The organism is Vreelandella boliviensis LC1 (assembly GCF_000236035.1).
In the GTDB taxonomy this organism is placed as follows: domain Bacteria; phylum Pseudomonadota; class Gammaproteobacteria; order Pseudomonadales; family Halomonadaceae; genus Vreelandella; species Vreelandella boliviensis.
Map to the genome: position 1 here is coordinate 1,975,989 of NZ_JH393257.1, position 57,671 is coordinate 2,033,659.

A 57,671-nucleotide genomic window follows, 5' to 3' on the forward strand; every position below is an offset into this window, starting at 1 on the left:
CGTTCGCAACGGTGACTGGATCGAACTCGACTGCGAAAGTGGTCGACTGCATCTGGAGATCAGCGACGAAGAGCTGGCCTCGCGGCTAGCCGAAAGCGACCCCACCGCAGCCTCGACGCTGATCGCCAGCCAGGGCGGCTACCGCCAGCTCTACATTGACCGGGTGCTCCAGGCGGACGAAGGCTGCGACTTCGACTTCCTGGTCGGTTGTCGGGGCGCTGACGTGCCGCGACACTCGCACTGATTAGCTAAAAAGGAGGCGTGATGACCGCCCGATTGGTCGACAAGCATATTCTGGTGACAGGGGCAGCCACCGGTATTGGCCGTGCCATTGCTGAGGCCTGCGTCCGTGAGGGTGCCAAGGTTGCCTTGCTGGATAGAGACGGCGATAGCGTTGAACGGCTGGCGGCACAGCTACGTGGCGAGGGTCATCAGGCGCAAGCAGTAGTGGCTGACATTGCTGACCGATATGCGGTGGAAGCCGCCGTAGCAAGGGCTCGTAAGCTCTCCGGGCCCTTGACTACACTGATCAATAACGCAGGGATGAATGTTTTCCATGAGCCACTTGCCATGCCGGACGAGGCTTGGCAGCGCTGCTTATCGGTGGATTTGGAAGGCGCCTGGTACTGCAGCCGGGCGGTATTGCCTGATTTTCTGGAGCAGGGCGGTGGTGCCATTGTTAACATTGCCTCCACCCACAGCTTCTCAATTATTCCCGGCTGTTTTCCCTACCCGGTCGCTAAGCACGGCTTGATCGGTTTGACCCGGGCACTCGGTATCGAATATGCCTCCCGTGGCGTGCGGGTTAATGCCATCGCGCCAGGCTATATCGCCACCCCGGCGGTAGAGGCGCATTGGCAGACCTTTGATGACCCCGCAACGGCAAAGGCCCGCATCGAAGCACTGCTGCCGCCTGGTCGGTTAGGCAAACCCGAGGAAGTGGCCATGACAGCCGTCTTTCTTGCTTCAGATGAGGCGCCCTTTATCAACGCAAGCTGCTTAACGATTGATGGAGGGCGCAGCGTGGTTTATCACGATTGACGATGCGATGCTTAACTGCTTGAACACCCTGCCAGGCCTCCGCTGCTATTAATCGGTTGGCCTAGGCTTCTCGGACGGTTTGGCTATCTAACAGCGTCTCGCCATCGGTAGCATTCAACGTCATGGCGATCCCGCCCATGCAGGTCATATCGCGATCCCAGGCACAGCTTTCGATGCGGGTAGTGCCCTTCAGTTCAGCCACCAGAGCTTCATCAAGGGTGCTATACATGGCGGCCTGCAGGGCGTCAAAGCCGCGCACGCCGGAACCGGTAATCAGCACCAGGTCGGGGTTGAACAGCGCCAGCACATTGGCGATACCGACGCCCAAGGCGCGACCCGCCTCGGCGTAGATTTCCTGAGCCACTGGGTCGCCTTGTAACGCCAGCTGGGTTAGCGCCTGCATCTGCTTCTCGGAAGGGTGCGCGCTGTCGCCGGAGGGGAGTTCTAGATGATTGGCGGCGGCGCGATAGAGCGCGTAGTCGCTGGCGTAGGCTTCGATACAGCCGCGCCGCCCGCAGGCGCACAGGGCGCCGTCGGGCTGATATTTGCTATGCCCAAACTCGGCCGCGGAGCCATTGGCGCCCAGATAAGGCACGCCGTTAATCAACACCGACATGCCGATGCCGTAGCCCAACATAATGACCACCAGGTTGGGGCAGTCAGCGTAGGCGGGCTGTGCTGCCAGCACGCTGGCGATACAGTTGGCATCGTTCTCCAGTAATACGCTGCAGTGAAAACGCTCCGCTAATCGCGCCGATATCGGTGCGTTACGAAAGCTTAACGCGGGCGACCAGATAATCGTGCCGCTTTGCGACGACACCACCCCCTGCACCGCCAAACAGATCCCCGCCAGGCGTTGAAATCCCGTCAACTGTTGAGTGCAAATAGCGCTGATCTTTTCTTCCAGCAGTACTTCCAGGTCGTTGGCACTCAATGCCAAGGTGGGCACCGCATGGTGCTCGCTATGGCGTACTTGGCCTGAAAAATCGCCCACTACCAGTTGGATCTCATTGATCGACAGCTTGATACACACCACACAGGCGGCATTCGGGTTGAGTTCGATCAAGGTTTTTGGTCGACCTCGGCCGTTGGGCCGAGGTGTTTCCGGTGGGCATTCACGGATCAACCCTTGCTGGAGGAACTCGGCGCTGATCGAGGTCACGGTGGCAGAGCTGATGCCGTTTAGTGCTCCTAGGTCGATGCGTGCTACTGACCCTTTCTCGCGCAGGGTATGAATCACTGCCAGGGTATTTTCGTGGCGGCTGGAGTCGCCGAACGGAAGGGCCATAGAGTCGCCATTAGCAATGAATTAGAAAGCGGTTGTTAACGATTGTTCGTCGAGCGCACTTATCGTGGGGCGTTTACGCGACGAGAAAAATGCGACCTAAGTTGCATATGCAAATATTTATTTTAGTACCTAAAGTAAATAAAACAGCACGCTACAAAAAATTCAATATTGGCAAGACCTGCACATATAACAACAGCAATAAACAGGTGGCTCATGCTCTTATCAGCGCGGCAAATCTGCCGCTCTTTCGGCGAAAACCAGGTGTTATTCGACGTTGATCTCGACCTGCAGGCGGGGGAAGTACACGCTCTGCTGGGTGAGAACGGCGCCGGTAAATCGACCCTGGTTAAAATCCTTGCTGGTTATCTTCGTCCTACCTCGGGCGAAGTGTTGCTCAACGGCAAGCAGCAGCATTACCGTTCAAGCGGCGAGGCAGAGGCCGACGGTGTGGTCATGATTCACCAGGAACTGGCGTTGGCAGAACAACTGAGTGCGGAAGAGAACATTTTCTTGGGCCGCGAACTGCGCCGTGGGCCGTTTTTGGATCGGTGTGCCATGCGGGAGCAAAGCCGGGCGGCGCTGGCGGAGCTTGAAACCCACGTTGACCCACGCGCCCGAGTAAAAGACTTAAGCACCTCTGATCAGCAAATGGTGGAAATTGCCAAGGCAATCACCCGCGATGTACGCGTGCTGATTATGGATGAGCCCACTGCCACGCTTACCGAAAACGAAGTCAAGGTACTGTTCGAACTGATCGCTCGCCTGCGTCAGCGGGGCGTGGCGATTCTGTATATCTCCCACAAGCTGCGTGAAATTGAGCAGATTGCCGACCGCGTGACGGTACTACGCGACGGCCACTTGGTTGACAGCGGCCCAATGGCCGGGCGCAGCAAAGAGGAGCTGGCACGGCTGATGGTGGGCCGGGAAATTGACGAGATGTATCCGCCGCGTACGCATTTGGCGGCTGATGCGCCGGTAGTGCTGGAAGCGCGGGACATGGTGGTGCCTGGCGCGGTCAAGCAGGCCAGCTTTACCCTGCGCCGGGGCGAAGTATTGGGGTTTGGCGGCATCGTTGGCGCCGGTCGCACCGCGCTGATCGAAGCAGTGCTGGGCTTGCGCGGTAAAAGTGCTGGCCAAGTGCTACGCAACGGCCAGCCGGTGCTGTTGAAAAATTTGCGCGATGCGGTGCACCAGCGGATTGCCTACCTAACGGAAGACCGTAAAGGCAAAGGTCTGGTGCTCAATATGGATCTGCGCTCCAACGTTACCCTGCTCAATTTACGCGCTCACTGTCACCCGCTGATTGACCGCCGCCGCGAAGAGCAAGCCTACCAGCAGGCCATTCAGCGTTTTGATATCCGCCTGCGTACGGCGGCACGCACTGCCGCGGAGCTTTCCGGCGGCAACCAGCAGAAGCTGCTGCTCGCCAAGGTAATGTCCATCGACCCCGAAGTCGTGATTATCAACGAGCCGACTCGCGGTATTGATGTAGGCACCAAGCACCAGATCTATCACTTTATCCATGAGCTTACCGAAGCGGGTTGCTCGGTGATATTGATCTCATCAGAAATGGGCGAGCTGATCGGCCTTTCTCACCGGGTAGCGGTCATGTGCGCAGGCGTACTCACTGGGGTGCTTGAAGGAGAGCAGATTAATGAGCACGAAATTATGCAGTACGCATCCGGCATTAAGGGAGTAGGGGTCGATGAGCAGCGTTATGGCTAATAACAAAACGACTAACAAAGCAGCTAACACAACCACCCGGCCAAAGGGCTTCTCTATAGACCTCAAAACCTGGGGGCCTTTCATCGCTCTGCTGGTGCTGGCACTACTGGGGGTGCTGATCAATCCGGCCTTTTTGGGGCTGGATAACCTCTCGAATATGCTCACCCGCAGCGCCTTTATCGGCATTATCGCCATCGGCGCTACCTTTGTGATTACCGCCGGTGGGTTGGATCTTTCGGTCGGGGCAATGGCGGCCTTTATTGCCGGGGTGATGATCATTCTGATGAATAGCCTTGTCGAGCAATTTGGCGCGGGGCTAACCACCGTGCTGCTCGGCGTGGGCGCCTCACTGCTGCTCGGGCTGTGCGCTGGCTTTATTAACGGCATGGTCACCACCAAAGGTAAAATCGAAGCCTTTATCGTCACCCTCGGCACCATGGGGATTTACCGCTCTCTGGTCACTTATCTGGCCGATGGCGGCACCCTGACCCTGGATTGGGCGGTGCGCGATATCTATCGCCCGGTCTATTACGGCAGCTTTCTGGGCATCACCATTCCGGTCTGGGTGTTTCTGGCGGTCGCCGTTATTGGCTACATCCTGCTTAACTACACCCGCTTCGGACGTTACTGCTTTGCCATCGGCTCCAATGAAAAAGTCGCCGAATACAGCGCCATTCACGTGGATCGTATCAAGACCATGACCTACATGCTGCAAGGCGTGTGTGTGGCCTTGGCGACGATTATTTATGTGCCGAGACTGGGCTCTGCCTCGGGGGCTACCGGGGTGCTCTGGGAGTTGGAGGCGATTGCCGCGGTGATCATCGGTGGCACCATGCTCAAGGGCGGCCATGGGCGCATCTGGGGCACGGTGGTGGGCGCCATCATGCTCACTATGATCGGCAATATTCTCAATTTGACCGACGCCATCTCTAATTATCTCAACGGAACGGTGCAGGGGATCATCATCATTGTGGCGGTCTACCTACAGCGTGCCTCATGGAGGAAAACAGCGCCATAGGGTCAAAGGAGGCCAGAACGGAAGACAAGAATGGAAGAAAGGGTAGTCATCAACCCATACAAGCGACGGCAACATAACAAATACAAACACGAAAGGAGCATTAACATGCCAACCATCAAAACAGCAGTGGCGACTTTTGCCGCCACGGCAGCACTCACGACAGCAGTAGGGTTTTCAAGCGCCGCTGTTGCCCAGGAGTACACCATTGGTGTATCCATTCCCGCCGCCACCCATGGCTGGACAGGCGGGGTTAACTACCACGCCGAAGAGGCCAAAAAACGCCTCGAAGCGCTCTATCCCGATATTGAAATCACCATCTCCACCGCGGGTACAGCCGGTGAGCAGGCCAATGACCTGGAAGACCTGGTATCGCTGCGCAATATCGATGCGCTGGTGGTGCTGCCGTTTGAGTCTGGCCCACTGACGGATCCTGTGCGCCGTGTGAAAGACTCGGGTGTATTTGTCACCGTGGTGGATCGTGGTCTTAATCAAGAAGGCATCGAGGATCTCTACGTAGCAGGTAACAACCACGAATTAGGTCGCGTATCTGGCGAGTACATCCGTGAGCGCCTGGATGGTGAAGGCGACATTGTGGTGCTGCGCGGCATACCCACCGTGATTGACGACGAGCGGGTGCAAGGTTTCCAGGAAGCCATCGAAGGCTCCGACGTCAATATCCTCGATATGCAGCACGCCAACTGGAATCGCGACGATGGCTTTGAAGTGATGCAGGACTACCTGGCGCGCTTCGACAAAATCGACGCCGTATGGGCCCAGGATGACGACATCGCCCTCGGCGTCATCGAAGCGGTGCGTCAGGCCGATCGTGAAGACGAGCTGTTTATCGTCGGCGGCGCAGGCATGAAGGACATCATCAAGCGAGTAATGGACGGCGACGAGCTGGTGCCGGTAGACGTGTTATATCCGCCCGCCATGATCGCCACCGCTATGGATCTGACCGTGCAGCACTTTGTCTCCAACGGCCCGGTGCTGGGCGAGTACATTCTGGGCTCGCCGCTGATCACCCAAGAGAACGCCGAGCAGTACTACTTCCCCGACTCGCCGTTCTAAACACGGTCTGATCGCGTACTGATAACAAGTACTAATAAATAGACGCGGGTAAAAAGGAATCCTCCCACCCGCGCCTATCTACGCAATTAATCAATGCTTTAGTGAGAGAGTCCTATGAACACAATCAAAGGGCCAGCGCTCTTTCTCGCCCAATTCGCCGGTGACGAAGCCCCGTTTAATAGCCTCGACAGCATTGCTGCCTGGGCAGCGGGGCTTGGCTATCAGGGCGTGCAGATCCCCAGTTGGGATGCGCGCATGATCGATTTAAAACGTGCCGCCGAGAGCGCCACGTATTGCGATGAGATTAAGGGCACCCTGGCCGAACACGGCTTGGCGCTTACCGAACTCTCCACCCACCTGCAGGGCCAGTTAGTCGCGGTGCATCCGGTTTACGACGAGATGTTCGATGGCTTCGCGGTTCCTGAGGTTCGCGGTAACCCCAAGGCGCGCCAGGAGTGGGCGGTGGATCAGCTTAAGCTGGCCGCCAAGGCGTCGCAAAACCTGGGCCTTACCGATCATGGTACTTTTTCCGGGTCGCTGGCGTGGCCATTTATCTACCCCTGGCCCCAGCGCCCGACGGGCTTGATCGACACCGCCTTTGACGAACTGGCCAAACGCTGGCGGCCGATTTTGGACGCCTTTGACGAAGCGGGGGTGAACCTCTGCTACGAGATTCATCCCGGCGAAGACCTCCACGACGGCATCACCTTCGAGATGTTCCTGGAGCGGGTTGGCCACCATCCGCGCTGCCACATCCTCTACGACCCCAGCCACCTGATTCTGCAGCAGCTCGACTACCGCGGCTTTCTGGACGTCTATCGCGACCACATTCAAATGTTCCACGTTAAGGACGCGGAGTTTAATCCCAGCCCCAAGCAGGGCGTTTACTCGGGCTATCAGTCATGGACGGAGCGCGCGGGACGCTTCCGCTCCCTGGGCGATGGCCAGATCGACTTCAAGTCGATTTTCTCCTGGATGGCGGCCAACGACTACCACGGTTGGGCGGTGCTGGAGTGGGAGTGCTGCTTAAAGCACCCGGAAGTCGGTGCCCGTGAAGGCGCAACTTTTATTCGCGACCACATTATTGAGGTGACCGAGCGGGCATTTGACGACTTTGCCGACGGTGGCTCTGACGAGGCCGCCAACCGCCGCATTCTGGGTCTTTAAGAACGGACCTCCATTAGACGACAGGACAACGCGACATGAACACTCAACACGACACCCCGCGTCGGCTCCGCCTGGGCATGGTGGGCGGCGGCCAGGGCGCGTTTATTGGCGGGGTGCACCGCATCGCCGCCCGGTTGGATGACCACTACGAGCTGGTGGCCGGGGCCTTTGCTTCAGACCCTGAGCGCAGCCGGGCCGCCGCGGCGGAACTACACGTGGCTGCCGATCGCGCCTACCCCGACTACCAAACCATGGCTGAGGCGGAGCGCAAGCGGTCAGATGCCATTGATGTGGTCGCTATTGTCACTCCCAATCATGTGCATTTCGATGCGGCGCGCACCTTTCTTGAAGCGGGCTTTCACGTGATCTGTGATAAGCCGATGACGATCACCCTGGAAGAGGCGCAAACCCTTGCCGAGCTGGTGGAACGCACGGGGCTGTTCTTCGGTTTAACCCATAACTACTCCGGCTACTCTCTGGTTCGCCAGGCGCGAGAAATGGTGGCCAATGGCGAGCTTGGCGAGCTGCGTGTGGTGCAGGTGGAGTACCCGCAGGACTGGCTCTCCACCCGGCTGGAAGAGAGCGGTGTGAAGCAGGCCGAGTGGCGCACTGACCCCAAACGCAGCGGCCCGGCGGGCTGTTTGGGAGATATTGGCACCCACGCCTATCATCTGGCGCGCTATGTGACCGGATTGGAGCTTGAGTCGCTCGCCGCCGATATGCACACCTTTGTGGACGGCCGAGCGCTGGATGACAACGTGCATATGCTGCTGCGCTTCAAAGGCGGTGCACGGGGCATGCTGTGGTCGAGCCAGGTGGCGCCGGGTAACGAAAACGGCCTGCAGCTACGTGTTTACGGTAGCCAGGGTGGTCTCTCTTGGCGCCAGGAGTCCCCCAACCAATTGGTGCATTCACCGCTGGGCGAGCCGTCGCGGATTTTAACCCGCAATGGCCCGGGTATAGGTGAAGCTGCGATGGCAGCAGCGCGCATTCCCGCGGGGCATCCAGAAGGCTATCTCGAAGCCTTTGCCCAGCTCTACCGCGATTTCGCGGTGCAGATCCGCGCCCATCAAAACGCTGGAAACGTAGATGCGCTCGCTGTGCCAACGCCGGGGGTGGCCGACGGCGTTGACGGCCTGAGGTTTATCACCCGCGCGCTGGCTTCGTCCGCTGCCGGTGGGCAGTGGGTGGACGTTTAGCCGAGGCAGATGGGGTTCTTGAATAACAATAAAGCGGCGTAGGAATCGAATATGAATCAACAATTAGCGCGATACGCGAGCCTAGAGCAGCGAGTGGTCTTTATTACCGGCGGCGGCAGCGGCATTGGGGCTTCGCTGACTCGCGCGTTTCATTATCAGGACGCTCGGGTGGTGTTCGTCGATATTAATGACACCGCCAGCGAAGCATTGGTCGATGAACTCCGCGCCGATACCGGCGTGGCACCGCGTTACCACCACTGCGACATCCGCGACGTGGCCAGCCTGCAGAAGGTTATCGCCGATACCGGCCAAAACGTCGGGCCTATTCACACCCTGGTCAACAATGCCGCCAGCGACGACCGACACGACTGGCGGGAGGTGGATGTGGCCTATTGGGACGAACGTATGTCGCTCAACCTGCGGCCGATGTTCTTTGCCGCCCAGGCGGCGGCTGAACAGATGATCGAGGCAGGCGGGGGATCGATTATCAATTTTGGCTCGGTCAGCGTGCAGATGGCGCTGGGTGGGTTACCCGCTTATGTCACCGCCAAAGCGGCGGCCCACGGCCTGACCCGCAGCCTGGCCCGGGAGCTGGGTGAGTACAACATCCGCGTAAATACCCTGGTACCCGGTTCGGTGATGACCGAGCGCCAGCTCGAAAAATGGATTAGTCCCGAGGACGAAGTCGCCATTCAACAACGCCAGTGCCTAAAAATGCGCTTGGAAGCCCAGCATATTGCCCCCGCCGTGCTGTTCTTAGCCAGTTCTGAAAGCCAAGCGATCACCGGGCAGGCGTTAGCGGTGGATGGGGGATGGGCTTAGGGGACGGCCGCTATGGCGTAACCCATCGATTTGCGTGATGATTTGATCCTTGCCCCCAACAAGGATTTTTCGATGCTCCTGAATTGGATGCCCTTGAAATGGATGCCCTTGAAATGGACAGACAAGCCCCATCTGCCCAAGGCCGAAGGCCGCATAGAGGCGATTGATTTAGCTCGTGGCCTAGCCATTGGTTTGATGATCATAAGCCATGCGGTCAGTGGATTGGTGGGTATTCGCAACGTCCCTGATTGGGGCATGGTGCCGATCCATTTTCTGACCAAATTCTCCTCTTCGCTGTTTATTCTGGTGTTTGGCATCGCGCTAGCTGTGGCGTTTCTCTCCCATACCCAAAGCGATGATTGGCCTAAACGCCGGTTAAAGCTGTGGCTGCGCGCCGTAGAAGTGTGGTTCTGGTACAAAGCCCTGTTGATCATCGAGATGCTACCGTTCAACACGCCAAGCGAGATCGTCGATGCGCTTCTCTATGGCCGTTTTGCGATTTGGGTCGAAATCTTAGGCTTCTACGCCATCGCGCTGTTATGGGTGCCGCTGATTCTGCCGCTATGGGCGCGGGCGCCGCTGTGGAGCCGACTAGCCTCGATTGGCGTGTTAACCGCGCTGACTGTTTGGCTGCAAAGCCTTACCTTTGGCGGCAACGATATTCTGAAGGCACTGCTGGTAGACCATGAAAACCACTACACCTGGGGGCAGATAAGCCGCGCACCCATGATTCTAGTGGGCCTTTTGATCGGCGAAGCCTTGCTACGCTGCTACTTTGAGCCTGCTGCACGACGGCGGCTGGTGTTGACCCTACTAGGGCTGGGTGCACTAATGATCGCCGGATTTTATGGCTTGGCAGTTGCCAGTGGCGATGTGCATGCGGCGATGCTGGCGGTGGCGAAAAATGTTGGCAAACATCCGCCAGGGCTTGAGTTTATGCTGTTTAGTCTGGGCGGCGCGCTGGTGCTATTAGCCGCCGCGCTTGCTGGCGGCACCAAAGCGGCAAAGGCTTTAATGCCGCTGACGATTGTTGGCTCTAACGCCCTTATGGCGTTTATTTTCCATATTGTGATGATCTTCTTAGTGCTGCGCTTTCTATGGGAAGGCCAGGGAATGTACAGCTATCCACAGGCACTTGGCGTGGGTGGGTTGTTGATACTTGGCGCCGCGGGGTGGATTTGGTTGACTCGTTGGATGGCTAAATACCGTTAAAAGCGATTAATAACTGCTGGAGTTACGATTTGCGACACTGGATACAATGTGGATTGGTTGCAGTAGCGCTGCTTGTCGCGCTCCCTGCTAATGCCAACGGGTACGATACAAATTGGTACTATGAGGTAGATAAGAAGAGCGTCTGGCAGGGCGATTTAACCGCCCGCTTAAAGGCCATTGAAGGTGTTTTTGAGGGTCAGTTGGGCGTTTATGTACAAAACCTCGTCAGTGGTGAAGCCTACTCCTGGCGTGCCGACGACCCTTGGTACTTAGCCTCGCTGATTAAAATACCGGTGGCGGCACAGGTGCTCGCCGAGCGTCAGGCAGGCAGGCTCTCTCTGGATGAGCGGTTAACGCTTACGCGGAGTGACTTTGTCGATGGCGCAGGGCCCACCAACTGGCACGACCCCGGTACGCCTATCTCGATCCGCTACTTAATGGAGCAGATGATTACCGTCAGCGACAACACCGCTACCGATATGCTGATTGATCGCGTGGGGCTTGAGGCGGTAAACCAACGCGCTCATGTGATGATTGCGGCAAGCGGCGGTAATCCTGGCGAGATTGGCCCTATCTCTAAACTGGTCGGTGTACGCCAAGGGGTTTACGGCGAGCTGCACCCCGATGCGCGTGAGCTTGGTGGAATGGATTTTATCGCCCTGCGTCAGCACCCGGTTAGCCAGCGAGGACAGGCATTAGCCCGCACGCTAGGCGTTAGCATGGAATCCTTCACCCAGCCTGATTACGACCATGCGTTTGATGCTTACGAAGCCACAGGCGAAAACGTGGGCACCCTAAGCGCCTTTGGCGACCTGCTCGCCAGTCTGCACCCTGTTCAACAAAGAGGTGCCATGGGCGATTTAGATGACGAGCAGCGGCAAACGCTGTTAGCGGTTATGCAGCGAACCAGTTCCGGCAAGCGTCGCCTTAAAGCGGGCCTGGGAAGCGGCATAAGCTTCGCCCATAAAACCGGTACTCAGCAGCGGCGCAGTTGCGATGCTGGTATAGCAGAGCGTGCCAACGCGGAGACTGCAACACAAGGGCCGTGGGTCATCGTTACCTGTACTCGCGGGCCAGAGGCGGTAAGCGCTCACGAACGCGCCTTGGCCAGTGTGGGTGAGGCATTGCGCTATAGCGGCGCCCTGGGTAAGCCGTGGTAAACTACTGCCCCGAATGACCCCTCAGAACATAATTAGTTAGGAGTAATCTATGACACGCGCCAGCGCCCGCCACATTTTGGTCAGCAGTGAAGAGCAGTGCCTAGCACTGAAAGAAGAGATCCAAAACGGCCGTGACTTTGCCGAAGTCGCTAAAGAGCACTCCAGCTGCCCCTCCAGCCGTCAAGGCGGCGACCTTGGCAGCTTTGGCCCCGGTCAAATGGTGCCCGAGTTCGATAAAGTCGTCTTTAACGACGAAGTAGGCCAAGTACACGGCCCGGTGAAAACTCAGTTTGGCTACCACCTGTTGGAAATTACCGAACGCACTTAACGTTACCACCAACCGTGTCCTAACCAACCGCTCTTAATTGCGCCTAAAAGGCCGTCAAGCGTCGCGGTCACTTGACCGCGGCGTGAGGAGTACGCCTTGAACGACCCGATTATTACCATTAACGGCCTGAACAAAACCTACGAGGGTGGCTTTCAGGCGTTAACTCATATTGATTTAACCATTCAACGTGGCGAGATATTTGCTTTGCTTGGCCCCAACGGGGCAGGTAAAACCACGCTGATCAGTGTGGTATGCGGCTTGGTTAACCCCACCGCTGGCCATGTGCTGGTCGACGGGTTTGATAATATTACCCACTTTCGCCAGGCCCGCGAGCGCATTGGGCTAGTGCCCCAAGAGTTAACCAACGAAGCGTTTGAAACCGTCTGGAACACCGTCAGTTTCAGTCGTGGCTTGTTTGGCAAAGCGCCCAATCCTGAGCATATCGAAAAAGTGCTCAAGTCGTTGGCGCTTTGGGATAAGCGCAACAACCGACTCATGACGCTCTCCGGCGGTATGAAGCGCCGCGTGTTAATCGCCAAAGCGCTCTCCCACGAGCCGCGCATACTGTTTCTGGATGAGCCCACTGCTGGGGTCGACGTTGAGCTGCGCCGGGAGATGTGGGAAGTCGTGCGTCAACTGCGCGATAACGGCGTGACGATTATTTTGACCACCCACTACATCGAAGAAGCCGAAGAAATGGCCGACCGTATCGGCGTTATCAATCGCGGTGAGCTGGTGCTGGTGGAAGAAAAAGCCGCGTTGATGAGCAAGCTTGGCAGCAAACAGCTAACCCTGAATTTGCACAGCCCGCTAACGGATATGCCTGCTAATCTGCAGCGCTTTGAGCTAAGCCTGGCCGCTGAAGGGTATGAGCTGATCTATACCTACGATGGCAGTCAGGATGAGGATGGCCACGGTATTTCCGAGCTGTTGACAGCACTAGAGCGAGAGGAGATTACCTTCAAAGATCTCAATACTCGGCAAAGCTCGCTTGAAGATATTTTCGTCGACCTGGTTAAGGAGCGCGCATGAACCTTCATCCTATTCGCGCTATTTATATGGCGGAGATGGCGCGTACGCGCCGCACGCTATTGCAGAGTATTGTTTCGCCGGTTATCTCTACCTCGCTCTACTTTGTCGTTTTTGGTGCCGCCATTGGTTCGCGTATTAGCGAGATCAACGGCGTCAGCTACGGTGCCTTTATTGTGCCGGGGCTGATTATGCTGATGCTGCTCACCCAAAGCGTCTCAAACGCCTCGTTTGGGATTTTCTTTCCCAAGTTTTCGGGCAGTATTTACGAGCTGCTGTCGGCGCCTATCTCGCATTTAGAGATTGTGATTGGCTACGTAGGGGCGGCGGCCTCGAAATCGATTCTGTTGGGGCTGATTATATTGGCTACCTCAGGCTTGTTTGTACCGCTGGAAATCGCCCATCCGTTTTGGATGCTAACGTTCCTGGTGCTAACCGCCGTCACCTTTAGCCTACTCGGTTTTATCATCGGTATTTGGGCCGATGGCTTTGACCGGCTGCAGCTGGTGCCGTTGTTGGTGATTACCCCGCTGACCTTTTTAGGTGGCAGCTTCTACTCTATCGATATGCTGCCGCCGTTTTGGCAAACGGTTACCTTGGCAAATCCGGTGGTGTACCTGGTGAGCGGCTTTCGCTGGAGTTTTTACGGTATCAGCGACGTTAGTTTGGCGGCCAGTGTGGGCATGATTACGCTGTTTCTCGTGGCTTGCTTGGTCGCGATTGGTTGGATTTTCCGTACCGGTTATCGCCTTAAGCCCTGACCCTTTTTTAAACTCTGGAAGCTAGTAGACCTTTATGCCACTACTGCAAAGTATTGTGCACCGTCTCGATCCGACGCTTGACGGTGAGCGCCTAACCCTAACCGCTGCACCCCCATCAGAACAGGCTCATACCAGTGACGACTCGGTGATGGCGAGCCTGGTGGGTGCGCTCAACGATACCTACAACACCAAACCGAAAGGTTGGGGGCGCTTTGCCGAAGAGGGTGATCTGGCAGGGCCGCTTGCCATGTGGCTGCGCGACTATTTGGCAGGTGATAAAAGCTTTGATGAGCTTTCCGTTGCGCTGGCTGAACGGCTCGCCAAGCAGCTTCAAGAGCAGCTGTCAGTGAGTGGTTACTTAGTGATCAGCCACCAGCGCCAGGGCGATACCGAAACGCTGTTGTTTGCCTTAGTGCACCAGCGCGAAGGGATTGGCATTAACGATGACCACCACGCGGTGCCCGCCGCCCAGCTCAATACCAGCCAGCTTACCCTGGCGGCGCGTATCAACCTTACCCAGTGGCAGAGCGATGCGCCGAATGCCCAGTATGTCTCGTTCTTAAAAGATCGCGGCGGTAAAAAGCTAGCCGAAGGTTTGGTTGCCTTGCTAGGTATGGAAGAGGGCGTTGATGCCCCAGCGGAAACCCGCACGCTGCTGAAAGCGTTTAGTGACTACGTCGAGAAAGAGGATTACGACGACGAGGTGAGTCGTGAAAAAACCGACACGCTGGTGGACTACGCCAACGAACAGTTGCGCCGCGGCGAGCCAATGACGCTGGAAGAGCTTTCCGGGCTGGTGGACGAACAGCAGCCCAAAGCGTTTTACGACCATATACGCAACGCCGATTACGGGCTATCGCCGGAGATTCCCCCCGATAAGCGCACCTTGAGCCAGTTCCGCCGCTTTACCGGCCGAGCGGGCGGCGTCTCGATTAGTTTTGATTCCCACCTGTTGGGCTCAAGCATCGAGTACGACGCCGCCCAGGATCGCCTGATTATCAAGCAGGTGCCCAAACAGTTAAAAGAGCAGCTTACCAAGAAGGATTGAGGTAAGGACGACGCTGCATCTACCTAGGAGTCCCCTATGCTGAATGCAATTAGTGATTTCTTCCAGCGCACCCTGGCACAACCCGAGCAGCGCGAAAATCAAACGCTCACGTTGGAGCTGGCTACTGCCGCACTGCTGTGTGAAATCGTTCGCGCCGACTACGAAAACACCGACGAAGAGCTTGCCGCGCTGCGCAGTATGCTAATCGAGCGCTATCGGCTAAGTGCAAGTGATGTGGACGAGTTGATGACGCTGGCGCAAGCCGAAGTAGATGAGGCCGTCGATCACTACCAGTTTGTTAGCTTGATCAAAGAGCACTATAACTACGACCAGCGCTGTGAGCTGGTCGCGCAAATGTGGCAGCTGGCCTGGGCCGACGGCAACGTTGACCCGTTAGAAGAGCACCGTATTCGGCGTTTGGCGGACTTGCTGCATGTTAGCCACAGCGATTTTATCCGTACCAAACTGCACGTAGAGGAGCGCAATAAGCCCGATGCATAACCGTAACGAAGACTCGAATTTAATGGATCTAATCAGCTCGATTGAGCATATGGAGCAGGATGCTTCGCGGGTTAGCGTTGACGATGTTGTTCATGCAGTGGGGCGGCGCTCGTTTGGGCCGCTGCTGCTGGTTGCCGGGCTGATTACGCTCGCCCCGATTATTGGCGATATACCTGGCATGCCGACCTTAATGGCCGCATTGGTGCTGCTGGTTTCCGTACAGCTGCTGGCGGGGAGTGAAGCGTTTTGGTTGCCAGGTTGGCTGCTGAAGCGTTCGATTTCCCAGCAAAAGTTCGATAAAGGCATTCAGCTGATGAAAAAGCCCGCCCGCTGGATAGATGGGCTATTGCGAGTACGGCTACCTTGGCTGACGGGCTACATCGGCATTCGGGTGACCGCCGTGGTGTGTTTATTGATCGCCCTGGCGATGCCGCCGATGGAGTTTATTCCTTTTTCGGCCAACGGTGCAGGGCTGGCGCTTACGCTGCTAGGGTTAGGCTTGGTCGCTCGCGATGGTATCGCGCTGCTGCTGGGGTTCGCGCTGTTCGGCGCCACTTGTGTATTGATCACAATGAGCCTGATATAACTGATTTTGTGGAGTTTCGTAGCCGCCATTCGCGGGTGCCTCGTTGCTTGTTCCTCGCAAACTCGTTACCACGCGCTATTGGATATGCAATTATCTGATTTAGCAGGCTTTTGTAGCGCAGCATAAGCATCTGCGCACCCGCGACCCGACTGCGCTACTCATTATTTTCTGCTAACAAACCTTCTAACAGCCTGTTTAACCGCTGCTGGAACTGGCCGCCCGGCGAGGGTGGGTTAGGGTCGGAGGTGATCACTACGGTCATCTTACGCTCTGGAATAACGAACAGCGCCTGGCCGCCGTAGCCACGCCCGTAGTAAATATCTTCGCCTGCTAGCTGGGTAATAAACCAACCGTAGCCGTATCCATCGCCTGTCCAGCGCGATGTGCCACGCGGCTGCCATGATTGTTCCACCCAGCCCTCCGGCAGAACGCGCTGCTCGTCTCCTGCCTCATTACCCACGATGCCATCATTCCGATACAGCTCGCCCACTTCAATTAACGCACGCGGCGCGAGCTGCATATCATTGCCGCCAAAATAGATGCCTTGCGGGTCGCGTAGCCACGGGCGAATGGTGATATTGAGCGGATCGCCTAATAAGCGCTGGGCAAGTGCATGGGTTGTCTCGCCGCTGGCGTGGGTGAGCGCGGCGGAAAGTAGGTGGCTGGTACCGGTGGAGTAAAGCATTCGCCCTCCCGGCTCGTCCACGAATGGGCGCATCATTGCATCGTTTACCCAATTGGCGCTAGCCACCCAAGCGCCGTAGTTGCTGCCCGAAGTACGCTCCAGCCCCGCCTGCAGGGCGAGTAAGTGAGCAACGGTAATCTCCCCAACTCGCGGATCAATACCGCTAGGTAGATGCTCGCCAAACAGTTCCACCATGGGTTGATCAGTTGATTCAATGATGCCCGCCTCAATCGCCGCACCGGTAATGGCAGCCAGTACGGTTTTAGACAGCGACTTAATGTTGGCAGGTGAGGCCACCCCCGGCCCACCCTGGTGCAACTCGTGGATAATCTCACCATCGTAGGCCACCACCACGCTGTGTACGCGGTTTAGCTGGCTGGTTTGCTGGTCTAGCGTCTGGAGTGCGTTTGTAGAAGGTTCATTAGCGGCTACATAGGGGGTGGGGAAAAACGAAGTAACAACAAACGAAACAAGCAAAGCAGTAGCGCGCATCGCAACTCCTTCGGTATAAGTGGCAAAGGTTCGAGGTTTAGAAGTAGCAGAGGTTCCACACTAGCTAGTCGCTCGAAATAAGGCTAGGTTGAACTTTCTAAAGCTGGCGTCGAATATCTATATTTTAAAAGGTCATATTTGATTTTTTATGACAATTTTACGTTTATAATAGTGTATAAATGAGCTTTTATAGAGAGGTTTTCTATGGCCCTGACTCACTCTCTGCTTGCCCCTGGTGAGCTGGCCCAACAGGTCGGTGCCAACGCACGGGAAACGCGGCTGGCGCAGAATCTTTCCCGTAAAACCTTGGCGCAGATGGCAGGTGTGTCCGAGTCCACCATTAAACGATTTGAATCCAGTGGGCAAATAACCCTCGATGGCCTAGTGCTGATTGCTACAGCGCTGGGCGCCACTCGCCAAATCGCCGAGCTATTCAAGCATGAGCACCCCCTATCACTTGAAGAGGTCAAGCAGACAGGGCGCGCCCGGGGGCGAAAATGAAGCGGATCAACAGCGTAGAGGTGCTGTTAGCAGGTAACCCTGTGGGGGAACTGGTCGCTAGCCGACAGGGCATCTACTTTGCCTATCACCCCCAATGGGTGGGGGAAGGCTTCAATTTGTCGCCCCTGAACATGGATTTTACTACCCAACCACAGAAGGCGCCTGATCCACTTCTTTTTGCTGGTCTACCGGGAGCATTTTCTGACTCTCTGCCGGATGGCTGGGGTATGCTGCTCATGGATCGTTATTTCCTTGCCGAGCATGGCAAAGGTCGGAGAGATATTTCCCCTCTAGACCGGCTCGCTTACATGGCTGACAGGGGGATGGGGGCATTGGAGTATCGCCCCGTTATTGAGCGTACCGCTGACAAAGAGAATATTGACCTAAGCCAACTCTATCAGGCATCTAATGCTGTCTACGAAGGGGAAACCGCGACCACTCTGGATGCTCTGCGATTGGCCGGTGGTTCTCCGGCGGGAGCCCGACCCAAAGTGATCGTTGCTTTATCCCCGAATGGTAAGCAGTGCAGTACATCTTTCCAGGAACTTCCTGCGGGCTATCAACACTGGCTAGTGAAATTCCGGGCGCCAACCGAGCATCGTGACACCGGCGCCATCGAGTATGCCTATTCGGTGTTGGCAGAGCGTGCGGGGGTGAAAATGGCCGCGAGCCAGCTGATTGAGATCAACGCTTCAACGGGGGTCGAACGCTTCTTTTCTGCCCAGCGTTTTGATCGCAACGGTAATCGCAAAATTCACATGATGACCGCTAGCGGCATTCTCTATGCCGATTACAGCGCTCCATCGCTGGACTACTCCGATCTATTGAAAGCAACCAACGCTTTTACGCGCGATGCGGAAGACGTTGAGCGTATGGCGAGGCTGATGGTGTTCAACGCCCTGACCCACAACCACGATGACCACGCTAAGAATTTCGCTTTTTTGCATGACCAGGGGCGATGGATGTTAGCGCCGGCTTATGACCTGACTTACGCCCCTGTGCGGGGCTACGCAGATGAGCACACCACGTCTATCAGCGGTGCAGGCTTGGCGACCCGCAAAAAGCTCAAACAGGTTTGCGCTCCCTTCCGGTACTTAAATCCGGATCTCTATATCGAGCAAACCCTTGATGCCCTTTCCGGCTGGTCGTCCCTTTGCCGTGAATTGGAAATCGATGCTCAGCAGCAAACAATGATTCAGCGCGCTTTCAACGAGAACCGCAAACGCCTTGGATAGCACTAGGGATGCTAGCCGATGATAATCACACTGCGGTCACGCGAGCACAGTCACTTTCTAAACAGTCACTTTCTATCAGTGAAATGCAACGACATTACGCAAAAGCAGAAAAAGCCTGCTAGGATGGGTGTGTTGGCTCATGGGTAAGCAAGCCTTTGATTTCCCTAAAACGCAATAAGCAAGGAGTGCCCTATGCGTAATATTATCTACATTATTGGTCTTATCGTGGTTGTGTTGTTCATCCTTTCGATGCTCGGTCTGCGCTAACAGCTAAACGCTGGTCTCAAAAAAACACGCCAAGAAAAACCGCCCGAAGCGTTCGCTTACGGGCGGTTTTTTATTAGCTCTTTTGATCAGCTATTATGACTGGCTGTGTTGATTAGCGATGCTTGGCAACAAAATACATTAAGCGCAGTCGGCAGCCCCCTGGCCGAACATATCAAACATTATTTCGCGGCCGAGACGAGTTAACACAAAGCGGCCATACTCATTGAAGCTGGCGGCTTCACTGGCTTCCATTACCTTCTGGCAGGTTGCCCAGGTGGGCGATGCTGCACTCAATGTGAGCAATTCACGGCGGGCTAAACCGCGCTGGGGCAAGGTAATGGTTTCAAGCACATGGCCGTTATCGTAGAGCAGCTCAGCGGCAATCGATAAGCATTGGCGAAGGCTGCGCTGAACATTCGCGGCTGTTGATAGCCCATTAGCTGCTTGTGATGAAGGCTCTTTCGTTAGTTCTGAAGTCATAAGTCCCGGAGTCATAGCATGTTCTCCTGCGGTCAGCACCAAATCGGGCTTGTTGCAGCGCATTATAAACCAATGAGGGTATTAGACCAAGGTCTATAAGCAAGAACGGCCTTTCTGCTATTGAACTCATCAATGCTCAGCCAATGTGCTACGCTCGCTATCATGTGTTGTTGTGAGTTAATCACGTATTTTAGCGAGTCAATAAGTCATGCAGATCAGTGTATTCGGAACCGGTTATGTCGGCCTTGTTGCAGGCGCTTGTTTAGCCGATGTTGGCCATCAAGTCACCTGCATGGATGTTAACGCTGAGCGCATTGATCAGCTTAATGGCGGAGAAGTGCCGATTTTTGAGCCTGGGCTAAGCACCATCGTTGCCCACAACGTAGCGTCTGGACGTTTACGCTTTACTACCGATGCTGCCCAAGCGGTAGCCGATGGCCAACTGCTGTTTATCGCCGTAGGAACGCCGCCCGATGAAGATGGCAGTGCCGACCTACGCTATGTATTAGAGGTGGCGCGCACTATCGGCCAGCATATGGATAGCTACAAGCTAGTGATTGATAAGTCGACCGTGCCGGTGGGAACCGCCGAAAAAGTTCACGCGGTGATCGGCGATACGCTCAAACAGCGCGGTGCATCCGTTGAGTTTGATGTGTGTTCGAACCCAGAGTTTATGAAAGAAGGGGCGGCGATTGAAGACTTTACCCGTGGTGCGCGCATTATCGTCGGCACGGAAAGCGAGCGGGTAAAAGCTCACATGCAAGAGTGCTACGCCCCCTACAATCGTAACCACGAAAAACTGATATTTATGAGCGTGCGTGCCGCCGAGCTGACCAAATACGCCGCCAACGCCATGCTCGCCACCAAAATAAGCTTTATGAATGAGATTGCTAACCTTGCCGAACGGCTCGACGTGGACGTTGAGGACGTACGCCGGGGAATTGGCAGCGACCCACGAATTGGCTACCACTTTATCTACCCTGGCTGTGGCTACGGCGGCTCCTGTTTCCCCAAAGACGTCCAGGCATTAGAGCGTGCCGCGCGTCAATTAGGCTATACGCCGGAACTGCTCGGCGCCGTCGAAGCGGTTAATTTGCGCCAAAAGCAGACCCTATTCACAAAACTGCAAGATAACTTAGGCAATCTAAGCGGTAAAACCATTGCCGTATGGGGCTTAGCTTTTAAACCCAGCACAGATGATATGCGCGAAGCGCCAAGCCGCACGTTAATGGAAGCACTCTGGCAAGCGGGTGCGAAGGTGCAAGCCTTTGACCCCGAAGCCATGGCGGAATGCCGCCGAATTTATGGCGAGCGGGATGATCTCATGCTGGCAGGCGACCGGATTCAGGCCGTGAAAGGCGCCGATGCCTTGGTTATCTGCACCGAGTGGAAAGAGTTCCGTAGTGTAGATTTCGCTTGGTTAGCTGGCCAACTGGCTGAAAAAGTCGTCATTGATGGGCGTAATTTATACACACCCAGTGCCGTCGAAGAGGCTGGGTTGCGTTACATAGGGGTGGGAAGAAAGAGTAATTAGAATGCAGCGTTACTAACGATATATTAATAACGCCTCATTCATGTATTACGGACCGTTACTTGGAATTACGTCTTAATACGAAAAAAACAGCCAAATATTCAAGTTATAGTTCACTTGGTCGTTATATTAAGGTAATTGTATTAGAAATAGTGTTACGCATCACTTCATGAATAAGCAGTAATTTAAAGCATCAAGCGTAGCAACACGTATTTAAAAAAGGTATTGGTTTTATGGCTGCTATTACATCACTAGGCATCGGTTCTGGCTTGGATCTGAACGGCTTGCTTAAAGAGCTAAAAACGGCAGAGCAAGCGAAGCTTGAGCCCATTCAACAACAGCTCCAGTCTGAAGATGCAAAAATATCCGCTTATGGTACGTTGCAAAATGCACTTGAGCAGTTTCAAAGCTCTGCTGAGGCCCTCAACAAAACGTCTTCATTCGAGAGTCTGACAACCAATGTCGATGGCAGTGCTGTTGGTGCTGTTAGCAGTAATGAGGCTCAGCCTGGTCAATATGAAGTGCAAGTCGGCCAGTTAGCTACAGCTAGTAGCCTGGTAACAGAGCGTTTGGAAACAGCAGATGAAAGCATAGTGACTGGGGAGCAGTCATTAACCTTTACTCTTGCTGATGGGGCCATGGATCCAATTACCATTGCCGATGGCAGTTCCCTTGAAGACATGCGTGATGCCATCAATGAACAGAGCGATGGTCGCTTAAGCGCCTCAATTATTAATGATGGCGAAGGCTACCGGCTTTCCGTTAATGCTACCGATACCGGTGCGGACGCGAGTATTGAAAGCACCAATTTTTCAAACATTCTCGCTGGTGACGTCACCACTTCTGATGCCCAGGTGGTTCAGGAAGGACAGGACGCAGAGTTTAACGTCAATGGAATCGATATCGTTAGTCCTACCAATCAAGTTGAGGGCGCTATTCAAGGCGTTACCTTGAACTTATCGGAGGCGGACGCGACGAGCACAGTAAGCGTGGAGCAGGATAGCGAAGCTATCCGCGAGCAAGTCACCGCTTTTGTTGACAACTTCAACACGCTCAAAGATACCATTACTAGCTTGACAGCTTATGACGCTGATTCGGGCCGAGCGGCAGGGCTGAATGCTGATGCAGCAACTCGCGCTGTTGAAAGGGAGTTGCGTCAAACCATTAGCAGTGTTGTTGGGGGAGATGGCTTTAGCGTGTTGTCGGATGTAGGTATTTCGCTTCAAGTAGACGGCAAGCTGGAGATTGATGAAGACCAATTAGACAGCATTGTGGCTAATCAGCCGGATCAGCTTGCTAGCTTTTTTGCAGGGGATAGCGAGGAGGGTGGCATGGCAGGCCAAATTGCCTCATCGCTTGAAAGCTTGGTTGGAACAGGTGGACGTCTTGAAAATGCTGTTGAATCATCTGAAAGGCGCTTTGCTTCGTTAGAAGAACGTTTTGCGACCACTGAAAGCCGTATCGAACAAACTGTAGAGCGTTATCGAACGCAGTTTCAAGCAATGGACAGCATGGTGGCGCAAATGAACCAAACCAGCGCCTATTTGACCCAGCAGTTTGCCGTGCTGGGGCAGCAAAACCAAAATTAAATAGATAAACAAGCAAAATTAATGACATATGAAAAGCCCAGCACATAGTGTTGGGCTTTTTTTTCGATAGCTTCAATTAGTAATAGCTTAAAAAAGCAAGATCGCTAAAGTTTATCCGCCAGCAGCCGATAATTTTCATAGATACTTTATCTACTACTTATAAGGAACTGAGTCATGGCTTCGATAACTGCACTTGGTGTGGGCTCTGGGCTGGATCTCGCTGGTTTGGTTGACCAGCTTAAAGCGGCCGAAAAGCAAAAGCTTGTGCCTATTTTAGAGCAGAAAAGTGCTCAGCAGACCAAGATTTCTGCCTATGGGCGCCTTGAATCAGCGATGGATAGGGTGCAAACCTCTATTGCTGCGTTGAACGATGCCGCTTCATTTAAGCAACAAAAAAGCACCGTTACTGGCGAGGGTGTGCTGGCGACCGCAGGCGAAACCGCTAATGCCGGGCGCTATGAAGTCACCGTTACTCAACTGGCTCGCGCAGGCAGCGCTGCCTCCAACAGCGTAGCGCTAGATCAAGAGCTAACAGCAGCCGATGCGACCCTGACGCTTGAATTTGGTGCTGGTGGTACACAAACAAGCTACGACGTTGATATTTCAGCAGGTAGTACGCTTGCAGATGTTCGTGACCAAATCAATGCGGATAAAGAGTCTGGCGTCACCGCTTCTCTCGTTAATGATGGTACTGGGTATCGCTTAGCGTTGAGCTCAAAAGAGACGGGCGAAGAGGCATCACTCACTGGTTTCTCAGGCTTGGCTTCACTAACCATGGATGCAGCCACCCTGCGTACCGGTCAGGATGCAGAGCTGAACGTTAACGGTATTGCCATTACCAGTAAAACCAACCGAGTTGAAGAGGCAATTCAAGGCGTAACGCTTGACCTCACGGCGGCTTCTGGTGACCCGGTTACGCTAGTCATTGAGCGTGATGAAGAGTCGCTGAGAGGAGCCATTGACGAGTTCGTTAAAAACTACAACGAAATGAAATCCACCGTTGGCAGAATGACCGCCTACAACGGGGAAGGCGAAACATCGGGCGAGCTGGTGGGCGACCGCACCGTTCGTACTATTGAAGACCGCCTACGTCGGGATATAACAGACAACCTCGGAACTGGCGATATTTCACGCCTTTCTCAACTGGGCATCGCCATTGATGAGAAGGGACGACTTAAAGTCGATGAAGATAAATTGGCTGATGCGGTAACGAATAACCCTGAAGGACTGTCTGCTTTTTTTGCGGGTGAAAATGAAGAAGGTGGTTTTGCAGGACGATTAAACGCCACGCTTGAAGGTATCACTGCAGAAAACGGTATTATCCAAAGTTCAGTGACTAGCGCCCAGCAGCGGGTTGACAGCCTGGATGTACGCAAGCTGCGTATGGAGGCAAGTATCGAGCGAAGCACAGAGCGTTACCGCCAGCAGTTTGGGCAATTAGATGGCTTGATCGCCCAAATGAACTCTATGAGCAGCTATCTCTCCCAGCAGTTCAGCATCCTGGGTAACATGCAAAAAGGTAATTAACCAGGCAGTTGAAAGGTAGTTGCGAAAGTTACATTGGGTTGCAAAAAAAACAGTAATTTTTCTAAAGAAATTGGTGGGGATGCCGTTAATTATCATAACGGCACTGCAAGCGCCGCAAAGCAGGCCATTAGGCCAGTTCATCTCCAAGGAGTGCTCACATGTCTGTAATCAACACTAACATTACTGCCCTAATCGGCCAGAATAACTTGTCAAATTCGCAGTCTATGCTGGCCAAGGCGCAAGAGCGTCTGTCATCTGGCCTGCGCATCAACAGCGCTTCTGACGATGCCGCTGGTCAAGCTATCGCCAATAAAATGACGGCCCAGATCAAAGGTATGGATCAGGCTAGTCGTAATGCTAGCGACGGCATCTCCCTGGTGCAGACCATGGAAGGCGGTCTAGACCAAGTTAACGACAACCTGCAGCGTATCCGTGAGCTGGCTGTACAGGGCGCCAACGATACCAACACCAAAGAAGACCGCGCAGCTATTACTACAGAGATTAATGAGCGTCTGGCAGAAATCGACCGTGTGGCTAACAGCAATAACTTCAACGGTACCAATCTGCTAAGTAGCGGCGGTGCCACGTTGAATATTCAGGTCGGCTCCAATACTTCAGATAATGATGTTATTGAAGTCGATACGGTCAATGCCACCGTTGCCGGTCTCGGTCTTGAGGCAGTGGCGTCTGGTAGTACAGCAGCGGCTGTGACTGGTGGTGAATTCGTGGTTGCGGATGCATCAGGTGGCGCTACTCACACTGAATTCCAGAATCTGATTAATGCTGTTGATGAGGCAACTGAAGGTCTGGATACTAACCGCGCTACTTTGGGTGCGACCCTAAACCGTTTTGATTCGGTAATTGATAACCTATCGACAACATCGACTAACCTTTCTGAAGCCCGTTCGCGTATCGAAGATGCCGACTACGCGGTGGAAGTGTCTAACATGACGCGTGCGAACATTCTCCAACAGGCGGGTACTTCCATGCTGGCACAGGCAAATCAGACACCGCAGTCCGTACTGTCTTTGCTGGGCTAAGTTCTTAGCCTGTAACGCGTTAAAAGAATGTATCGACGGGGCCAGCTGGCCCCGTTTTTTTTGCTGTAAATGTTATTTACATTTAAACAGGCATTTTTTGCTAAAGAATTGGGCCGGGCAGCCGTTAATTATAATAACGGTGATACAAACACCGCAAAGCAGGCCAATAGGCCAGTTAATCTTCAAGGAGTGCTCACATGTCTGTAATCAACACGAATATTACGGCTCTGATCGGCCAGAACAACCTGTCCAACTCACAGTCTATGCTGGCCAAAGCGCAAGAGCGCTTGTCTTCTGGCCTGCGCATCAATAGCGCTTCAGACGATGCTGCTGGTCAAGCCATCGCCAACAAAATGACGGCCCAGATCAAAGGCATGGATCAAGCTAGCCGTAATGCTAGCGACGGTATCTCGCTGGTGCAGACCATGGAGGGTGGCCTTGATCAAGTTAATGACAACCTTCAGCGTATTCGTGAGCTAGCAGTGCAGGGTGCCAACGATACCAATACAGCAGATGATCGTGAAGCCATCACGACCGAGATCAATGAGCGTTTGGCTGAAATTGACCGTGTGGCTGGGAGCAATAACTTCAACGGCACTAGCTTACTGAACCTGGATTCTGGCGCCGGCAGTAGCTTAAGTATTCAGGTTGGTTCTAACACTGAGGCTGAAGATGTTATTACTGTAAATACGGTCGATGCGACTGTTGCTGGCCTAGGGCTGGCTTCTGGTAACTCTGCTGTTACAGCCTCTACGTTTGACTCCACTGCTGTTTCTGCTGCTAGTGGTGGTGCTGCCCAAGCCTTTCAGAATCTGATTGACTCGGTAGATGCTGCGACTGAACAGCTAGACACCAACCGCGCAACGTTGGGTGCTACCCTAAACCGTTTTGACTCAGTGATTGATAACCTTGCCACGACGTCGACTAACCTCTCTGAAGCTCGTTCGCGTATTGAAGATGCCGATTACGCAGTGGAAGTGTCTAACATGACGCGTGCTAATATTCTTCAGCAGGCCGGTACGTCCATGCTGGCACAGGCTAACCAGACACCACAATCTGTACTGTCTCTGCTGGGCTAATACCCCTAGCCAGTAATGTTTCAAAAGATTGTAACGACGGGGCCAACAGGCCCCGTTTTTATTTAAGGCAGATATCCCTGAATTCGATGTCAATAAGCAGTTGTCGCATCAATTATCTGGCTTACAGTCGCTTACATAAAAAGGACGGTTTTTTCTAAAGAAGTCGCTGGGGGAGCCGTTAATTATAATAACGGCAACGCAAGTGCCGCAAAGCAGGCCGCAAGGCCAGTTAATCTTCAAGGAGCACTCACATGTCTGTAATCAACACGAATATTACTGCCCTGATCGGCCAGAACAATCTGTCCAACTCTCAGGACATGCTGGCCAAAGCACAAGAGCGTCTGTCTTCTGGTCTGCGTATCAACAGCGCTTCAGATGATGCCGCTGGTCAGGCCATTGCTAACAAAATGACGGCCCAGATCAAAGGCATGGATCAAGCTAGCCGTAATGCTAGCGACGGTATCTCGCTGGTGCAGACCATGGAAGGTGGTCTTGATCAGGTCAACGACAACCTGCAGCGTATTCGTGAGTTGGCGGTACAGGGTGCCAACGACACCAACACTGCAGACGACCGCGCGGCCATCGAAACTGAAATTAATGAGCGCCTAGCTGAAATTGATCGTGTGGCTGGTAGCAATAACTTCAACGGTACAAATCTGCTGAGTTCTGGCGGCACTTCTTTGAGTATTCAGGTTGGTTCTAACACTGAAGCAGAAGATGTTATTGAAGTAGATACAGTCAACGCCACTACCGAGGGTCTTGGCCTGGTAACTGGCTCAAGTGGTTCACTTACAGTCACTGCTGGTGCCACTGTGCTAAATGGGACTGGATCAGGTGGTGCAATTACGCATGACGATTTCCAAAACGTAATTGACGCGGTCGATGCATCTACAGAGTCATTGGATACCAGCCGCGCAACGTTGGGTGCTACCCTTAACCGCTTTGATTCGGTAATCGATAACTTAGCGACGACGTCTACTAACCTCTCTGAAGCTCGTTCGCGTATTGAAGATGCCGATTACGCAGTGGAAGTGTCTAATATGACGCGTGCTAACATTCTCCAGCAGGCGGGTACTTCCATGTTGGCACAGGCTAACCAGACGCCGCAATCTGTGCTGTCTCTGCTCGGTTAATATCTTAGCCAGGAAGTAACGAATGTAACGACGGGGCCATCAGGCCCCGTTTTTGTGTGTTTAGAGGCTACTATAGTTTGGCATTTAAACTTACTCTCATCTCTGGGCGGCACTGATCGGGAGAACACCTACTTAAATATGGGCGCATTCGCGCCTTTGCACACCACGCTAGCACAGTAAGATAGGTAAATTGTCATTTTTCCGTGTGAGCCGATTCATGGTTAAAACCACTACCACGCCTGCTACTCAAAAACGCAAACCCCGCCTGCTTTGGGCTAATCCTTTCTGTTTATTGGATACCTCCAGCGGTGCCAGTATGACCGTGCGCCAAATGCTGCTGCAATTGGTTGCGCATGGCTACGATGTCCAAATTCTGGGTGCGACCGTATTCGACAACACCAAGGGGATGGGGCGGCTCAAAGAGCAATTCCCAGACTTAAGCACCCATCTGCATAAATTGATTGAAGCCGAGGACGGCCCACTGACTCACCAACTGGTAGTTAGCTATAGCCACAATCGTAATCACTTTACTACGCATGAAGAAGGGCTTTGGTACAGCCAGTACCTTTATCTGCTAGATTCCTTTAAGCCAGATGTGGTGTGGTTCTATGGTGGGCAAACCTTAGACATGCTAATTGCCGATGAAGCGCGTGATCGTGGGATTCCGGTCGCTTTCTATCTGGCTAACGGCAGCTATAAAGCACCCCGTTGGTGTCGTGATGTGGATTTGATACTGACTGATAGCCAAGCCACGGCGGATATGTACCGAAAAACGGTAGGCTATATGGCCAAGCCGGTGGGCAAGTTTATCGCCCCAGACAGCTTTGTCGCCGAACAGCATGAACGTAAGCGTCTGCTGTTTGTTAACCCTAGTTGGCAAAAAGGCGCGAGCGTATTTGTTCAGTTGGCAGAAAAGCTGGAGCGAGAAAGGCCTGATATTGAGCTTGAGGTGGTAGAAGCACGGGCTGACTGGCCCGCCGTGCTGCGGGATACCACACGCCGAATGGGTAAGCAGCGTAGCTCATTGGGCAATGTGACCGTGACTGCGAACACAAGTGATATGCGGAGCCCTTATAGCCGTGCCCGTGTGGTGATGGCGCCTAGTTTATGGTGGGAAAGCTCGGGGCGTGTGCTGGCAGAGGCCATGCTTAACGGTATTCCGGCGCTTATTACTAACCGCGGTGGCATGCCCGAAATGATCGGCAACGCCGGTGTCGCCTTTGATTTTCCGGATGCTTGTTACGAAGAACCTTACCAGCATCTGCTTAGCGATGAAGAGCTTCAACCGATCGTTGATGCAGCCATTAGTTTGTTCGATGATGAAGACCTGTACCAGGATTATGTGACTCGTGCTTTGCAGGTAGGCAAAGAAAAGCATCACATTGACCGGGCAACCGACAAGTTGCTTACCGCGCTAACGCCCCTGGTCGGGCTGCGTGCTGGTAACAAAGATTTTGCAATTACTCAGAAAAAGCGCCACCGTCAGCGTCTAGCTAGCCGTGCCACCAAGCCAGAGTTCAAGGTTGATAACTCACTGCCGCAGCTGGTTAGCGCCAAACAACCCAGCGCTAAGCGGGGTAACGCTGAGCACCAGGCTAACCGTTTGACGCTTACTGATGATTTTACCTGGCAAATCAAAGGTAAAATTATGGTGCTCGACAACCGCGCCAGTCTTATCAAAAGTGGCCTTGCCGACCAAATGGCGGCTACGGAAGCCTTTGGCATAGTCGCTTTTGACCCTGCCAGCGAAATAAAAGATACCAAGCAGTACGAAGGTAGCGAGTACATACAACTGTTTCAGCATGCCTTGCTCGGCGACGGTAAAGCAGCAACACTTAACGCCTGTGTGGCTGCCGAAATGAGTAGCATTCTTACCCCGCTACCGGTTGAACAACTTCCCAAACGTCACCACCTAGGCGCAAAGCCACTGGCTGAACTGCCGATTAATACTGTGGCGCTGGACAGTATTGACGGCCTGGGTAACCTTGACTGGTTGATTCTTGACGAACTAAGCGATGCCATAGCCGTGCTGGAGCATGGTAAAAAGTCACTTATACATACACTACTGATTCAGGCACGCGTCGCCTTCCAGCCTACCCATGAACATCAGCCTAGCTTTGCAGAACTACAGCACTGGGCCAGTCGCAATGGCTTCCGTTTCTACCGCTTTCATAACATTAGCCATTACAGCCATTTGCCAGAAAAGCTAAATGCCCACTCTCCTTGTGCCACTGAGCAAGAAAGCGCCGATGTTCTATTCCTGCCTAGCCACGAGCGCATGGCTACTCTAAGCGAGAAAGAAAGGATGAAGCTAGCCTTTATCCTAAGTGCTGGCTTTGCAGCACATGACATTGCTTTTGAGCTAATAGCAGATGTTGGTCAAGACAAGGCGCTGGAGTTTCTTGAAGCGCAAAATTTATTGCCACGTGTTTCTAATTCGCTTGAAAGTAGTGATGAGCAGACTCAGTCGCCAACTCATCCCATGAGTAGTAATGATTTTAGTGCTGATGTTAAAAAAGTTAGCGATTCAACCTTGTATGAGCGCAATATACAAGAAATTATTAATAATAAAGACTGCACAAAAGTGGTTCAGGTAGGTGCAAACGATGGATGCATTAACGATCCTATCTATGAAGTTGTTATGCGCAATAAGGATAAGACCAAGGTTCTTCTTATTGAGCCACAGAGTAATATCCTCGAACATTTAGAGAGAAACTATGCTCTTCACCCCGAAGCACACATTGCTAATTATGCTGTCGGCCCTGATGCACTACTAAACCTTTATCGTATCAAACCAGCTTATTATGGCTTGTTCACAAAGAGATATTTACACGATTCGCCTAATTACCGTGTGCCAAGCGGATTTTCTTCTTTTGATAAAAAACATGTTGTAAAACACGCAGAAGGGAATTTGCCTAAAAATACCAATATAGATGATGCTATAGAAAAGCTTGAAGTGCCTTCACATGACCTTTTGACTATTCTAGATACCGCTTCTTGGGAAGAGCAACAAATCGATATTTTGCAGGTCGATGCTGAAGGGATGGATGATAAAGTTATTTATTCCTGTAATATCGAAGTGACCCAGCCACAGCTGATTAACTTTGAAAGGGCTCATTTGTCCCACGAAGCATACAGTAATTTGTGCATTTATCTTTCAGGCTTGGATTACGTATTATATAACTATAGTAGTTTAGATACTTTGGCAGTAAGAAAAGTATCTTCGTCTTTGGATGGAGAAAGTGTTTTAGTTAATGATATGCCTCTTCAACAGGCAGTGCAGGAGCTTAAAGAGAAATCAACTTATCAAATTACTAAAAGATTAGGTGAGCTTTATGAATTTTCTCGAAAAGTATTAACTGAAGAGCTAAATGTAATTCATGGGTTAGATAAAAGTGAGCGATTCTGGGAGATATTGTTGCATTATTTTTTGGGGCAACGCTTTGTCTCAAGGTATATTTCTCGGTGGAACAATGGTCTTCTTAACGCTTCTCCAGATGCCGAAGAAATACTAATGAATTTTCCTTTTAGAACGTTTAGAGAGTATATGAATAGAACAGAGACGCTTATCGGGCCATCGTCTCCTTATGTGGTTGATAATGTTATCCCATCTGATGTAAAAATTAGGCAGTTAGTGGGAACATCCACTTTTGAATCCCTTAATATTAAGGCAAAGAAAGTTAGTGATCTTCTGGATGGCTATGAATCAAAAAATAAGCCTATAGCTTATAACCTGGGTGTGCATAATCCTAAATATTGGAAAGCTAAATATAAATCTAACGGTGTTGAATTTGTAGATGTACCTGCTTTTGATACTTTTGTGGCAGATAAAATCGATCAAGAAGCCCGTTATAAGCTTGCCAAGTTAGATGAGATAAAGCCAGCTGAAGGCTATGACGGGTTTTGGGCAAGCTTGGCGCTGTGTTTGCCTACAGAATTGCTTGAAGACTTTAAGCCTCTTTATCAAGTGACTGAAAAGATTTTGGAAGGCCGAAAACCCGACTTTCTTTATTCAGCGTTGTTACCCACAATTACTTCTCGATTAATAGCAGCTATTTTAACTGAGAGAGGTGTGCCGCTATATCTTCACCAGCATGGGGGCGCGTACGGGGAATATCCGAGCCATCCTCCGACATCTTTTGAAAAAAGAATGTCAGATTTGTATTTTACCTGGGGGTGGGGTGGCAGTAATGCTGTTCCAGAAAAGCCACACAGGCTAATTGCTTTGAAAAAAGAGTTCTCCAAGTTAAAAAGAAATCCAAAGGAAGTGTTGGTAATAGGGCCGCACAAGAGTGTGATACCTGAATACTTGTCCGGTACGGATTTGGACTACTATGGAAAAGAGGCAATAAAAGCTTTTTATCATTCTTTGAGTGACGAAGAAAAAAAATTGGTTGTAGTAAGATTGAGGCGACAACACGGTTATAGTCGAAAAGAAGAACAGAAAATGCTCTCCCTATTTCCAGGTGCTGCAGTGGACACTCAGCAACGATCCATATTACAGGCTTATGCTAACGCAAAAGAGGTTATAATCGTAAACCCTTTCACAACTTCTGTCTGGGAGTGTGAATACTTGGGAGTTCCTTACCGGGTGCTGAATCAGCCAAGCGAAGAATTTATGCAGATTCCCTCATTTATTCCTGAGGTTTACGAATGATGTTCGATCACTCAAATATCCTCATTACCGGTGGTACTGGCTCCTTTGGCCATACGTTTATCCCGATGTTGCTTGAACGCTATAATCCTAAGAAAGTCATCATTTTTTCTCGGGATGAGATGAAACAGTGGGAAATGGCCAAGCTTTTTCAAGGTGATCCACGCGTCCGCTTTTTTATTGGCGATGTACGTGATAGAGAGCGCCTTTACCGCGCACTGGACGGGGTGGATTACGTCGTTCATGCGGCGGCGACGAAGATTGTTCCAACAGCTGAATACAACCCGTTCGAATGCATAAAGACAAATGTTATCGGTGCGATGAATCTTGTCGATGCCTGCATCGATAAAGGTGTAAAAAAACTGGTGGCACTCTCAACTGATAAAGCCAGTAGTCCAATTAATCTGTATGGCGCCACAAAATTGACGTCTGATAAGCTATTCGTTGCAGGCAACCATTATGCTGGTCATAGCTCCACTCGTTTTTCTGTGGTCCGCTACGGCAATGTAATGGGCTCACGCGGATCGGTGATTCCATTCTTTATGTCAATTAAAGAAAAGGGCGTGTTACCGATTACAGATGAGCGAATGACGCGCTTTATGATTTCACTAGAAGAAGGTGTTGAGCTGGTTTGGCACGCTTTTGAAGATATGGAAGGTGGTGAAATCTATGTAAAGAAAATTCCATCAATGAAGGTAACCGACTTGGCGCGAGCGATCGCTCCGGAAGCTAAGCAAGAAATCGTCGGTATTCGACCTGGGGAAAAGCTACATGAACAAATGATCAGCGCCGAAGACGCCCATTACACCTACGAATACCCTGAACATTTCAAGATCTTACCGCAGATCAATAATTGGGACAAAGACGCTAACCGCATCAAAGACGGTAAGCTTGTGCCGGATGGTTTCGTCTACTCGAGTAATAACAATTCCGAATGGATGACTGGCTCTGATTTGCAGGCCTGGATTGAGCTGAATCGTGAGAAAATTGGTGTTATTTAAAACTAATGCGCTGGGCATGCATTAGTTTTTAGGTTTAATTACCTAATTTTTTTAATTTTTAAATCAGAGGTTTTTATGTATAAAACAGATCAAGAAAATTTTTGGGCAGGAAAGTTTGGCGATGACTATATTGGTCGAAATTCTAATAATAAAATTATAGCCTCGAATACTGTTCTTTTTTCAAAAATTATGGATAGAGTGAGCAACGTAGATTCGATTTTAGAGATGGGCTCAAATATAGGCCTAAATATCTACGCTCTTAGTAATATAATGCCTGACGTTTCATTTGATTGTGTTGAAATCAATGCAAACGCTGCAGCTTCTCTATTAACATTAAAAGAAAAGCTTGGGATTGATATAAATGTTTTTAATGAATCTATATTAGATTGGAAGCCGATTAGTAGATATGATTTGGTTTTGCTAAAGACAGTTTTGATTCATATAAATCCAGATGAGCTTGACTCTGTTTACGATAAAATATTTGAAGCTTCTTCTAAGTATATTGTTTTCGCAGAGTACTATAATCCTGTTCCGACAGAAATTGAGTATAGAGGGCATCAAGACCGACTTTTCAAAAGAGATTTTTGCGGCGAAATTATGAAAAAATTTGAGGGTAAGATAAAGCTTGTTGATTATGGCTTTGCTTATAGTAAAGATCCTTCTTTTCCACAAGATGATATTAATTGGTTTTTAATGGAAAAGTTGAACTGAATGAAGGTGCGGACGAAGATATGAATATCGCGGTTATACCTGCTCGTGGCGGTAGCAAGAGAATACCACGGAAAAATATTAAACTGTTCGATGGCCGGCCTATAATTTATTATTCTATTAAAGTAGCTCAAGATTCAAAGTTGTTTGATCATATTATTGTTTCGACTGATGACGAAGAAATCGCCGATACTGCCATTTCCTGCGGCGCTGAAGTACCATTTAGGAGACCGTACGAGCTTGCAGAAGATAGCACACCTACGGTTCCTGTTATGGCTCATGCTGTTAAAGCTTGCAACGAGTTAGGTTTTTATGCGGATTTCTTTTGTTGCATCTATCCTTGTGCCCCCTTTGTTATAAAACATGATTTGGCTGCTGGTTTGGCCCAGCTTAAAAAAATACCTGTTGACTTTGTATACCCTGTGACTGAGTTCCCTCATCCTGTACAGCGTTCAATGTATCGTTCCGAAACTGGCGAAATGAAATTTTTATATCCTGAGCATGAGCTATCTAGGACTCAAGATCTTCCAGTAACTTATCATGACACTGGCCAATTTTATTGGGGTAAAAGTAGTGCTTGGCTAGGTATGAAGCGAATGCATTCTAAAGGAGCTGGCCTAGTTATCCCTAACTGGCGAGTCGTCGATATTGATAATGAAGATGATTGGAAACGTGCTGAGATTATGTATAAAAGCATAAAATATCAATAGGATAGAAATATAACTTATGAAAAAAAAATTGCTTGTTCTTGGGGCTAATGGCCTTCTCGGTAGTGAATTTATGAGTTTCGATTATTCGCCTACATGGGAAGTGCTAGGGCATAGTAGAAATGAAGGAATTCTAGCATGTGCAGATATGAGTGCTCCTGAAGAAGTAATGGATATGCTTAATAAATTAAATCCTGATGCAGTACTCAATCTTGTTGGGATGACTAATGTCGATTTTTGCGAATCTTATCCAAATGAAGCTTATGTAGGTAATGTTAAAACGCTTGAAAATGTTGCAAGCTGGATCAGGAATGCTAAAAAGTCAGTTCAACTTATTCATATTTCAACAGATCAAGTTTATGATGGTCAAGGCCCTCATGCTGAAGATAAAGTCGATCTAAAAAATTATTATGCTTTTTCGAAGTATGCTGGTGAATTGGTTGCTGGTATGGCAGGTGGCTTAATTATAAGAACTAATTTTTTTGGAAAAAGTAAGTGTGAGAATCGTGCCAGCTTAACGGATTGGCTTTTTTCAAACTTAACTGAAAATAATCCTATTCAAGTATTTGAAGATGTTCTTTTTAGTCCACTTTCTATGCCTACTCTCTGTGAAATGCTGAGTTTAGCTATTGAAAAAAAATTAGTTGGTGTTTACAACTTAGGAGCAAGAGATGGGTTGAGTAAGGCTGATTTTGCCTACAAGTTTGCTCTCTCCCTCAGATTGAATTGTAATATAATGGCACGCTGCTCGAGTGATGAGGTGAATTTTATAAAAACTTACCGGCCTAAGGATATGCGGTTAGATGTTCAGCGTTTTGAGCGCGCGGCTGGAGTTACCTTGCCTTCATTAGTTGTTGAAATTGATAGGGCTACTAAGGAGTACCAAAAATGAAAAAAAATCCCATGATTCAAATAGAAAATAAAAAAGTTGGAAGGGATCATCCTGTTTACTTTATTGCTGATATAGCTGCTAACCATGATGGCGATATCGAACGCGCTAAGGACTTAATTTTTCTTGCAGCTGAAGCTGGCGCTGATGCTGCTAAATTTCAACACTTTCAAGCTGAAACCATTGTCAGCGATCATGGTTTTAAAGCTCTTAGTGGTCAGAAGTCACATCAATCTTCATGGAAAAAATCAGTATTTGAGGTCTATCAAGATGCTAGTATTAATCTAGATTGGTCAGATATCCTGAAAGATACTTGCAAAAAAGCAGGTATAAGTTTCTTCACTAGCCCATACAGTATGGACTTGGTAGATCATATTGATCCTTATGTTCCAGCTTATAAAATAGGTTCTGGAGATATTACATGGATTGAAATGGTAGAGTATATTGCATCTAAAAAGAAGCCATATATTCTTGCAAGTGGCGCATCCAATATGGAGGATGTTAATCGTGCTGTAAGTGCTGGGTTAGCTATCAACACTAATTTATGCCTTATGCAGTGCAATACAAATTATACTGCCAGTATTGATAATTTCAAGAACATTCAGCTCAATGTGTTAAGGACTTTTCGTGAAATATATCCTGATTTGCTTCTCGGTTTGAGCGATCATACACCTGGACATGCTACAGTTTTGGGTGCGGTCGCCTTAGGGGCACGTATGGTGGAAAAGCACTTTACTGATGACAATTACCGTCAAGGTCCTGATCATAAATTTTCTATGAACCCATATTCTTGGAAAGAAATGGTTAATCGTACCCGAGAGCTAGAGAATGCATTAGGCAACGGCATTAAAAAGGTAGAGCAAAATGAACAAGAGACAGTAATATTACAGCGCCGTGCCATTCGGTTAGCTCAAGATTTACACTCTGGGGACCGAGTTAGAAGGGAACACTTAACAGTACTACGCCCTTGTCCGGTAGATGGGTTGCCTCCCTACCTCATTGACGAAATAATTGGTAGGAAAATACGCCACACTATAACAACTGGTGATTATATTAAATGGACAGATCTCGAATAGCTTTAGTTATTCCAGCATATAATGAAGCTGAGACTATTTTTGATGTCGTCTCTGCTGCTTTAAATTATGGGCAGCCTATCGTCGTTAATGATTCTTCCAACGATGCGACCTCCGAAAAAGCCAGTAGTGCTGGGGCTTATGTTGTCTCTCATGCTAAGAATATGGGGTATGATAAAGCTTTAAATTCTGGTTTTAAAGAAGCTCTCCGAAGAGGGTTTGAAGTGGTCGTAACTATTGATGCAGATGGTCAGCATGAACCAGGATTAATCTCTCAGTTTTTAGATAGTATCGACTCGGGCGCTGATCTTGTTCTAGGTGTAAGGAATAAACGTCCACGTTTCGCTGAACATGTCTTTGCTTATTATACCAAGTTTCGCTATGGGATTAATGACCCATTGTGCGGAATGAAAGCATATAAAATATCAGTGTATGAGTCTTTGGGTCACTTTGATTCATATGGTTCAATAGGAACTGAATTAGCTATTTACGCCGCCAGAAGAGGTTTTTGTTATAGTCAAGTTGATTTTTCTGTCAAAGATCGTATAGGACGTTCCAGATTTGGTGGTTCTTTTGTTGCTAATTTTCGAATATTGAGATCTTTGTTTATAGATATTGTCCGTGTTTATTAGGCATGGTAGCAGTGATTTTTATTCTAAAGCCTATAGAAGCAGAGGTTTGATGAGTTTAATTAGTTTTAAAATTTATTTTATTTAAAAAGTCAATGATAGTCTTTCTATATAATTGTGCCATCTATTTTAGTTCATGATGATGTTGAAAACTTTTTAGCATGTTATGCTAAAGCTGATAAGTAAACAATTTGTCTGTACACTTTTATAATTATTTTATGTGAATGCTCAACAATCACTATTTGATGCTACTCTTCAGCAGTTGGTTTTTCAGCCATGTTTATCTTTTCGAGTGTGAGTTGCTGAGCAGCTATTTTAAAGTAGAACGCTTGGAGCTTAGAACTAAAGGATAGCTCGACAAGTATCGTGTTGTTGGCAAACAGATCCACTTGGCGGGCGTCGGTTTCTCCCGCGAATAGCCTAGATCGCGGGGGATGTTGAAACACTCCCCGCCAGAGCATGTCGTCCTTCAATATCTATGTCTTTTAAATGACCCATACGAAATTACTTCTCCTAAACCCTCTCCCACTAATTGATTAGCTGACTAATGTTGACCTTCCTAGGTTTTATTCGATAATGAATGATCACGCGTAGCGCTCAAAATTGTTGTGAGTGCTCACTTCGGTCGCTCTTCATTGGGTAGGAAGCCAATCCATGGATCCGCACAAACTGGCGGTAACCTTAGCCATCACTGCAGGCTGGTTGAGTTTTAACGGCCTTGTCGTTTGCATGTACTTCTTACTAAGCGGCAGAGGCGTGCTGGAAGGGGGAATGTGGCGAGGCGGAGAGTGGCTAAGGCTTGGGCAGCCATTAGTGCCAACCAATGAGAGCACCAAATTACCAACTCAACCTTCTACTATTGCAAAGCAGGTGAGCACTCCCTCTACGTTACCCGAGAGTGAAGATAGCGTAGAGGAGGTGGCACCTGCAGCGGCCGAAGAGAGTGCTCATGTACTGTTTGTGATGTTTGAACAGCCCGATACCGCGCTCAATAAGAAGCTTCAAGTTAGTCTGCAAAAATGGGATGCCCACTACGATGCCGCGCTTCAGGTTTACAGCGTGCCAGGTGTTACTCCGCAGAATCCATTGTGTGTCGCTAATGCCTACCCGCCTGGAGTGATGCCTTCTCCAGACAGCTTCCAGCAAGCAGAGCATTTGATCGGTGGTGTAAGCATCATTCTCAAAAATCCTAAGCGCAGGCGCGGGTTTGATAAGGTGCAGTTGGAAAAGCTTGTTACGTTTTCTCAAGAGCTGGCAGCGCTAGGCGGCAGCGTACTGGATGCAAAGCGGCAAGTAGCCACCCCCAAAACGTTCCAAGCAATCAGACAAAAATAGCCAAACAGCTGAGCGCGAACGTATATTCAGTAATGGAATAAAAAATATTTTTAATATTCTTTTGTATGCTTTTGTCTTGCGGGTAAAATAGCTGCCATCAACGCCGCATGAATTTTTTGCGGCTATTCGGATCGTCGGGATATCGACTAACGAGGAAACAGACTCATGCTACTATCACGCAAGCTTAATATCTCCCTCGCCGCGCTTTCGCTAAGCGTTGCCAGCGGGTTGTTCGCCGCGGCTGCTCAAGCCGATACACTTCGAGTGGGCATGTCCGGTGGTTACTTCCCCTTTACCTTCGTTGAGCAAGATGAGCTTAAAGGCTTTGAAGTCGATGTCATGAATGCAGTGGGTGAGATCACCGGTGATGACATCGAATTCGTTACTGCTAGCTTCTCGGGGCTGGCGGGTATGCTTGAGTCTGGGCGTATCGACACCATTGCCAACCAAATCACTATCACCCCAGAGCGTGAAGCGAAGTATGTGTTCACTTCGCCTTACGTGTATGACGGTGCACAGGTCGTCGTAAAGGCAGGGAATGACACTATTCAAGGTGTTGAAGATTTGTCCGGCAAAAGCGTGGCGGTGAACCTGGGTTCCAACTACGAACAGCTGCTGCGTGAACAACCGAACGCCGATGAAATCGATATTCGTACCTATGAATCCAACATTGAGCAGGATGTGGCGCTGGGCCGAGTAGAAGCCTTTGTGATGGATCGCGTGAGTGCTACGCAAGTCATTAAAGAGAAAAACCTGCCGTTAGAGCTGGCGGGCCAGCCATTCTCGACCATTGAGAATGCGCTGCCGTTCCGTGATGACGAGGCGGGTCGTGAGCAGCGTGACCGCGTTGGCGCAGCACTTTCGGAGTTGCGCGATAATGGCGAGCTACGTGAGATATCTGAGAAATGGTTCGATACTGATATCACTCAGCCGTAACAACTGATCTTATCCGTTTCATGCGGCCGTGGCATTGCCACGGCCGTTTGCTTATAAGCGATTTAGCCTATGTTTAATTACCATGCTTAACCTCGAATATATGTGGGGGCTGTTGCCGGTTCTGCTGCGCTACTTGCCGCTCACCCTTCAAATGGCAACGATTGCCATGATATTTGCGTTGATACTGGCGTGCCTGTTAGCGGTGGTTCGCGTGTCAAAAGTGCCGGTATTAAATGGCTTTTCACTGCTGTTTATTTCGTTTTTTCGCGGTACACCGCTGCTGGTTCAGTTGTTCCTTTTTTATTACGGCCTGCCACAGCTAATAAGCTCTTTGATCGCCATTACCGGCGTGACAGCTGCGGTACTGGGGCTAACGTTACACTTCTCTGCCTACATGGCCGAATCCATTCGTGCTGCCATTGTGGGGATTGACCGCAGCCAGACCGAAGCCGCGCTCTCCATCGGCATGACCCAGTCGCAATTAATGCGGCGCATTATTCTGCCCCAGGCCACCCGTGTGGCAACGCCGACGCTGATGAACTACTTCATCGATATGATCAAAGCGACCTCGTTGGCCTTTACGTTAGGCGTCACCGAACTAATGGGGGCCACGCAAAAAGAGGCGGCGGGCAGCTTTCTTTATTTGGAGGCGTTCTTGCTGGTAGCGCTGATTTATTGGGCGGTGGTGGAGGTGCTCTCCTGGGGTCAGCGTCGGTTAGAAATTTACCTGAATAAGGCCTACCAACGATGATTTCGCTGCAAGGCATTACCAAGCGTTTCAGCGGCCATACGGTGTTTAAAGATATCGATTTAAGCCTTTCTCAAGGCGAGATCATTGTCATCATCGGCCCTTCCGGTACGGGTAAGTCGACGCTGTTGCGCTGTATTAATTTTCTGGAACGCCCTGATGCAGGTCGACTGCAGGTGGGGGATTTGAGTGTTGATACCCAGCGGGCCAGCCGGGCAGATATTCTGGCGCTGCGTCGGCGTACTGCTTTTGTGTTTCAGAACTACGGCCTGTTCGCCAATAAAACCGCGCTGGAGAATATCAGCGAAGGCATGATTGTGGTGGACAAGCTACCGAAAGCTCAGGCCCATATGCGGGCAAGGGAAATTCTGGAGCGCATCGGCCTGGCAGATAAGGCGGATGCTTACCCGGCTTCGCTCTCCGGCGGCCAGCAGCAGCGGGTGGGTATTGGTCGGGCTATGGCAGCCAATGCCGATGTGATTCTGTTTGATGAGCCCACTTCGTCCCTTGACCCCCAGTGGGTGGAGGAGGTCTTGAGCCTGATGAAGCAATTGGCGGTAGAACGCCAGACGATGATTGTCGTCACCCACGAGATGCAGTTCGCCCGGGAAGTAGCGGATCGGGTGGTATTTATGGACGAAGGCGGTATCGTCGAGCAAGCCCCGCCAGAAGAGCTGTTCACCGCGCCTAAAGATGAGCGAACGCGCCACTTCTTGCGCAAAATTCTTGCGCCCACGGGGCAGGCTGTGCCTTAAAGGCTAGCGCCCGACTGTTTGAGGTTAATATGCCCACTATTACCAAGGCATTGCTAAAAAGTGTTGAGCAATTAGCCTGGGAGGCGGGCGAGGCGATCATGCTGGTATATCGTCGAGACTTCGCCGTTGAGTTTAAAGCCGACAAAAGCCCGCTCACTGAGGCGGATAAAGCCGCCCATGAGATGATTGCCCGTGGCTTGCAGGCGCTTACCCCTGATGTGCCGATACTCTCCGAAGAGGATACCCAGAGCTTTAAAGGCGCCAACGCGCAGGGCTTATATTGGCTGGTCGACCCGTTGGATGGCACCAAGGAGTTCATCAAGCGTAACGATGAATTCACCGTCAATATTGCCCTGATTGAAAAGGGCCGACCGGTGCTTGGTGTGGTGGTGGCGCCCGCCTTGAAGCTTAGCTATCTAGCCGCCGAAAGTTTAGGCGCGTTTAAAGTCGATGCTGATGGGCAGTGGCAGCCGATCATGGCGTCATTGCCTCCGTTATCAGGGCAGCCGTGGCGCGTGCTGGGAAGCCGCTCCCACGCGGATTCGCGTTTGTCGGCATGGCTTGGTGAGTTGGGTAAGCATGAGCTTCGGTCTATGGGCAGTTCGCTTAAAGCGTGTTTTATCGCAGAAGGCAATGCCGATGTGTACCCGCGGTTTGGGCCAACCAGTTTGTGGGATACGGGTGCTGCACAGGCAGTTGTAGAGCAGGCTGGCGGTCGCGTTGTTACGTTTGACAATCAACCGCTTAGCTACGCAAACCCCGAGCAAGTGCTTAATCCCGATTTTATGGTGTGGGGCAAGTCGGCTAGCCCGCGTTAACGACTACTTGGTTACGGCCGTTTTCTTTAGCTTGGTATAGGCCTATGTCTGCGCGTTTTAGGGCAGGCTTCAGTCCCTTTTCATTGGTTAAAATAGCGGTTACCCCAAGTGATACGGTCAGCCAAAGCATTTTTTCTGAGCGCTCTTCTGATGCGTTAATAGGGGTAGCAGCCACTGTGCTGCGTATACGCTCGGCTACCTGTTCAGCGTGTGAAAGCGAGGTATTGGGAAGTAAAATAGCAAACTCTTCGCCGCCCACTCGGCATAGCAAGTCTTCTTGGCGAAGCAAGTCAGCCACTATTTTCGTAAAGCTTGTTAGTACGTCATCACCAACATCATGACCATATTCATCGTTAATGTGCTTGAAGTGGTCAATATCAATGGCGATGAGTGCGATAGGGTTATTTTCCCTTCGTGCCCGTGACATCTCGGTAGTCGCTTGGGTCTGTAAATAACGCCGGTTGAATACCCCCGTCAGTGGGTCTGTCATGGCTTGGGCGCGTAGTTTTTCTTCAAGTTGTTTGCGTTCGGTAAGGTCAAACACGGTGGCACGTGTATGCACAAACTGGCCATCGCGATAAAAGGCGGAGGCCTTAATCATGACGTGGCGCTGCTCGCCATTACGCGTTAGCAGGCTGCATTCTGCGCTACCTGGTTGATTGTTTTTTACGTTTTCGAAGGCTTTGTCGAAATGGTCACGAGTTTCTGGCGTGATCAATTCTCGGTAAGTGACGTGACCGATAACTTCTTCGTCGGAGTAGCCAAGCCAGGTGAGTTCGGTGCGGTTCATTTTAATCACTCGACCGGTTGTATCGAGCGAGTGGTAGCCGCAAGGGGCATTTTCATACAGGTCGCTTACTTCATGGGCGTGGCGCTGGGCTGCTTGGCGCAACTCGCGTTGGCGTTGGCTGCTGAATGCCCAAAATATTCCGAAGGCGACGGCAACACCGTAGGTCAATAACAGAAACCAAAGCACGGTAGTCTCTTCTTCTATCAGCGAGCGCCAAGTAGGTCGCGGCAGTGATACGCCCAGTTTCCAAGGGTAGTAGGCATTTTCACTAAAGATAGAGCCCGACAGGCTACGATAGCGCTGGGTGCGTATATCTTCAGTTTGAAAGCGTAATAGATGGTTATCTACCGTGGCATGGCCAGCATTGCGCTGCTGCATAGCTTGCCAATAGTCAGGTGCGAGGGTGGCAAAATCACTTCCAAAGCTAGTCGTATTTAATGGCGGGATGCCTTCATCTAACAGCCACCGTCCTTGGGCGTCGATTAAAAGCGTATTGGCACTTTGCTCAAGCAGCATAGCTTGGCGTAGGGCGCTTGTGAGGTAGCTCCAATTTAAGCTTAAAAGCACCACGCCACGGCGTGCACCCGTCGCATCAAAGATAGGGGTAGAAACGTTGACCACCGGGATCACTTCGTTACCAAATAGTTCAAATTGCAGATTACGACCCGGCGGTGAGATATAGAGGTCGCGCGGTAGCAGTGAGGCCGCTTCTTGGAAGTAGTCGGTATAAGCATGATGAGTGCCATTCACACGTGGCCCCGTTTCATTGCTTTTGGGCGCGCGGAGCACTTCGCTTCCCTGGTTATCAATTAGTACCAGCTTGGTATAGCGGGGATTGTGACTAATCAGCGTGTTTAAAAAAGTAGAAAGCTGCGATAAGTCACTAAGCGAATTGTGCTGATCAATGAGTGCTGCCCTGTCTTGGGATGCTAAGTACCGCCTTAATTCAGGCATTTCGGCAATCGCTAGCGCGTAGGTTAGGCTTTCATTAATATCGCGAGTTAATGTTTCTTGGCCGACGTTTAACAAGATTTTTGCTTCGGCACGCAGGCTATCAAGTCGGGACTCCATATGGACATGGAGCACAGGCAGCAGCGTTGTCGATACTAAAATCAACGGTATGCAAATGGCTAACAGTAGGCGAGTGAGTAAGCGTCGCAGTGGCACTGAAATGTTTCCTGTGAGTAGGTGTACCCAAGGGCAACCTGCTTTTAGTATTATATGTTGTGCTTGTCAATGCGCTGCTAGCAAGCACGCCTAACGCGTGATAGACTACGCCATCCTCTCAGACAAGTCCCGTGAATGGGCAGCTTATTTCGACTGCCTGTTACACACTTTGGTAGGGTGATAACCCAGCCAAAACAATTGGTTGTTTTGGAAATGGATTGTTGCGGAAACGTCGCGCTGTGACAGCGCAGCCGACGAACACATATTTAATTTCGTTGCCGTTTTATCGGCAACCTTTATTCTCCAAGGAGATACCCTGTGGCGAACAGCAAGCAAGCTCGCAAGCGCGCCCGCCAGGCCGAGAACCGTCGCGTCCTGAAATCCAGCCAGCGTAGCATGGTCCGCACCTACATCAAGCGTGTAGTGAAAGCGATCAGCACCGGCGACCACGCCAAGGCAATGGAAGAGTTCAAGGCAATGCAGCCGGTCGTTGACCGTATTGCAGACAAAGACGTGCTGTCTAAGAAGAAAGCAGCTCGCCTGAAGAGCCGTTTGAACAAGCGTATTAAGGCACTGGCGGCGTAAGCCGGCAGGCGCCAAAAAAAAACCGGCTGCGGCCGGTTTTTTTGTGTCTGGATGATTTTCTAGATCCATTTTCTGAATAGTTCTTCTGGATAGTTTTTCTAGACGGTTTTCTAGACGGTTTTTCTGGATAGCTTATGACAGCGAAGAAAGCACCCAACACATCTTCAAACACCGCAATAGTCCGCCGTGGACTAATGCGCTCGGGTCTTGTGGTCAGTGCCATGACCATGCTGTCGAGGGTGATGGGGCTGGCGCGCGATGTGGTTATTGCTACTTTCTTAGGGGCTGGGGATGGCGCCGATGCGTTTTTCGTGGCGTTTAAGATCCCTAATTTTCTGCGCCGTCTGTTTGCCGAAGGGGCTTTCAATCAAGCTTTTGTGCCCGTGCTTTCAGAGTACTCCACTCAGCGTAGCCGGGATGAGATACGCGAACTGCTGAACGCCACTGCAGGTAGTTTAACGGCAGTGCTGGCGCTGATTACCGCCGTGGCCATGCTCTGCGCGCCGTGGCTGATTTGGGTGTTCGCCCCCGGTTTTGGCAGCGAGCCGGAAAAGCTGTCGCTGACCGCGGATATGCTGCGCTTAACGTTTCCCTATTTATTGCTGATTTCGCTCACCGCGTTTTCAGGCAGTGTATTGAACACCTGGAACCGCTTTGCGGTACCCGCGTTTACCCCGGTGCTACTAAACCTTTCGCTGATTGGTGCAGCGCTGTTTTTAATGCCGCTCATGGAAGAACCCGCCATGGCGCTGGCCTGGGGCGTGCTGATCGCCGGGGCGGCCCAGCTGGTTTTTCAGGTGCCGTTTTTATTGAGGTTGGGGTTAATGCCCACGCCTTGGCCTAATTTTGCCCACGAGGGCGTGCGGCGCATACTGAAGCTTATGGGGCCTGCGCTGTTTGGGGTGTCGGTCTCGCAAATTAACCTGCTGTTGGATACCGTTTTGGCGTCACTGCTGACGGCGGGCAGCGTGTCGTGGCTCTACTATTCGGATCGCTTGGTGGAGCTACCGCTGGGCGTGTTTGGGGTGGCCATTGGCACGGTGATTCTACCTGCGCTGTCTAAACGCCATGCTGACCAGTCCAAAGAGCACTTTGCGGCGATGCTCGATTGGGCTATCCGTATTGTATTGCTGTTAGGCTTGCCCGCAGCGTTGGCGCTGGCGGTATTGGCCGAGCCGCTGTTGATTACGCTGTTCCATTACGGGGCCATGACCGACAACGACATCCAGATGGCGGCCATGAGTCTGCGCGCTTACGCCTTCGGCTTGGTAGCCTTTATGCTGATCAAAGTATTGGCACCGGGCTTTTTTGCTCGCCAAGACACCAAAACCCCGGTGAAAGTAGGCATTATCGCCATGGTCGCTAATATGGTGTTTAACCTTCTGCTGATTTGGCCGCTGGCCCACGCAGGGTTGGCGTTAGCCACCGCGCTTTCTGCCTTCTTAAACGCTGGCCTGCTGGGCTACTTGCTGCATAAGGAGGGAGTGCTGGTCTTTCAGCCGGGCTGGAAGCGCTATTCTGTGCAGCTATTGGGTGGTAGTGGGTTAATGTGTGCGGCACTCTATTTTATTGCGCCCGACTGGCAGGCTTGGCTCGCGTTTGGTCTTTGGCAACGGATAAGCTGGGTCACCGGGCTAGTGGTACTGGGCGGCTCGCTCTACTTCGCGTGGCTGGCGGCACTGGGTTTGCGCGTTCGTCATTTTAAAATGCACTCATAACACTGCATCCTGGGGTGTGGGTTCGTTATAATCAGAGGCTTTATGTCCTCCAACGGCTGAGGTGCCATGCGCGTCATTCGAGGTCTGCACAACTTGAAAGCGGCTCATCGTGGCTGCGTTGCCACCATCGGTAATTTCGATGGGGTGCATCGCGGCCATCAAGCCATCCTGCAGCAGTGCCGCGAGCATGCGGCGCGCTGGAGTGTGCCGATAACAGTGGTGGTGTTCGAGCCCCAGCCGCGTGAATTTTTTGCCGGTGATCAAGCGCCGCCGCGTTTAACCCGGCTGCGTGAGAAGGTGCGCCTGCTGCGCGATTTTGGCGCTGAGCAAGTACTCTGTTTGCCGTTTAACGATGCGTTGCGCAGCCTTACCGGGCGTGAGTTTATTGATCAGGTGTTGATTGATGGGCTGGGCGTTAAACACTTGGTCGTGGGTGATGATTTTCGCTTCGGCTGTGACCGCCGCGGCGATTTTGCCCTGCTGGCGGAGGTCGGACGCGAACAGGGGTTCGGTGTAGAGCACACCCGCACCTTTACTGAAGATGACGAGCGGGTTTCCAGTTCGCGAGTGCGTACCTTGCTTGCTAGCGGCAATTTTTCTGCCGCTGCGCGTTTGCTGGGCCGTGCCTATTCGTTACATGGCCGCGTTGTTCGTGACCAGCAGTTGGGGCGCACCATTGGCGTACCGACTGCTAACTTGCCGCTGATGCCCCAGCCATTAACGCTGCGTGGGGTTTATGCGGTGGTGGCTGAACTTGAAAATGGCGAGCGCTACCCAGCAGTGGCGAATGTGGGCTTCCGCCCTACGGTAGGTTCGGAACGGCCAACGCTGGAGGTGCACCTGCTGGATTTTAAAGGTGACCTCTACGGCCGACGCATGACGGTGTATCCCTGCGCGCGCCTGCGGGGTGAGGTGAAGTTTGACGACCTTGAGGCACTCAAAGCGCAAATTGAACGTGATCAGGCCCGCGCCCGCCACTATTTAACGGCGGCAATAGGTGGGCAAAGCAGCGATGACCAAGAGAGCGCTGAACAAGACTATTCTCTTCCGCTGGCCTCGGCCCCGCTTGGGCGTGATACGATTTCTTCTGATTCTTCTTCGGCGGATGACGCCGATACTAACAACGGCTGACCAGACCATGGATTATAAGCACACGCTGAATTTGCCTGAAACTGATTTCCCCATGCGCGGCATGCTGCCAAAGCAAGAGCCAGGGCGGGTTTCCCAGTGGCAGGATATGAACATTTACCAGCGCCTGCGGGAAGCGCGCGCGGGTGCGCCGCTGTTTGTACTGCACGATGGCCCTCCCTACGCCAACGGCAGTATTCATATTGGTCACGCCGTTAATAAAATCCTCAAAGATATTATCGTTAAATCGAAGAATTTAGCCGGCTTCGACGCCCCCTACGTACCGGGTTGGGACTGCCACGGCTTGCCCATTGAGCATAAAGTAGAGACTACTCACGGCAAGCACTTGGCGCCAGAGCACGCTCGTGAGCTTTGCCGTGAATACGCTGGGGCGCAAGTTGAAACCCAACTGGCCGACTTTGTGCGCTTGGGCATTATTGGCGATTGGGATCACCCCTACCGCACCATGGATTTCGCCAACGAAGCGGGTGAGATCCGTGCGCTGGCCGAGATGGTCGATGCGGGTTACGTTTTTAAAGGCTTGAAGCCGGTTAACTGGTGCTTTGACTGTGGCTCGGCACTGGCGGAAGCCGAAGTTGAGTACGCGGATAAAAAATCCGACGCTATTGATGTGGCCTTCCCAGTGGAAGATGCCGATAAACTCGCCGCAGCCTTTGGCTTAAGCGAACTGGCCAAGCCAGCGGCAGTGGTTATCTGGACCACCACGCCGTGGACCATTCCAGCCAACCAGGCACTTAACGTTCACCCTGAATTTACCTATGCGCTGGTCGATACTGGTGAGCGCTTGCTGCTGTTAGCAGAAGAGTTGGTAGAAAGCTGCCTAGAGCGCTTTGAGTTACAAGGCGAAGTGATTGCCACCACTCAAGGCAAGAATCTTGATCTGATCAATTTCCGACACCCGTTTTATGATCGGCTCTCGCCTGTCTATCTGGCCGAGTACGTCGAGTCAGAAGTGGGCAGTACCGGTATCGTTCACTCCGCACCCTCTTACGGCATGGATGACTTTATCACCTGCCGGGAGCATGGTATGGAGTTCGACGACATGCTCAACCCGGTGCAGGGAAATGGCGTTTACGTAGACGACCTGCCGTTCTTCGGCGGCCAGATGATTTGGAAAGCCAATCCCCAGATCGTCGAAAAGCTGCGCGAAGTGAATGCGCTGATGGCGCACATCCCTATCAAACATAGTTACATGCACTGCTGGCGCCACAAAACGCCGGTGATCTACCGTGCCACGGCGCAGTGGTTTGTGGGCATGGATATTCAAGGCAAAGATGGCAAAACTCTGCGCGAGCGCGCGTTGGAAGGTATCGAAGCCACCGCGTTTACCCCCGCTTGGGGCCAAGCTCGTCTGCACAGCATGATCGCCAACCGCCCGGACTGGTGTATCTCCCGCCAGCGTAACTGGGGGGTGCCGATCCCGTTCTTCCTACACAAGCAAACGGGCGAGCTGCACCCGCGCACCGTTGGGTTGATGGAAGAGGCCGCCAAACGCGTTGAGCAAGAAGGTATCGATGCCTGGTTCAAGCTCGACCCGGCAGGGTTGTTGGGCGCGGAAGCGGCTGAGTACGACAAAGTCACCGATACACTCGATGTCTGGTTCGACTCCGGCACCACCCACCGCCACGTACTGCGCGGCTCACATCCGCACGGCCATGAAAGTGGCCCGCGGGCTGACTTGTACCTGGAAGGCTCTGACCAGCACCGCGGCTGGTTCCACTCGTCGTTGCTGACCGGTACGGCGATTGACGGTCATCCGCCGTATCGCCAGCTGCTGACCCACGGTTTTACCGTCGACTCCCAGGGCCGCAAGCAGTCTAAATCGCTAGGCAACGTCGTCGCGCCCCAGGAAGTGATGGATAAGCTGGGCGGCGATATTCTGCGGTTGTGGGTGGCGTCTACCGATTACTCCGGTGAAATGGCCGTCTCCGACGAGATTTTGAAGCGCACCTCCGATGTGTATCGGCGGATTCGTAACACTGCGCGCTTCCTACTTTCGAATCTTAACGGCTTCGACCCAGAGAAAAACCAAGTAGCGTTTGGCGATATGCTGGCGCTGGATCAGTGGGTGGTGGATCGTGCTTACCAACTGCAGGCGCGGATCGAAAAAGCCTATGAAGAATACCGCTTCCTGGATGTCTACCAGCAAGTGCACGGTTTCTGTGCCCGGGAGCTGGGTGGCTTCTACTTAGATGTCATCAAGGATCGCCAGTACACCACCCAGGCCGATTCACTGGCGCGGCGTAGTGCGCAAACCGCGCTATATCATGTGGTAGAGGCGCTGAGCCGCTGGGTCGCGCCGATTCTCTCCTTCACTGCCGAAGAGATCCACGAGAATATCCCCGGTAAGCGCGGCGACAGCGTACTGCTAGAGACCTACTACACTGACCTGGGTCGTTTGGATGATAACGCCGACATGGGTCGTGCTTTCTGGGAACAGGTGCTAGAGGTCAAACACTCGGTCAACAAGTGTTTGGAAGATGCCCGGAATGCCAAAGTCATCAAAGGCAGCCTGGCCGCTGAAGTCACCCTGTATGTCAGCGACGAGCTGCAGGCGATGCTGGCCAAGTTGGGTGACGAGCTGCGCTTTGTCATGCTCACCAGCGAAGTGACGCTGAAACCGCTTGCTGAAGCCGGTGATGTAGAAGCGGAAGCGACAGAGCTTGAAGGCTTGAAAGTCGCGGTTAAAGTAAGCGGTAACACCAAGTGCGAACGCTGCTGGCACCATCGCCCGGATGTAGGCACCCATGCGGATCATCCTGATCTATGTGGCCGCTGTATCAGCAACCTCCCCGAGGGAAGCGGTGAGATTCGCTACTATGCTTGATAAAAACATGCCTAGCAAAGACACACCTAGCGATACAAACGCACGGCCGACGATGCAGCGGCCGCTGCGTTGGCTGTGGCTAGCGGTGGCGGTGATTGCCTTGGATCTGGTCACCAAGTACATAGCCAGTAGTCAACTTGGCTATGCCCAGCCGGTAGTCGTGTTGCCGTTTTTTAACCTGACGCTGCTGCACAACACGGGCGCTGCATTCAGCTTTTTAGCTACGCATCCCGGCTGGCAGCGCTGGTTCTTCGCCATTATTGCTGTGGGGGCCAGCGTGGCGCTGACGGTGTGGCTTGCGCGGATCAAAAACGACGAAAAGCTGTTGGCGATAGCACTACCGCTGATTATCGGTGGTGCGCTGGGCAATCTCTACGACCGCCTGGTGCATGGTTATGTGGTCGACTTTTTATCGTTTCACGCCGCAGGGTGGTACTACCCGGCGTTTAACGTGGCGGATATAGCGATTACCCTGGGGGCGGTCGCCTTAATCTGGGAATCCATTATAGGGGAGCGGCGACGCAAAAAAGCGGCCAAGGCTTCCCATTAATCGAACGTTGAGAACAACTGTACATTGAGAGCTGCAATGAGCGACTACCGTATTGATGACGGCATGGAAGTGACGCTGCACTTCACCCTAAAGCTGGAAGATGGCACTTTGGTGGACTCTACCAAAGACAAAGCACCGGCCACGTTTGAGTTTGGCGACGGAAATTTGCCGCCCGGTTTTGAGCATCCGATTAAAGGGTTGGCAGCGGGTCAGGAGGGTACCTTTCAGATAACCCCCGAGCATGCTTTTGGTCAGCACAACCCGCAAAATATTCAGACCCTGAAACGGGCAGATTTTGGTGATGAAGCCCCGGAAATTGGTATGGTAATGTCGTTTGCCGATAAAGCGGGAACGGAATTGCCAGGTGTGGTCAAAACCATTGACGGTGATCGTATCGAGGTGGACTTCAATCACCCGTTAGCAGGCCGCACGCTCACTTTTGAGGTCGAAGTGCTCGACGTCAAGCCGGTGACAACGCATTAATTCACTAAGCGATGCCGCTTACGCATCAAGGCGCTACTATGCAATCGACGCAATCACAGCCCATCCAGATCAAGTTAGCCAATCCGCGTGGCTTTTGCGCCGGTGTGGATCGCGCCATCGATATCGTCAACCGCGCACTGGATGTGTTTGGGCCACCCATTTATGTGCGCCACGAGGTCGTCCATAACCGCTTTGTGGTTGAAACACTGCGCGCCCGCGGGGCTGTGTTTGTTGAAGAACTGGATGAAGTGCCAGACGACGTGATCGTTATTTTTTCTGCCCACGGTGTTTCCCGGGCGGTGCAGGCCGATGCTGAACGGCGGGGGCTGAAGGTATTCGACGCCACCTGCCCGCTAGTGACCAAAGTTCACCTTGAAGTGCTGCGCTATGCCAAGCGCGGCCAAGAGTGCATTCTAATCGGCCATGAAGGCCACCCGGAAGTCGAAGGCACCATGGGGCGTTACGACACCTCCCACGGTGGGCATATCTATCTGGTAGAAGATGAAAAAGACGTCGCTAAGCTGGAGGTGAATGATCCCTCAAAGCTGGCCTTTGTGACCCAGACCACGCTGTCAATGGATGACACCGCCAAGGTGATCGATGCGCTGCGCGAGAAGTTTGCCGAGATTCAGGGGCCGCGCAATGATGATATCTGCTACGCCACGCAGAACCGCCAGGATGCAGTACGCGAACTAGCCGCCCAAAGCGATCTACTGTTGGTGGTGGGCAGCCCCAACAGCTCAAATTCAAACCGCCTACGTGAACTTTCGGAGCGTATGGGCACACCCGCCTATTTGATCGACAACGCCGATCAGATCGACCCGCAGTGGCTTGAGAATGTTTCACGCATTGGCGTAACCGCGGGCGCCAGTGCCCCTGAAGTATTGGTCAAAGGCGTGATTGCCAAGCTGCAAACCATGGGCGCTGCACTACCTGAAGAGCTACAGGGTCGCGAAGAAACCATCACATTTTCCATGCCGAAAGAATTGCGTGAAAAGGTGATTGCCAGCAGCTAGAAACTTGCGTCGTGGTGCAATGCGTATTGGTTTGCGACATACTGAAACGGTATGAGCTAACTAATACAGGAGCGAAGCCGCGTGTCTTATGTTTCTCACTCTTTTTCTGGCCGTTCTTTGCTGAGGGGCCAGCGCGGCTTCACCCTCATTGAGTTAATGATTGTGCTGGTGATCATCGGCATCGTCGCCTCAATTGCCTACCCCAGTTATACCCGCTACGTGCAAAAAGCAGTTCGAACCGACGCCCATGCGGGTCTTATGCAAGCCGCTTCGGAGCTTGAACGTTGTTATACACGGACTTACTCTTATAGCGGTTGCCCGCTCGACGATCCCTCTTACTCCCCCGAAAAGAACTACACGATTAAAATCTATCCCAGCAGTAACGGCTACCTACTGACCGCGAATACCCCCCAAGATGATGGTTGTGAAGAAGATATAACCTTAAGTTCGAGCGGCGAAAGGTTACCCAATGCCTGCTGGTGAAATGAATAAACAGCGCGGGTTTACCCTGATTGAGCTGTTGGTCACACTGATCATCGCAACGATCATTGCTGTTATGGCGGTTCCCGCTTTTACGGGCTTTCTTGCCCGTCAGCAGCTAGCCAGCGACGTCAATGAAATCATCTCTGTCTTGAGCTTTGCCCGCAGCGAAGCGATCAAACAACGCAGCGATATGTCGGTGTTCTTTTCACCCCCTGATGCGCCTGCTTCAAACCGCCGCCCTGCATCCTGTAGAAATAATGAAATAGAGGACGATTCGGGTGAAAACAATGAAGAGAGTATCCGTTACCGTTACTCGGGAGGCTGCTATTGGGTGGTGGAAAGCGGGGCAGGTAGTCAGATACTAAGAGTAGGGCAGTCCGCTAATATAACCTCGCCTACCCAAGCGTTTTCGCTCACCTTTCAAAGCTTGGGCGACGCCGACATTTCCAACTGCCCTGACTCACCCTGCGAAGTGACGCTAAAAACGATGGGAGGAAATGTATCAGCTACGCCTGTAACGCTGTTGATTCGCACAACGGGTAGCATTCGTAGAAAGGAGAGTGAGTCATGAACTCTCAGCGCGGCTTTAGCTTAATAGAAGCGCTCATCGCGCTGGTGGTTCTCTCGATTGGCCTGATTGGCGTTGCCGCCATGCAGCTTAAAGCGCTGCAAAGCGCCAATGCTGGCTACCAGCGTTCGCTGGCAAGCGTCGCTGCCGTGGATGCCCAGGAGCGGCTTTGGGCGGCGTTGACCACGCTAAACCCAGGCGAAACCTGTGAGGATATCGACAGCTCAGCTGTCGAGGACGCGTGGAAAGATGATTGGTTTAAGGATAACGACCAAAACCCGCTTCGCAATGCCAAAAAAGGCGAAAGCGGCATCGGCAGAGGCAACGGCGAAGACAAGTGCCGCTTTAATGTGATCCTGATTCTTGGCGATGACGAGAATGATGAGTTCGACTACACCTTCCGCCTCCCAAGGCTTGAGGTGCAGTAATGAAACAGTATCAATATGGATTTACCCTAGTGGAACTAATGGTCGCAATGGCCATCGGCACGGTGATTATCCTGGGGGCTGGTCAACTTTTTTTAACGACCTTTCAAACGTTTCAAACTGTTGACAAGGTCAGCCGTAAACAAGAGACATTAATTTTTGCGGTAAGTACCCTGGCTGAAGCAGGTCGTAAAGGAGATATTGGTGACTACGCTATCGTCTCAGATGAGCGTGGCTCTGGTAGCGATACGCGTCATTACTGTGTTCTACAGAATGAGGATCAAAGCCAACCAACAGTTGATCTTGCCCAGTTTGATGACGAGACAGCCTGTCCGACGCTTTCTGTATCCAGTGGTAATGGTGTGTCTCATATAGTCACATTGCCCATTGGTGATTGTCGAGAAGGCGTGGATGCCACGTGCGACCACATCACCTTTACCATCAGCGAGCGAGATAAAGCGATCTCACCACAAGAGCCTACTTCATGAAACAGCAGCAAGGCGCAGCGTTAGTAATTGTTATGGCACTGCTCGCTGGAGCGCTAATGTTAGGCATGTCGGGAATGCAGAGTGCGTTGATTGATGAACGACTGGCGGGTAATTATCGAGCCTCTATGCAGGCGAGAATGAATGCCGAAATTGCTGCAGCAGAAGCCGTGGATGAAAATAGCCTGGCTTTCTTTAACTCCACTCATTCTTTGAGTGATTTGTTAGAGTTGAGTTGGGATGAGCTTAATGAGCAGTTTTCAGCCAATCAAAGTGCGCTCAATTTTAGCTGTGAGAGGGATGGCCAATTTGAGTGTATCTATATTCCGTTAACATTGGACGATGGAAGCTATGTCATAGCAAAAGGCATCGTTGGGAGTACACAACGTGGTAGAGCCGAGAGTAAGGCTATTTTATTGCGGTATGTTGCGGATGCAGAAATGCAGCAACCATTCGGCTCAGCGATTACTTCTTGTCAGGACATAACACTACGGGGGAGCGCTCGCATAGTCGGTGGCGTGATCGCTGGAAACAACCTGATCATTGATGGCAATCCTCCACCACCAGACAGCGCGTCGGTGGGAGGCAACATTGTTTATCCTGATTGGTGGGGAAATCAGCATCAGCAAAGGGTAGAGAATTATCAAAGTGGTGATGATGGTTACCGTTTTTCTGAATCATGTGACAGTTTGGGTATATTGGACGATGACGAAAATGATCGTTCCTATTTTGAGAGGGTTGCATCTGCATTGAATGTGGTGGGCGCTGGCCAATGGCTGCAAGAGCAGGGCTTGAAACACTATTACCAGGAAAATAACAATACCTTTAACTTCACTGGCGGGAGTGGCAGTCAAGATGCGTCCACTTCTTATCTTGGTGTAACCGGTAGGGAAACATCGCTAAACATTGATAAAGATTTAAAGACTAGCGGTCGCTTACAGCGATTGGTGGTGGACGGAACAGTCAATCTTTTTGTGGATGGCGACTTTGATCTGGGCGGTAATACTTCGCTAGAGATTTCAGAAGGTGCCATTTTAAACCTATATGTTAGCGGTAAAGTAACGCTCTCAGCGGGTAGTGAATTAGCGCTAAATTCAGAAAGCTTCATGCGCCAAGATAGCGCCGGTATTAGTCGTCCTGCTGTGAGCATATATAGCACTTACCAGCAAATTGACAGCCGTAGTGGTATAACCATCGGAGGTAGTAACGATACCTATGCTGCTATCTACGCTCCCGGTTCGAATGTAGACATTGGCGGAAGCGGTGCCTTATATGGTGGTTTACGTGCACAAAAAGTCGTGATGTCTGGGGCTGGCGCCTTGGAGTATGTAGCTGACCTTGCTGATTATGAAGTTAGTGGGGGAGGGACGGGTGGAGGCCCGCCAAGCTTTTCCAAGTGGACAGAAGAGCTGTAGTTAAGCCTTGTTATTGCGTATAGAATATTGTGAATTTATTCAAAGAGTTTTCTAATGTCAGAAATATCCAAAACCCGCGTTCTCACCGGTATTACCACCTCCGGCACGCCCCATTTGGGCAACTATGTCGGAGCGATCAAGCCCGCCATTGAGGCGAGCCAAGACCCCAACGTGCAGTCGTTCTACTTTCTGGCCGACTACCACGCGCTGATTAAATGCCCAGACCCTAAGCGCGTGCAGCAGTCGCGCTTGGAAATTGCTGCTACGTGGCTGGCGCTGGGACTGGACACCGACAACGCAATTTTCTATCGCCAGTCGGATATTCCAGAAATCCCAGAGCTCACCTGGATGCTCTCCTGCGTATGCGCCAAGGGTTTAATGAATCGCGCCCATGCCTATAAAGCAGCGGTGGCTGAGAATGAAGAGGCGGAAAACCAGGATCCGGATAAAGGCATTACCATGGGGCTTTTCGGTTACCCTGTGCTGATGGCGGCGGATATTTTAATGTTCAACGCCAATAAGGTGCCGGTAGGGCGTGATCAGATTCAGCATATCGAAATGGCCCGTGACATCGCCGGGCGTTTTAACCATCTCTACAAAGGTCAGCACTTTGTCCTTCCTGACGCCGTCGTTGACGATAAGATACAGCTACTGAACGGCTTGGATGGTCGCAAGATGTCCAAAAGCTACGACAATACCATTCCACTGTTTGCCCCAGAGAAAAAACTGCAAAAGCTGGTACGTAAGATTAAAACCAACTCGCTGGAGCCCGGTGAGCCGAAAGATCCAGATACCTGCACGCTGTTCCAGATTTACTCAGCCTTTGCCACAGTGGAAGAGACTGCCAGCTTGCGTGAGCAGTACGTGAACGGTATTGGCTGGGGCGAGGCTAAGAATCAAGTGTTTGAATACTTGAATGCTCATTTAAGCGCTCCAAGAGAGCGTTATAACGCGCTGATGGAGGACCCCGCTCACATTGAGGCAGTGCTGCAAAAAGGCGCCGAGCGAGCGCGGGAAGAAGCCGCCGTCACGATGGATCGTTTACGGGCTGCTGTAGGCCTAGGTCGGTTTGTTTAATCCCCGAGCCTTGCCGCAATACCAGTAGCAATACGTTAATAACGACGAAGCCCCTTCCAACTGGAAGGGGCTTCGTTTATTTCAGGCCTTGCTTTTCAGACCCAGTCTAGGCTATTAGCGAAAGCTTAGCCTTCGATCGGGGCGCGCCAGTCATCGGAACCAGAGGTTCCAGCAACAGTGTGTTCCCAATCAATCTTGCGGTAAGCCAATGATACGTCCATCAACTGAGTGAATTCAGACTTATTGATGTCTTGAGCATGCGGCATGCGCAGATTGATGTCTACGATAGTGGCATCGGTCAATGTGGTGGTGAAGAAATGTTCCTGCTTACCTTCAACAGAAGTGCGGTACCACTTAAGTGCTACGTTAGGCAGCATTTCACCAGAAGCCAGTGCGTTATACATCAGCGGCACTGATTTGTTGAGTGCCACAGTAAAGATAAAGGGCTTATGTGCGCGCTGGCCGGAAGGCTGACCAGACTGAGGGTCAGTTGGGACAGTAACGACATGCTTGAACTCTTGAACCAGCATCTCGTCTTCGTGGCCTTCAACATAAATGTTGCCGACAGAATCAGGAGTAAAGGCACCTGCAGTGATATTGCCCTGAGTTTGGCCTTCAATGCTGATATAACATGGTGTTGGCATGGTCATCTCCTTGAGTGAAATAGTAAATGAGTGTCGTGTGGACTATGTAGTTAGAGCAAAGAGCATGCCACTATAATTTTTTACTTATTTTTCATTGTGTTATATTTTTTTTATTATATTATTATTTATAATTAGGCAATTTTCTGCCTACTGCAAGCAACTCATTGCCCAGCAGGCCATGAGTTGCTTGCCCTCATCTATTGATAATTTAAAGGATCTGAAACAGTAATGGTTTATGTCTTTTAAGTTTTATTTGGTAACAGATGTCTGCTAAATGTCATTTTTAACTTGGCAATTCACGCATAAATGACTTTTCTATTTGATGGCGACTCGTTTTAAAAAAGACATTTGTGCGTTATCTCTGTCAAAAAACGTAAGAGATTACCGATAGGATTTGTAAGAAATATCTTACAAATTTTAATTAGGCAATTTATTGAAATTATAAACGCCGCTATTTCTTGGAATTTCGCCAAAAAAACACAAAAAGCATGCAAACGTGCCATGTGGTTTTTAAGTGCTAA

At 51.5% G+C, this 57,671-nt stretch carries 53 protein-coding genes and 1 pseudogene; 49 read left to right on the forward strand and 5 right to left on the reverse strand.

What is annotated here, in order from left to right:
* Both KUC_RS20030 and KUC_RS08820 read left to right on the forward strand, forming a co-directional pair.
* Window positions 1-244: pseudogene (locus KUC_RS20030) on the forward strand (dihydroxy-acid dehydratase domain-containing protein); the annotation flags it as partial.
* A gap of 20 nt (window positions 245-264) precedes the next feature.
* Window positions 265-1,041 (forward strand): SDR family oxidoreductase, encoded by a 777-nt coding sequence (locus KUC_RS08820; RefSeq protein ID WP_040480008.1) that lies wholly within the window; start codon window positions 265-267, stop codon window positions 1,039-1,041.
* A 61-nt stretch (window positions 1,042-1,102) separates the two neighbouring features.
* Here the strand turns inward: KUC_RS08820 and KUC_RS08825 are convergent, their stop codons facing one another.
* A complete protein-coding gene (locus KUC_RS08825; protein WP_007112830.1) occupies window positions 1,103-2,329 on the reverse strand; it encodes an ROK family protein in 1,227 nt (408 codons plus the stop codon).
* Window positions 2,330-2,542: 213 nt separating this feature from the next.
* On the opposite strand from KUC_RS08825, the gene KUC_RS08830 reads away from it, so the two are divergent.
* From KUC_RS08830 to KUC_RS08895, 14 genes are all read left to right on the forward strand, one after another.
* Window positions 2,543-4,054 (forward strand): sugar ABC transporter ATP-binding protein, encoded by a 1,512-nt coding sequence (locus KUC_RS08830; protein WP_040480011.1) that lies wholly within the window; start codon window positions 2,543-2,545, stop codon window positions 4,052-4,054.
* Complete coding sequence (locus tag KUC_RS08835) at window positions 4,047-5,072, forward strand: ABC transporter permease (RefSeq protein ID WP_007112833.1); 1,026 nt, start codon at window positions 4,047-4,049, stop codon at window positions 5,070-5,072. The genes KUC_RS08830 and KUC_RS08835 overlap by 8 nt, the downstream gene beginning before the upstream one ends.
* 105 nt (window positions 5,073-5,177) lie before the next feature.
* Complete coding sequence (locus KUC_RS08840; protein WP_007112834.1) at window positions 5,178-6,143, forward strand: ABC transporter substrate-binding protein; 966 nt, start codon at window positions 5,178-5,180, stop codon at window positions 6,141-6,143.
* Window positions 6,144-6,257: 114 nt separating this feature from the next.
* Window positions 6,258-7,310 (forward strand): sugar phosphate isomerase/epimerase family protein, encoded by a 1,053-nt coding sequence (locus KUC_RS08845; protein WP_007112835.1) that lies wholly within the window; start codon window positions 6,258-6,260, stop codon window positions 7,308-7,310.
* Window positions 7,311-7,345: 35 nt separating this feature from the next.
* Window positions 7,346-8,509, forward strand: a complete 1,164-nt coding sequence (locus KUC_RS08850; RefSeq protein WP_040480014.1) for a Gfo/Idh/MocA family protein — start codon at window positions 7,346-7,348, stop codon at window positions 8,507-8,509.
* 51 nt (window positions 8,510-8,560) lie between these two features.
* Window positions 8,561-9,331: an SDR family NAD(P)-dependent oxidoreductase gene (locus tag KUC_RS08855; RefSeq protein ID WP_007112837.1), complete on the forward strand. Its 771-nt coding sequence runs from the start codon at window positions 8,561-8,563 to the stop codon at window positions 9,329-9,331.
* An 87-nt stretch (window positions 9,332-9,418) separates the two neighbouring features.
* Complete coding sequence (locus tag KUC_RS08860) at window positions 9,419-10,543, forward strand: acyltransferase family protein (RefSeq protein WP_040480448.1); 1,125 nt, start codon at window positions 9,419-9,421, stop codon at window positions 10,541-10,543.
* A 29-nt stretch (window positions 10,544-10,572) separates the two neighbouring features.
* The gene (locus KUC_RS08865) at window positions 10,573-11,703 is read left to right on the forward strand and encodes a serine hydrolase (RefSeq protein ID WP_141243482.1); all 1,131 of its coding nucleotides are present in this window, start codon (window positions 10,573-10,575) and stop codon (window positions 11,701-11,703) included.
* A gap of 49 nt (window positions 11,704-11,752) precedes the next feature.
* Entirely contained in the window at window positions 11,753-12,031 is a 279-nt protein-coding gene (locus KUC_RS08870; RefSeq protein ID WP_007112840.1) for a peptidylprolyl isomerase, read from the forward strand.
* A 96-nt stretch (window positions 12,032-12,127) separates the two neighbouring features.
* The gene (locus tag KUC_RS08875; RefSeq protein WP_007112841.1) at window positions 12,128-13,063 is read left to right on the forward strand and encodes an ABC transporter ATP-binding protein; all 936 of its coding nucleotides are present in this window, start codon (window positions 12,128-12,130) and stop codon (window positions 13,061-13,063) included.
* Window positions 13,060-13,821: an ABC transporter permease gene (locus tag KUC_RS08880; protein WP_007112842.1), complete on the forward strand. Its 762-nt coding sequence runs from the start codon at window positions 13,060-13,062 to the stop codon at window positions 13,819-13,821. Before KUC_RS08875 ends, KUC_RS08880 begins: the two co-directional genes overlap by 4 nt.
* A gap of 34 nt (window positions 13,822-13,855) precedes the next feature.
* On the forward strand, window positions 13,856-14,869 hold the full coding sequence (locus KUC_RS08885; RefSeq protein ID WP_007112843.1) for a nucleoid-associated protein: 1,014 nt from the start codon (window positions 13,856-13,858) through the stop codon (window positions 14,867-14,869).
* Window positions 14,870-14,905: 36 nt separating this feature from the next.
* Window positions 14,906-15,370, forward strand: coding sequence for a tellurite resistance TerB family protein (locus tag KUC_RS08890; protein ID WP_007112844.1), 465 nt, complete (start codon window positions 14,906-14,908; stop codon window positions 15,368-15,370).
* The gene (locus KUC_RS08895; protein WP_007112845.1) at window positions 15,363-15,956 is read left to right on the forward strand and encodes an exopolysaccharide biosynthesis protein; all 594 of its coding nucleotides are present in this window, start codon (window positions 15,363-15,365) and stop codon (window positions 15,954-15,956) included. Before KUC_RS08890 ends, KUC_RS08895 begins: the two co-directional genes overlap by 8 nt.
* 154 nt (window positions 15,957-16,110) lie before the next feature.
* Here KUC_RS08895 and KUC_RS08900 read toward each other — a convergent pair whose 3' ends face one another.
* Window positions 16,111-17,133 carry a serine hydrolase domain-containing protein gene (locus tag KUC_RS08900; RefSeq protein WP_007112846.1) on the reverse strand — a complete coding sequence of 341 codons (1,023 nt, stop codon included), beginning with the start codon at window positions 17,131-17,133 and terminating at the stop codon, window positions 16,111-16,113.
* A 204-nt stretch (window positions 17,134-17,337) separates the two neighbouring features.
* On the opposite strand from KUC_RS08900, the gene KUC_RS08905 reads away from it, so the two are divergent.
* The gene (locus KUC_RS08905; protein ID WP_007112847.1) at window positions 17,338-17,634 is read left to right on the forward strand and encodes a helix-turn-helix domain-containing protein; all 297 of its coding nucleotides are present in this window, start codon (window positions 17,338-17,340) and stop codon (window positions 17,632-17,634) included.
* On the forward strand, window positions 17,631-18,869 hold the full coding sequence (locus tag KUC_RS08910) for a type II toxin-antitoxin system HipA family toxin (protein ID WP_007112848.1): 1,239 nt from the start codon (window positions 17,631-17,633) through the stop codon (window positions 18,867-18,869). The genes KUC_RS08905 and KUC_RS08910 overlap by 4 nt, the downstream gene beginning before the upstream one ends.
* 405 nt (window positions 18,870-19,274) lie before the next feature.
* Here the strand turns inward: KUC_RS08910 and KUC_RS08915 are convergent, their stop codons facing one another.
* Entirely contained in the window at window positions 19,275-19,616 is a 342-nt protein-coding gene (locus tag KUC_RS08915) for a hypothetical protein (protein WP_007112850.1), read from the reverse strand.
* Window positions 19,617-19,824: 208 nt separating this feature from the next.
* Between KUC_RS08915 and KUC_RS08920 the strand changes: the two genes are divergently transcribed.
* The 18 genes from KUC_RS08920 to cysQ all read left to right on the forward strand — a co-directional run bounded on the left by KUC_RS08920 (window position 19,825) and on the right by cysQ (window position 41,768).
* Window positions 19,825-21,150, forward strand: coding sequence for a UDP-glucose dehydrogenase family protein (locus KUC_RS08920; RefSeq protein WP_007112851.1), 1,326 nt, complete (start codon window positions 19,825-19,827; stop codon window positions 21,148-21,150).
* A gap of 230 nt (window positions 21,151-21,380) precedes the next feature.
* Entirely contained in the window at window positions 21,381-22,736 is a 1,356-nt protein-coding gene (fliD, locus tag KUC_RS08925; RefSeq protein ID WP_007112852.1) for a flagellar filament capping protein FliD, read from the forward strand.
* Window positions 22,737-22,910: 174 nt separating this feature from the next.
* Window positions 22,911-24,263 (forward strand): flagellar filament capping protein FliD, encoded by a 1,353-nt coding sequence (gene fliD / locus KUC_RS08930; protein ID WP_040480017.1) that lies wholly within the window; start codon window positions 22,911-22,913, stop codon window positions 24,261-24,263.
* 158 nt (window positions 24,264-24,421) lie between these two features.
* The gene (locus KUC_RS08935) at window positions 24,422-25,303 is read left to right on the forward strand and encodes a flagellin N-terminal helical domain-containing protein (protein WP_040480020.1); all 882 of its coding nucleotides are present in this window, start codon (window positions 24,422-24,424) and stop codon (window positions 25,301-25,303) included.
* A gap of 197 nt (window positions 25,304-25,500) precedes the next feature.
* Window positions 25,501-26,382, forward strand: a complete 882-nt coding sequence (locus KUC_RS08940; protein WP_040480023.1) for a flagellin N-terminal helical domain-containing protein — start codon at window positions 25,501-25,503, stop codon at window positions 26,380-26,382.
* A 251-nt stretch (window positions 26,383-26,633) separates the two neighbouring features.
* Window positions 26,634-27,515, forward strand: coding sequence for a flagellin N-terminal helical domain-containing protein (locus tag KUC_RS08945; RefSeq protein ID WP_007112856.1), 882 nt, complete (start codon window positions 26,634-26,636; stop codon window positions 27,513-27,515).
* A 217-nt stretch (window positions 27,516-27,732) separates the two neighbouring features.
* Window positions 27,733-32,172: a glycosyltransferase gene (locus KUC_RS19320; RefSeq protein WP_007112857.1), complete on the forward strand. Its 4,440-nt coding sequence runs from the start codon at window positions 27,733-27,735 to the stop codon at window positions 32,170-32,172.
* Window positions 32,172-33,170: a UDP-N-acetylglucosamine 4,6-dehydratase (inverting) gene (pseB, locus tag KUC_RS08955; RefSeq protein WP_040480453.1), complete on the forward strand. Its 999-nt coding sequence runs from the start codon at window positions 32,172-32,174 to the stop codon at window positions 33,168-33,170. Before KUC_RS19320 ends, pseB begins: the two co-directional genes overlap by 1 nt.
* A 75-nt stretch (window positions 33,171-33,245) precedes the next feature.
* A complete protein-coding gene (locus KUC_RS08960) occupies window positions 33,246-33,881 on the forward strand; it encodes a pseudaminic acid biosynthesis-associated methylase (protein ID WP_007112859.1) in 636 nt (211 codons plus the stop codon).
* Window positions 33,882-33,901: 20 nt separating this feature from the next.
* Window positions 33,902-34,588, forward strand: coding sequence for a pseudaminic acid cytidylyltransferase (gene pseF, locus KUC_RS08965; RefSeq protein WP_040480027.1), 687 nt, complete (start codon window positions 33,902-33,904; stop codon window positions 34,586-34,588).
* A 16-nt stretch (window positions 34,589-34,604) separates the two neighbouring features.
* Window positions 34,605-35,477 carry an SDR family oxidoreductase gene (locus KUC_RS08970; RefSeq protein ID WP_083825759.1) on the forward strand — a complete coding sequence of 291 codons (873 nt, stop codon included), beginning with the start codon at window positions 34,605-34,607 and terminating at the stop codon, window positions 35,475-35,477.
* Window positions 35,474-36,550: an N-acetylneuraminate synthase family protein gene (locus KUC_RS08975; protein ID WP_007112862.1), complete on the forward strand. Its 1,077-nt coding sequence runs from the start codon at window positions 35,474-35,476 to the stop codon at window positions 36,548-36,550. The genes KUC_RS08970 and KUC_RS08975 overlap by 4 nt, the downstream gene beginning before the upstream one ends.
* Window positions 36,532-37,179: a glycosyltransferase family 2 protein gene (locus KUC_RS19325; RefSeq protein ID WP_083825760.1), complete on the forward strand. Its 648-nt coding sequence runs from the start codon at window positions 36,532-36,534 to the stop codon at window positions 37,177-37,179. Before KUC_RS08975 ends, KUC_RS19325 begins: the two co-directional genes overlap by 19 nt.
* Before the next feature lie 651 nt (window positions 37,180-37,830).
* On the forward strand, window positions 37,831-38,511 hold the full coding sequence (locus tag KUC_RS08985) for a cell division protein ZipA C-terminal FtsZ-binding domain-containing protein (RefSeq protein ID WP_007112864.1): 681 nt from the start codon (window positions 37,831-37,833) through the stop codon (window positions 38,509-38,511).
* Between the two features lie 165 nt (window positions 38,512-38,676).
* A complete protein-coding gene (locus KUC_RS08990; protein ID WP_007112865.1) occupies window positions 38,677-39,447 on the forward strand; it encodes an amino acid ABC transporter substrate-binding protein in 771 nt (256 codons plus the stop codon).
* A gap of 82 nt (window positions 39,448-39,529) precedes the next feature.
* Window positions 39,530-40,198 carry an amino acid ABC transporter permease gene (locus tag KUC_RS08995; RefSeq protein WP_040480033.1) on the forward strand — a complete coding sequence of 223 codons (669 nt, stop codon included), beginning with the start codon at window positions 39,530-39,532 and terminating at the stop codon, window positions 40,196-40,198.
* Window positions 40,195-40,950, forward strand: a complete 756-nt coding sequence (locus tag KUC_RS09000) for an amino acid ABC transporter ATP-binding protein (protein WP_007112867.1) — start codon at window positions 40,195-40,197, stop codon at window positions 40,948-40,950. Before KUC_RS08995 ends, KUC_RS09000 begins: the two co-directional genes overlap by 4 nt.
* Window positions 40,951-40,979: 29 nt before the next feature.
* Entirely contained in the window at window positions 40,980-41,768 is a 789-nt protein-coding gene (gene cysQ / locus KUC_RS09005) for a 3'(2'),5'-bisphosphate nucleotidase CysQ (RefSeq protein ID WP_007112868.1), read from the forward strand.
* Here the strand turns inward: cysQ and KUC_RS09010 are convergent.
* Window positions 41,755-43,725, reverse strand: coding sequence for a sensor domain-containing diguanylate cyclase (locus KUC_RS09010; RefSeq protein WP_007112869.1), 1,971 nt, complete (start codon window positions 43,723-43,725; stop codon window positions 41,755-41,757). The two genes, cysQ and KUC_RS09010, sit on opposite strands and share 14 nt — an antisense overlap.
* A 318-nt stretch (window positions 43,726-44,043) precedes the next feature.
* Here KUC_RS09010 and rpsT point away from each other — a divergent pair, with 318 nt between their 5' ends.
* From rpsT to KUC_RS09075, 13 genes are all read left to right on the forward strand, one after another.
* Complete coding sequence (gene rpsT / locus KUC_RS09015; RefSeq protein WP_008959243.1) at window positions 44,044-44,310, forward strand: 30S ribosomal protein S20; 267 nt, start codon at window positions 44,044-44,046, stop codon at window positions 44,308-44,310.
* A gap of 134 nt (window positions 44,311-44,444) precedes the next feature.
* Window positions 44,445-46,028, forward strand: a complete 1,584-nt coding sequence (gene murJ, locus KUC_RS09020) for a murein biosynthesis integral membrane protein MurJ (RefSeq protein WP_040480039.1) — start codon at window positions 44,445-44,447, stop codon at window positions 46,026-46,028.
* A 66-nt stretch (window positions 46,029-46,094) separates the two neighbouring features.
* Window positions 46,095-47,159 carry a bifunctional riboflavin kinase/FAD synthetase gene (gene ribF / locus KUC_RS09025; RefSeq protein WP_040480042.1) on the forward strand — a complete coding sequence of 355 codons (1,065 nt, stop codon included), beginning with the start codon at window positions 46,095-46,097 and terminating at the stop codon, window positions 47,157-47,159.
* A 7-nt stretch (window positions 47,160-47,166) separates the two neighbouring features.
* Complete coding sequence (gene ileS / locus KUC_RS09030; RefSeq protein ID WP_007112874.1) at window positions 47,167-50,004, forward strand: isoleucine--tRNA ligase; 2,838 nt, start codon at window positions 47,167-47,169, stop codon at window positions 50,002-50,004.
* Window positions 49,997-50,554, forward strand: coding sequence for a signal peptidase II (lspA, locus tag KUC_RS09035; RefSeq protein WP_371827728.1), 558 nt, complete (start codon window positions 49,997-49,999; stop codon window positions 50,552-50,554). The genes ileS and lspA overlap by 8 nt, the downstream gene beginning before the upstream one ends.
* Before the next feature lie 36 nt (window positions 50,555-50,590).
* On the forward strand, window positions 50,591-51,037 hold the full coding sequence (gene fkpB / locus KUC_RS09040; protein WP_007112876.1) for an FKBP-type peptidyl-prolyl cis-trans isomerase: 447 nt from the start codon (window positions 50,591-50,593) through the stop codon (window positions 51,035-51,037).
* A gap of 38 nt (window positions 51,038-51,075) precedes the next feature.
* Window positions 51,076-52,053 (forward strand): 4-hydroxy-3-methylbut-2-enyl diphosphate reductase, encoded by a 978-nt coding sequence (gene ispH / locus KUC_RS09045; protein ID WP_176459041.1) that lies wholly within the window; start codon window positions 51,076-51,078, stop codon window positions 52,051-52,053.
* A gap of 81 nt (window positions 52,054-52,134) precedes the next feature.
* On the forward strand, window positions 52,135-52,536 hold the full coding sequence (locus KUC_RS09050) for a type IV pilin protein (RefSeq protein WP_085940827.1): 402 nt from the start codon (window positions 52,135-52,137) through the stop codon (window positions 52,534-52,536).
* Entirely contained in the window at window positions 52,523-53,107 is a 585-nt protein-coding gene (locus KUC_RS09055; RefSeq protein WP_007112879.1) for a GspH/FimT family pseudopilin, read from the forward strand. The genes KUC_RS09050 and KUC_RS09055 overlap by 14 nt, the downstream gene beginning before the upstream one ends.
* Window positions 53,104-53,532, forward strand: a complete 429-nt coding sequence (pilV, locus tag KUC_RS09060; protein ID WP_007112880.1) for a type IV pilus modification protein PilV — start codon at window positions 53,104-53,106, stop codon at window positions 53,530-53,532. Before KUC_RS09055 ends, pilV begins: the two co-directional genes overlap by 4 nt.
* Window positions 53,532-54,017 carry a PilW family protein gene (locus tag KUC_RS19085; protein WP_007112881.1) on the forward strand — a complete coding sequence of 162 codons (486 nt, stop codon included), beginning with the start codon at window positions 53,532-53,534 and terminating at the stop codon, window positions 54,015-54,017. The genes pilV and KUC_RS19085 overlap by 1 nt, the downstream gene beginning before the upstream one ends.
* A complete protein-coding gene (locus tag KUC_RS19090) occupies window positions 54,014-55,429 on the forward strand; it encodes a pilus assembly PilX family protein (protein WP_007112882.1) in 1,416 nt (471 codons plus the stop codon). Before KUC_RS19085 ends, KUC_RS19090 begins: the two co-directional genes overlap by 4 nt.
* A 54-nt stretch (window positions 55,430-55,483) precedes the next feature.
* Window positions 55,484-56,506, forward strand: coding sequence for a tryptophan--tRNA ligase (locus KUC_RS09075; RefSeq protein WP_007112883.1), 1,023 nt, complete (start codon window positions 55,484-55,486; stop codon window positions 56,504-56,506).
* Between the two features lie 125 nt (window positions 56,507-56,631).
* Here KUC_RS09075 and KUC_RS09080 read toward each other — a convergent pair whose 3' ends face one another.
* Window positions 56,632-57,150, reverse strand: coding sequence for an Hcp family type VI secretion system effector (locus KUC_RS09080; RefSeq protein WP_040480043.1), 519 nt, complete (start codon window positions 57,148-57,150; stop codon window positions 56,632-56,634).
* Window positions 57,151-57,671 lie beyond the last annotated feature (521 nt).

Coding starts and splice junctions, on each gene's coding strand:
- KUC_RS08820 (WP_040480008.1), top strand. CDS start 265: ATGACCGCCCGATTGGTCGACAAGCATATTCTGGTGACAGGGGCAGCC.
- KUC_RS08825 (WP_007112830.1), bottom strand. CDS start 2,329: ATGGCCCTTCCGTTCGGCGACTCCAGCCGCCACGAAAATACCCTGGCA.
- KUC_RS08830 (WP_040480011.1), top strand. CDS start 2,543: ATGCTCTTATCAGCGCGGCAAATCTGCCGCTCTTTCGGCGAAAACCAG.
- KUC_RS08835 (WP_007112833.1), top strand. CDS start 4,047: ATGGCTAATAACAAAACGACTAACAAAGCAGCTAACACAACCACCCGG.
- KUC_RS08840 (WP_007112834.1), top strand. CDS start 5,178: ATGCCAACCATCAAAACAGCAGTGGCGACTTTTGCCGCCACGGCAGCA.
- KUC_RS08845 (WP_007112835.1), top strand. CDS start 6,258: ATGAACACAATCAAAGGGCCAGCGCTCTTTCTCGCCCAATTCGCCGGT.
- KUC_RS08850 (WP_040480014.1), top strand. CDS start 7,346: ATGAACACTCAACACGACACCCCGCGTCGGCTCCGCCTGGGCATGGTG.
- KUC_RS08855 (WP_007112837.1), top strand. CDS start 8,561: ATGAATCAACAATTAGCGCGATACGCGAGCCTAGAGCAGCGAGTGGTC.
- KUC_RS08860 (WP_040480448.1), top strand. CDS start 9,419: ATGCCCTTGAAATGGATGCCCTTGAAATGGACAGACAAGCCCCATCTG.
- KUC_RS08870 (WP_007112840.1), top strand. CDS start 11,753: ATGACACGCGCCAGCGCCCGCCACATTTTGGTCAGCAGTGAAGAGCAG.
- KUC_RS08880 (WP_007112842.1), top strand. CDS start 13,060: ATGAACCTTCATCCTATTCGCGCTATTTATATGGCGGAGATGGCGCGT.
- KUC_RS08885 (WP_007112843.1), top strand. CDS start 13,856: ATGCCACTACTGCAAAGTATTGTGCACCGTCTCGATCCGACGCTTGAC.
- KUC_RS08890 (WP_007112844.1), top strand. CDS start 14,906: ATGCTGAATGCAATTAGTGATTTCTTCCAGCGCACCCTGGCACAACCC.
- KUC_RS08895 (WP_007112845.1), top strand. CDS start 15,363: ATGCATAACCGTAACGAAGACTCGAATTTAATGGATCTAATCAGCTCG.
- KUC_RS08900 (WP_007112846.1), bottom strand. CDS start 17,133: ATGCGCGCTACTGCTTTGCTTGTTTCGTTTGTTGTTACTTCGTTTTTC.
- KUC_RS08905 (WP_007112847.1), top strand. CDS start 17,338: ATGGCCCTGACTCACTCTCTGCTTGCCCCTGGTGAGCTGGCCCAACAG.
- KUC_RS08910 (WP_007112848.1), top strand. CDS start 17,631: ATGAAGCGGATCAACAGCGTAGAGGTGCTGTTAGCAGGTAACCCTGTG.
- KUC_RS08915 (WP_007112850.1), bottom strand. CDS start 19,616: ATGACTTCAGAACTAACGAAAGAGCCTTCATCACAAGCAGCTAATGGG.
- KUC_RS08920 (WP_007112851.1), top strand. CDS start 19,825: ATGCAGATCAGTGTATTCGGAACCGGTTATGTCGGCCTTGTTGCAGGC.
- fliD (WP_007112852.1), top strand. CDS start 21,381: ATGGCTGCTATTACATCACTAGGCATCGGTTCTGGCTTGGATCTGAAC.
- fliD (WP_040480017.1), top strand. CDS start 22,911: ATGGCTTCGATAACTGCACTTGGTGTGGGCTCTGGGCTGGATCTCGCT.
- KUC_RS08935 (WP_040480020.1), top strand. CDS start 24,422: ATGTCTGTAATCAACACTAACATTACTGCCCTAATCGGCCAGAATAAC.
- KUC_RS08940 (WP_040480023.1), top strand. CDS start 25,501: ATGTCTGTAATCAACACGAATATTACGGCTCTGATCGGCCAGAACAAC.
- KUC_RS08945 (WP_007112856.1), top strand. CDS start 26,634: ATGTCTGTAATCAACACGAATATTACTGCCCTGATCGGCCAGAACAAT.
- KUC_RS19320 (WP_007112857.1), top strand. CDS start 27,733: ATGGTTAAAACCACTACCACGCCTGCTACTCAAAAACGCAAACCCCGC.
- pseB (WP_040480453.1), top strand. CDS start 32,172: ATGTTCGATCACTCAAATATCCTCATTACCGGTGGTACTGGCTCCTTT.
- KUC_RS08960 (WP_007112859.1), top strand. CDS start 33,246: ATGTATAAAACAGATCAAGAAAATTTTTGGGCAGGAAAGTTTGGCGAT.
- pseF (WP_040480027.1), top strand. CDS start 33,902: ATGAATATCGCGGTTATACCTGCTCGTGGCGGTAGCAAGAGAATACCA.
- KUC_RS08970 (WP_083825759.1), top strand. CDS start 34,605: ATGAAAAAAAAATTGCTTGTTCTTGGGGCTAATGGCCTTCTCGGTAGT.
- KUC_RS08975 (WP_007112862.1), top strand. CDS start 35,474: ATGAAAAAAAATCCCATGATTCAAATAGAAAATAAAAAAGTTGGAAGG.
- KUC_RS19325 (WP_083825760.1), top strand. CDS start 36,532: ATGGACAGATCTCGAATAGCTTTAGTTATTCCAGCATATAATGAAGCT.
- KUC_RS08985 (WP_007112864.1), top strand. CDS start 37,831: ATGGATCCGCACAAACTGGCGGTAACCTTAGCCATCACTGCAGGCTGG.
- KUC_RS08990 (WP_007112865.1), top strand. CDS start 38,677: ATGCTACTATCACGCAAGCTTAATATCTCCCTCGCCGCGCTTTCGCTA.
- KUC_RS08995 (WP_040480033.1), top strand. CDS start 39,530: ATGCTTAACCTCGAATATATGTGGGGGCTGTTGCCGGTTCTGCTGCGC.
- KUC_RS09000 (WP_007112867.1), top strand. CDS start 40,195: ATGATTTCGCTGCAAGGCATTACCAAGCGTTTCAGCGGCCATACGGTG.
- cysQ (WP_007112868.1), top strand. CDS start 40,980: ATGCCCACTATTACCAAGGCATTGCTAAAAAGTGTTGAGCAATTAGCC.
- murJ (WP_040480039.1), top strand. CDS start 44,445: ATGACAGCGAAGAAAGCACCCAACACATCTTCAAACACCGCAATAGTC.
- ribF (WP_040480042.1), top strand. CDS start 46,095: ATGCGCGTCATTCGAGGTCTGCACAACTTGAAAGCGGCTCATCGTGGC.
- ileS (WP_007112874.1), top strand. CDS start 47,167: ATGGATTATAAGCACACGCTGAATTTGCCTGAAACTGATTTCCCCATG.
- lspA (WP_371827728.1), top strand. CDS start 49,997: ATGCTTGATAAAAACATGCCTAGCAAAGACACACCTAGCGATACAAAC.
- fkpB (WP_007112876.1), top strand. CDS start 50,591: ATGAGCGACTACCGTATTGATGACGGCATGGAAGTGACGCTGCACTTC.
- ispH (WP_176459041.1), top strand. CDS start 51,076: ATGCAATCGACGCAATCACAGCCCATCCAGATCAAGTTAGCCAATCCG.
- KUC_RS09055 (WP_007112879.1), top strand. CDS start 52,523: ATGCCTGCTGGTGAAATGAATAAACAGCGCGGGTTTACCCTGATTGAG.
- pilV (WP_007112880.1), top strand. CDS start 53,104: ATGAACTCTCAGCGCGGCTTTAGCTTAATAGAAGCGCTCATCGCGCTG.
- KUC_RS19085 (WP_007112881.1), top strand. CDS start 53,532: ATGAAACAGTATCAATATGGATTTACCCTAGTGGAACTAATGGTCGCA.
- KUC_RS19090 (WP_007112882.1), top strand. CDS start 54,014: ATGAAACAGCAGCAAGGCGCAGCGTTAGTAATTGTTATGGCACTGCTC.
- KUC_RS09075 (WP_007112883.1), top strand. CDS start 55,484: ATGTCAGAAATATCCAAAACCCGCGTTCTCACCGGTATTACCACCTCC.
- KUC_RS09080 (WP_040480043.1), bottom strand. CDS start 57,150: ATGCCAACACCATGTTATATCAGCATTGAAGGCCAAACTCAGGGCAAT.